53 protein-coding genes (1 of these 53 running past the window's edge) are annotated in these 56,813 nt (G+C 66.6%); 36 read left to right on the top strand and 17 right to left on the bottom strand.

The genetic code is table 11. From position 1 onward, the window contains the following. From SZ55_RS28030 to SZ55_RS13610, 18 genes are all read left to right on the top strand, one after another. Window positions 1-90: the 3' portion of a hypothetical protein gene (locus SZ55_RS28030; RefSeq protein ID WP_152644481.1), read on the top strand. Its footprint begins 300 nt before the window's first position; the window shows 90 of its 390 coding nt (coding positions 301-390); its start codon lies beyond the left edge, outside the window; its stop codon occupies window positions 88-90. Then, a complete protein-coding gene (locus SZ55_RS13690; protein ID WP_044406798.1) occupies window positions 83-817 on the top strand; it encodes a glycosyltransferase family 2 protein in 735 nt (244 codons plus the stop codon). The genes SZ55_RS28030 and SZ55_RS13690 overlap by 8 nt, the downstream gene beginning before the upstream one ends. Then, window positions 814-1,746, top strand: coding sequence for an LpxL/LpxP family acyltransferase (locus SZ55_RS13685; RefSeq protein ID WP_044406796.1), 933 nt, complete (start codon window positions 814-816; stop codon window positions 1,744-1,746). Before SZ55_RS13690 ends, SZ55_RS13685 begins: the two co-directional genes overlap by 4 nt. After that, window positions 1,727-3,268, top strand: coding sequence for an HAL/PAL/TAL family ammonia-lyase (locus SZ55_RS13680; protein WP_044406793.1), 1,542 nt, complete (start codon window positions 1,727-1,729; stop codon window positions 3,266-3,268). The genes SZ55_RS13685 and SZ55_RS13680 overlap by 20 nt, the downstream gene beginning before the upstream one ends. After that, entirely contained in the window at window positions 3,261-3,686 is a 426-nt protein-coding gene (locus SZ55_RS13675) for an acyl-CoA thioesterase (protein ID WP_044406790.1), read from the top strand. The genes SZ55_RS13680 and SZ55_RS13675 overlap by 8 nt, the downstream gene beginning before the upstream one ends. Then, entirely contained in the window at window positions 3,683-4,291 is a 609-nt protein-coding gene (locus SZ55_RS13670) for an outer membrane lipoprotein carrier protein LolA (RefSeq protein ID WP_044406788.1), read from the top strand. Before SZ55_RS13675 ends, SZ55_RS13670 begins: the two co-directional genes overlap by 4 nt. Further along, window positions 4,281-6,611, top strand: a complete 2,331-nt coding sequence (locus tag SZ55_RS13665; RefSeq protein WP_044406785.1) for an MMPL family transporter — start codon at window positions 4,281-4,283, stop codon at window positions 6,609-6,611. Before SZ55_RS13670 ends, SZ55_RS13665 begins: the two co-directional genes overlap by 11 nt. Beyond that, window positions 6,608-7,765: a hypothetical protein gene (locus tag SZ55_RS13660; protein WP_044406782.1), complete on the top strand. Its 1,158-nt coding sequence runs from the start codon at window positions 6,608-6,610 to the stop codon at window positions 7,763-7,765. Before SZ55_RS13665 ends, SZ55_RS13660 begins: the two co-directional genes overlap by 4 nt. After that, entirely contained in the window at window positions 7,752-8,993 is a 1,242-nt protein-coding gene (locus SZ55_RS13655) for an NAD(P)/FAD-dependent oxidoreductase (protein WP_044406779.1), read from the top strand. The genes SZ55_RS13660 and SZ55_RS13655 overlap by 14 nt, the downstream gene beginning before the upstream one ends. A 4-nt stretch (window positions 8,994-8,997) precedes the next feature. Further along, window positions 8,998-9,732, top strand: coding sequence for a class I SAM-dependent methyltransferase (locus tag SZ55_RS13650; RefSeq protein WP_044406776.1), 735 nt, complete (start codon window positions 8,998-9,000; stop codon window positions 9,730-9,732). Further along, window positions 9,729-10,226: a hypothetical protein gene (locus SZ55_RS13645; RefSeq protein WP_044406773.1), complete on the top strand. Its 498-nt coding sequence runs from the start codon at window positions 9,729-9,731 to the stop codon at window positions 10,224-10,226. The genes SZ55_RS13650 and SZ55_RS13645 overlap by 4 nt, the downstream gene beginning before the upstream one ends. Continuing rightward, window positions 10,223-11,410: a beta-ketoacyl-[acyl-carrier-protein] synthase family protein gene (locus tag SZ55_RS13640; RefSeq protein ID WP_044406771.1), complete on the top strand. Its 1,188-nt coding sequence runs from the start codon at window positions 10,223-10,225 to the stop codon at window positions 11,408-11,410. Before SZ55_RS13645 ends, SZ55_RS13640 begins: the two co-directional genes overlap by 4 nt. After that, window positions 11,407-11,856, top strand: a complete 450-nt coding sequence (locus tag SZ55_RS13635; protein ID WP_044406769.1) for an ApeP family dehydratase — start codon at window positions 11,407-11,409, stop codon at window positions 11,854-11,856. The genes SZ55_RS13640 and SZ55_RS13635 overlap by 4 nt, the downstream gene beginning before the upstream one ends. Next, on the top strand, window positions 11,853-12,581 hold the full coding sequence (fabG, locus tag SZ55_RS13630; RefSeq protein ID WP_044406767.1) for a 3-oxoacyl-ACP reductase FabG: 729 nt from the start codon (window positions 11,853-11,855) through the stop codon (window positions 12,579-12,581). Before SZ55_RS13635 ends, fabG begins: the two co-directional genes overlap by 4 nt. After that, window positions 12,581-13,807 carry a beta-ketoacyl-ACP synthase gene (locus tag SZ55_RS13625; protein ID WP_044406764.1) on the top strand — a complete coding sequence of 409 codons (1,227 nt, stop codon included), beginning with the start codon at window positions 12,581-12,583 and terminating at the stop codon, window positions 13,805-13,807. The genes fabG and SZ55_RS13625 overlap by 1 nt, the downstream gene beginning before the upstream one ends. Window positions 13,808-13,821: 14 nt before the next feature. Beyond that, window positions 13,822-14,229, top strand: coding sequence for a hypothetical protein (locus SZ55_RS13620; protein ID WP_044406761.1), 408 nt, complete (start codon window positions 13,822-13,824; stop codon window positions 14,227-14,229). Window positions 14,230-14,255: 26 nt separating this feature from the next. Continuing rightward, a complete protein-coding gene (locus SZ55_RS13615) occupies window positions 14,256-14,702 on the top strand; it encodes an excinuclease (protein ID WP_044406758.1) in 447 nt (148 codons plus the stop codon). A 208-nt stretch (window positions 14,703-14,910) separates the two neighbouring features. Continuing rightward, window positions 14,911-15,336, top strand: a complete 426-nt coding sequence (locus SZ55_RS13610) for a hypothetical protein (RefSeq protein WP_044406755.1) — start codon at window positions 14,911-14,913, stop codon at window positions 15,334-15,336. Between the two features lie 404 nt (window positions 15,337-15,740). Here SZ55_RS13610 and hemE read toward each other — a convergent pair whose 3' ends face one another. The 11 genes from hemE to SZ55_RS13555 form a co-directional block, all read right to left on the bottom strand. Continuing rightward, complete coding sequence (gene hemE / locus SZ55_RS13605; protein ID WP_044406752.1) at window positions 15,741-16,808, bottom strand: uroporphyrinogen decarboxylase; 1,068 nt, start codon at window positions 16,806-16,808, stop codon at window positions 15,741-15,743. Between the two features lie 263 nt (window positions 16,809-17,071). Beyond that, entirely contained in the window at window positions 17,072-18,490 is a 1,419-nt protein-coding gene (locus tag SZ55_RS13600) for an FAD-dependent oxidoreductase (RefSeq protein WP_044406748.1), read from the bottom strand. 113 nt (window positions 18,491-18,603) lie between these two features. Continuing rightward, entirely contained in the window at window positions 18,604-23,049 is a 4,446-nt protein-coding gene (gene gltB / locus SZ55_RS13595) for a glutamate synthase large subunit (RefSeq protein ID WP_044406745.1), read from the bottom strand. A 265-nt stretch (window positions 23,050-23,314) separates the two neighbouring features. Beyond that, the gene (locus tag SZ55_RS13590; RefSeq protein WP_044406742.1) at window positions 23,315-24,982 is read right to left on the bottom strand and encodes an SPOR domain-containing protein; all 1,668 of its coding nucleotides are present in this window, start codon (window positions 24,980-24,982) and stop codon (window positions 23,315-23,317) included. 10 nt (window positions 24,983-24,992) lie between these two features. Then, window positions 24,993-26,096: a 3-dehydroquinate synthase gene (gene aroB / locus SZ55_RS13585; protein WP_044406739.1), complete on the bottom strand. Its 1,104-nt coding sequence runs from the start codon at window positions 26,094-26,096 to the stop codon at window positions 24,993-24,995. A gap of 52 nt (window positions 26,097-26,148) precedes the next feature. Then, complete coding sequence (gene aroK, locus SZ55_RS13580) at window positions 26,149-26,667, bottom strand: shikimate kinase AroK (RefSeq protein ID WP_074973697.1); 519 nt, start codon at window positions 26,665-26,667, stop codon at window positions 26,149-26,151. A 5-nt stretch (window positions 26,668-26,672) separates the two neighbouring features. Next, entirely contained in the window at window positions 26,673-28,796 is a 2,124-nt protein-coding gene (gene pilQ, locus SZ55_RS13575) for a type IV pilus secretin PilQ (RefSeq protein WP_044406737.1), read from the bottom strand. A 54-nt stretch (window positions 28,797-28,850) separates the two neighbouring features. Next, complete coding sequence (gene pilP / locus SZ55_RS13570) at window positions 28,851-29,381, bottom strand: type 4a pilus biogenesis lipoprotein PilP (RefSeq protein WP_152644482.1); 531 nt, start codon at window positions 29,379-29,381, stop codon at window positions 28,851-28,853. Continuing rightward, window positions 29,381-30,004 carry a type 4a pilus biogenesis protein PilO gene (gene pilO, locus SZ55_RS13565; protein ID WP_044406732.1) on the bottom strand — a complete coding sequence of 208 codons (624 nt, stop codon included), beginning with the start codon at window positions 30,002-30,004 and terminating at the stop codon, window positions 29,381-29,383. Before pilO ends, pilP begins: the two co-directional genes overlap by 1 nt. After that, window positions 30,001-30,573, bottom strand: a complete 573-nt coding sequence (gene pilN / locus SZ55_RS13560; protein WP_044406731.1) for a type 4a pilus biogenesis protein PilN — start codon at window positions 30,571-30,573, stop codon at window positions 30,001-30,003. The genes pilO and pilN overlap by 4 nt, the downstream gene beginning before the upstream one ends. Beyond that, window positions 30,573-31,637, bottom strand: a complete 1,065-nt coding sequence (locus SZ55_RS13555) for a pilus assembly protein PilM (RefSeq protein WP_044406728.1) — start codon at window positions 31,635-31,637, stop codon at window positions 30,573-30,575. Before SZ55_RS13555 ends, pilN begins: the two co-directional genes overlap by 1 nt. Before the next feature lie 184 nt (window positions 31,638-31,821). Here SZ55_RS13555 and SZ55_RS13550 point away from each other — a divergent pair, with 184 nt between their 5' ends. Further along, window positions 31,822-34,242 carry a penicillin-binding protein 1A gene (locus SZ55_RS13550; protein WP_160481841.1) on the top strand — a complete coding sequence of 807 codons (2,421 nt, stop codon included), beginning with the start codon at window positions 31,822-31,824 and terminating at the stop codon, window positions 34,240-34,242. Window positions 34,243-34,347: 105 nt separating this feature from the next. Here SZ55_RS13550 and SZ55_RS13545 read toward each other — a convergent pair whose 3' ends face one another. The 3 genes from SZ55_RS13545 to rpmE all read right to left on the bottom strand — a co-directional run bounded on the left by SZ55_RS13545 (window position 34,348) and on the right by rpmE (window position 37,518). Then, a complete protein-coding gene (locus SZ55_RS13545) occupies window positions 34,348-35,616 on the bottom strand; it encodes a malic enzyme-like NAD(P)-binding protein (RefSeq protein WP_044406723.1) in 1,269 nt (422 codons plus the stop codon). A gap of 99 nt (window positions 35,617-35,715) precedes the next feature. Beyond that, the gene (locus SZ55_RS13540) at window positions 35,716-37,149 is read right to left on the bottom strand and encodes a M48 family metalloprotease (RefSeq protein WP_044406719.1); all 1,434 of its coding nucleotides are present in this window, start codon (window positions 37,147-37,149) and stop codon (window positions 35,716-35,718) included. Window positions 37,150-37,305: 156 nt separating this feature from the next. Then, entirely contained in the window at window positions 37,306-37,518 is a 213-nt protein-coding gene (gene rpmE / locus SZ55_RS13535; protein WP_003453200.1) for a 50S ribosomal protein L31, read from the bottom strand. A gap of 194 nt (window positions 37,519-37,712) precedes the next feature. On the opposite strand from rpmE, the gene SZ55_RS13530 reads away from it, so the two are divergent. From SZ55_RS13530 to SZ55_RS13485, 10 genes are all read left to right on the top strand, one after another. Next, complete coding sequence (locus tag SZ55_RS13530) at window positions 37,713-39,932, top strand: primosomal protein N' (RefSeq protein ID WP_044406712.1); 2,220 nt, start codon at window positions 37,713-37,715, stop codon at window positions 39,930-39,932. Between the two features lie 123 nt (window positions 39,933-40,055). Next, window positions 40,056-41,795, top strand: a complete 1,740-nt coding sequence (argS, locus tag SZ55_RS13525; protein WP_044406709.1) for an arginine--tRNA ligase — start codon at window positions 40,056-40,058, stop codon at window positions 41,793-41,795. 7 nt (window positions 41,796-41,802) lie between these two features. Then, window positions 41,803-42,513, top strand: a complete 711-nt coding sequence (locus tag SZ55_RS13520) for an SPOR domain-containing protein (protein ID WP_044406706.1) — start codon at window positions 41,803-41,805, stop codon at window positions 42,511-42,513. Between the two features lie 97 nt (window positions 42,514-42,610). Beyond that, window positions 42,611-43,141, top strand: coding sequence for an ATP-dependent protease subunit HslV (hslV, locus tag SZ55_RS13515; protein ID WP_044406703.1), 531 nt, complete (start codon window positions 42,611-42,613; stop codon window positions 43,139-43,141). 29 nt (window positions 43,142-43,170) lie between these two features. After that, window positions 43,171-44,508, top strand: coding sequence for an ATP-dependent protease ATPase subunit HslU (gene hslU / locus SZ55_RS13510; protein WP_044406700.1), 1,338 nt, complete (start codon window positions 43,171-43,173; stop codon window positions 44,506-44,508). 71 nt (window positions 44,509-44,579) lie between these two features. Continuing rightward, a complete protein-coding gene (locus tag SZ55_RS13505; protein ID WP_044406698.1) occupies window positions 44,580-44,951 on the top strand; it encodes a gamma-butyrobetaine hydroxylase-like domain-containing protein in 372 nt (123 codons plus the stop codon). 289 nt (window positions 44,952-45,240) lie between these two features. Continuing rightward, a complete protein-coding gene (phaC, locus tag SZ55_RS13500; protein ID WP_044406696.1) occupies window positions 45,241-46,920 on the top strand; it encodes a class II poly(R)-hydroxyalkanoic acid synthase in 1,680 nt (559 codons plus the stop codon). Between the two features lie 152 nt (window positions 46,921-47,072). After that, the gene (gene phaZ / locus SZ55_RS13495; protein ID WP_044406694.1) at window positions 47,073-47,930 is read left to right on the top strand and encodes a poly(3-hydroxyalkanoate) depolymerase; all 858 of its coding nucleotides are present in this window, start codon (window positions 47,073-47,075) and stop codon (window positions 47,928-47,930) included. Between the two features lie 168 nt (window positions 47,931-48,098). Beyond that, window positions 48,099-49,781: a class II poly(R)-hydroxyalkanoic acid synthase gene (gene phaC / locus SZ55_RS13490; RefSeq protein ID WP_044406691.1), complete on the top strand. Its 1,683-nt coding sequence runs from the start codon at window positions 48,099-48,101 to the stop codon at window positions 49,779-49,781. 56 nt (window positions 49,782-49,837) lie between these two features. Further along, window positions 49,838-50,455: a TetR/AcrR family transcriptional regulator gene (locus tag SZ55_RS13485; RefSeq protein ID WP_044406688.1), complete on the top strand. Its 618-nt coding sequence runs from the start codon at window positions 49,838-49,840 to the stop codon at window positions 50,453-50,455. A 47-nt stretch (window positions 50,456-50,502) separates the two neighbouring features. Here the strand turns inward: SZ55_RS13485 and SZ55_RS13480 are convergent, their stop codons facing one another. The 3 genes from SZ55_RS13480 to SZ55_RS13470 form a co-directional block, all read right to left on the bottom strand. Further along, window positions 50,503-51,336, bottom strand: coding sequence for a phasin family protein (locus SZ55_RS13480; protein WP_044406684.1), 834 nt, complete (start codon window positions 51,334-51,336; stop codon window positions 50,503-50,505). Window positions 51,337-51,346: 10 nt separating this feature from the next. Continuing rightward, window positions 51,347-51,787 (bottom strand): phasin family protein, encoded by a 441-nt coding sequence (locus SZ55_RS13475; protein WP_044406681.1) that lies wholly within the window; start codon window positions 51,785-51,787, stop codon window positions 51,347-51,349. 111 nt (window positions 51,788-51,898) lie between these two features. Continuing rightward, window positions 51,899-52,174 carry a polyhydroxyalkanoic acid system family protein gene (locus SZ55_RS13470; protein WP_044406678.1) on the bottom strand — a complete coding sequence of 92 codons (276 nt, stop codon included), beginning with the start codon at window positions 52,172-52,174 and terminating at the stop codon, window positions 51,899-51,901. 127 nt (window positions 52,175-52,301) lie between these two features. Here SZ55_RS13470 and ubiE point away from each other — a divergent pair, with 127 nt between their 5' ends. The 7 genes from ubiE to tatB form a co-directional block, all read left to right on the top strand. Next, window positions 52,302-53,072, top strand: coding sequence for a bifunctional demethylmenaquinone methyltransferase/2-methoxy-6-polyprenyl-1,4-benzoquinol methylase UbiE (gene ubiE / locus SZ55_RS13465; RefSeq protein ID WP_044406675.1), 771 nt, complete (start codon window positions 52,302-52,304; stop codon window positions 53,070-53,072). Then, window positions 53,072-53,689 carry a ubiquinone biosynthesis accessory factor UbiJ gene (locus SZ55_RS13460; RefSeq protein ID WP_044406672.1) on the top strand — a complete coding sequence of 206 codons (618 nt, stop codon included), beginning with the start codon at window positions 53,072-53,074 and terminating at the stop codon, window positions 53,687-53,689. The genes ubiE and SZ55_RS13460 overlap by 1 nt, the downstream gene beginning before the upstream one ends. Further along, window positions 53,686-55,281 (top strand): ubiquinone biosynthesis regulatory protein kinase UbiB, encoded by a 1,596-nt coding sequence (gene ubiB, locus SZ55_RS13455; protein ID WP_044406669.1) that lies wholly within the window; start codon window positions 53,686-53,688, stop codon window positions 55,279-55,281. The genes SZ55_RS13460 and ubiB overlap by 4 nt, the downstream gene beginning before the upstream one ends. Window positions 55,282-55,354: 73 nt before the next feature. Beyond that, entirely contained in the window at window positions 55,355-55,756 is a 402-nt protein-coding gene (hisI, locus tag SZ55_RS13450) for a phosphoribosyl-AMP cyclohydrolase (RefSeq protein WP_044406666.1), read from the top strand. Further along, window positions 55,749-56,084, top strand: coding sequence for a phosphoribosyl-ATP diphosphatase (locus tag SZ55_RS13445; RefSeq protein ID WP_044406663.1), 336 nt, complete (start codon window positions 55,749-55,751; stop codon window positions 56,082-56,084). The genes hisI and SZ55_RS13445 overlap by 8 nt, the downstream gene beginning before the upstream one ends. A gap of 24 nt (window positions 56,085-56,108) precedes the next feature. After that, window positions 56,109-56,372, top strand: coding sequence for a twin-arginine translocase TatA/TatE family subunit (locus tag SZ55_RS13440; RefSeq protein WP_044406660.1), 264 nt, complete (start codon window positions 56,109-56,111; stop codon window positions 56,370-56,372). Window positions 56,373-56,378: 6 nt separating this feature from the next. Beyond that, window positions 56,379-56,813 (top strand): Sec-independent protein translocase protein TatB (tatB, locus tag SZ55_RS13435; protein WP_044406657.1); only part of this gene is annotated, 435 nt, incomplete at its 3' end.

Genomic DNA, 56,813 nt, shown 5'->3' with positions numbered 1-56,813 from the left:
TCGCCCGGCAAGGCGAAACAGGGGCTGTCCGCCATGCACGGCAATCAGCCAGACACCTACGTACTTCAAGGGGAAGCGCGCAATGTTTAAGCCCTGCGCCGTGATCCCCGTCTACAACCACGAGCACGCCCTGCCCCTGGTGGTCGACGCCCTGCGCCAGCACGGCCTGCCCTGCGTACTGGTGGACGACGCCTCCAGCCCCGCCTGCGCCCAGGTGATGGACCAGCTGGCCACCCAGCCCGACGTCCACCTGGTGCGCCTGGCCGTCAACCAGGGCAAGGGCGGCGCCGTCATGGCCGGCCTGCGCGAAGCCGGCCGGCTGGGCTTCTCCCACGCCCTGCAGGTGGATGCCGACGGCCAGCACGACCTCGCCGACGTGCAGCGCTTCCTCGCCGCCGCCCAGGCCCGCCCGGGCGAGCTGATCTGCGGCTACCCGCAGTACGACGAAAGCGTGCCCAAGAGCCGCCTCTACGCCCGCTACCTGACCCACGTGTGGGTGTGGATCAACAGCCTGTCGCTGTCGATCCGCGACGGCATGTGCGGCTTCCGCGTCTACCCCCTGGCCCCGACCCTGGCACTCACCGAGACCACCCGCCTCGGCAAGCGCATGGACTTCGACCCGGAGGTCCTCGTGCGCCTGGCCTGGCGCAACCAGCCCATGCACTGGCTGCCGACCAAGGTGCACTACCCGCTGGACGGGCTCTCGCACTTCCGCCTGTTCCACGACAACGCGCTGATCTCGAAGATGCACGCCAAGCTGTTCTTCGGCATGTTGCTGCGCGCGCCGCTGATCCTCTGGCGCAGGTGCCGGGGATGAGCCGCGAGCACTGGGCCGACCAGCGCGAGCGCGGCAGCTTCCTGCTGATGAAGTTCACCGCGCTGATCGCGCGGCGCCTCGGGCGGCGGGTGCTCAGCCCGCTGCTGCACCTGATCGTCCTGTACTTCTTCCTCTTCGGCGGCAAGGCCCGCCGCGCGGCGCGCTACTACCAGCAGCGCCTGGCCGACTGGAGCGGCCGCCCGGAGCTGGCACCCAGCCTCGGCTCGGTGTTCGCCCAGTTCATGGCCTTCGCCGATGCCCTCCTGGACAAGCTGGACATCTGGGGCGGGCGCATCGGCCTGGACCAGGTGGACCTGCACGACCCCAGCGGCCTGCACCAGCACATGCGCAGCACACGCGGGCAGATGCTGGTGGGCGCCCACCTGGGCAACCTGGAGGTGTGCCGCGCGCTGGCCGAGCTGAGCGAGCAGGTGACCATGAACGTGCTGGTGCACACCCGCCATGCCGAACAGTTCAACCGCCTGCTGGGCGAAGCCGGGGCCACGCACCTGCGGCTGATCCAGGTCAGCGAGCTGGACCCGGCGGTCATGCTCCAATTGAGCGAACGCCTGGAGCGCGGCGAGTGGCTGGCGATTGCCGGCGACCGCGTGCCGCTGCACGGCGGTCGCAACGTCCGGGTCGACTTCCTCGGTCGCCCCGCCGCCTTCCCCCAGGGGCCCTGGCTGCTGGCCGGGCTGCTCAAGTGCCCGCTCAACCTGATGACCTGCCTGAAGATCGGCGGGCGCTACCAGGTCCACCTCGAACCCTTCGCCGAGCAGGTGCAGTGGCGCCGGGGCGAGCGTGACGCGGTGATCGAGGCCTGGGTGGCCCGCTATGCCCAACGCCTGGGCGAGCTGTGCCTGCTGGCACCGCTGCAATGGTTCAACTTCTATCCGTTCTGGAACGAACATGACGACACAACAGCCTGAACCGGTGGTGTTCGGCGAACAGCCGCTGTCCATCGAGCACGTCGTGGCCCTGTCCCAGCGCCGCGCCCCCGCCCTGCWGCAGGGCGACGCCGCCTGGCGCGAGCGCATCGCCAAGGGCGCGCGCTTCCTCGACACCCTGCTGGACAAGGAAGGCGTGATCTACGGCGTCACCACCGGCTACGGCGACTCCTGCGTGGTGGCCGTGCCGCTGGAGCAGGTGGAAGCCCTGCCGCGCCACCTGTTCACCTTCCACGGCTGCGGCCTGGGCAAGGTGCTGGACGAGGCCGCCACCCGCGCGGTGCTGGCGGCGCGCCTGCAGTCGCTGTGCCACGGGGTTTCCGGCGTGCGCGTGGAGCTGCTGGAGCGCCTGCAGGCGTTCCTCGAACACGACGTGCTGCCGGTGATCCCGGAGGAAGGCTCGGTGGGCGCCAGCGGCGACCTCACCCCGCTCTCCTACGTGGCCGCCACCCTCTCCGGCCAGCGCGAGGTGGTCTACCAGGGCCAGCGCCGCAGCGCCGCCGAGGTGCACGCCGAGTTGGGCTGGGAGCCCCTGGTGCTGCGCCCCAAGGAAGCCCTGGCGCTGATGAACGGCACCGCCGTGATGACCGCCCTGGCCTGCCTGGCCTACGCCCGCGCCGATTACCTGCTGCAACTGGCCACCCGCATCACCGCGCTCAACGTGGTGGCGCTGGAGGGCAACCCCGAGCACTTCGACGAGCGCCTGTTCGCCGCCAAGCCGCACCCGGGGCAGATGCAGGTGGCCGCCTGGCTGCGCAAGGACCTGGCCATCGACGCGCCGACCGCGCCGCTGCACCGCCTGCAGGACCGCTACTCGCTGCGCTGCGCGCCCCATGTGCTGGGCGTGCTGGCCGACAGCCTGGGCCTGCTGCGGCAGTTCATCGAGACCGAGCTGAACAGCGCCAACGACAACCCGCTGATCGACGCCGAGGCCGAGCGCGTGCTGCACGGCGGGCACTTCTACGGCGGCCACATCGCCTTCGCCATGGACAGCCTGAAGAACCTGGTGGGCAACGTCGCCGACCTGCTGGACCGCCAGCTCGCCCTGCTGGTGGACGTGCGCTACAACCACGGCCTGCCGAGCAACCTCTCCGGCGCGCCCCAGGCCACGGCGATGATCAACCACGGCTTCAAGGCCGTGCAGATCGGCGCCAGCGCCTGGACCGCCGAGGCGCTGAAGAACACCATGCCGGCCAGCGTCTTCTCGCGCTCCACCGAATGCCACAACCAGGACAAGGTGAGCATGGGCACCATCGCCGCCCGCGACGCCCTGCGCAGCCTGGAGCTGACCGAGCAGGTGGCCGCCGCCACCCTGCTGGCCGCCAACCAGGGCGTGTGGCTGCGCCAGCGCGCCGGCGAGCGTGACCTGCCCGCGCCCCTGGCCGCCATGCACCGCCAACTGGCCGGGGACTTCCCGCCGGTGATCGAGGACCGCGCCCTGGAAGGTGAACTGCGCCTGTGCCTGGAGCGCATCCGCGCCCGCCACTGGAGGCTCTATGCGTAGCGCCGGGGTGATCCAGGCCGAGGTGGAGATCCTCGTGCCGTTCTTCGACGTGGACATGATGGAAGTGGTCTGGCACGGCCACTACGTGAAGTACCTGGAGGTGGCCCGCTGCGCCCTGCTGGACCGCATCGGCCACAACTACGGGCACATGCGCGACGCCGGCTACGCCTGGCCGATCATCGACCTGCAGCTGCGCTACGTGCGCGGCGCGCGCTTCGGCCAGCGCATCCGCGTGCGGGCGGACCTGGTGGAGTGGGAGAACCGCCTGAAGATCAACTACCTGATCACCGACGCCGAGACCGGCGAACGCATGACCCGCGCCAGCAGCGTGCAGGTGGCGGTAGAGATCGCCAGCCGCGAGATGCAGCTGGCCTCGCCCAAGGTGTTCACCGATGCCGTGGAGCGCGCCCTGCCATGATCCGCGCGCCCTGGCTGCGGGCCCTGCTGCTGGTGCCGGCGCTGCTGGCCAGCGGCCTTGCCCAGGCCTTCGACCTCGACCAGCTGGCCCAGCGCCTCGCCGCCCCGGCGGTGGTGCGCGGGCCCTTCGTGCAGGAGAAGCACCTGCGCGCCCTGCCGCAGCCCCTGACCAGCACCGGCCAGTTCACCCTGGCCCGCGAAGGCGGCCTGCTCTGGCGCCTGGAAAAGCCCCTGCGCCAGGACTACCGCATCAGCGACCAGGGCATCGCCCGGCGCGTGGACGGCCAGTGGCAGGCCCAGCCCGACCAGGACGTCGCCGCCCAGCAGAGCCGGCTGTTCCTCGCCGTGCTCAAGGGCGACCGCAGCGGCCTGGAGCGTGACTTCGCGCTGACGCTGGAGGGCGACAGCCAGCACTGGACCCTGCACCTGGCGCCGCGCGCCCTGCTGCTGCAACAGATCTTCAGCGCCATCCGCATCGAGGGGGGCGCCCTGGTGGAGCGCATCGAGCTGGTGGAAACCCAGGGCGACCGCACCCTGCTGCGCCTGCCGGCCAGCCAGGCCGCCGACACCCTGACCGCCGACGAGGCCGCCGACCTTGCGCGCTGAGCGCCTGCTGCCACGCCTGTTCCTGCTGGCCCTGGCGGGCCTGCTGGCGCTGGCCGCCTGGCAGTGGCGCAACGGCCCGCCGGTGGCCGCCGACATGCTCGCGCTGCTGCCCCAGGGCGCCGGTGATGCGCTGGTGCGCCAGGCCGAACAGCGCATGCAGGAACCGCTCAACCGCGAAGTCCTGCTGCTGGTGGGCCACCCCGACGCGGCGCACGCCATCGACCTGGCCCGGCGCCTGGGCCAGGGCTGGCAGAACGACCCACACATCGAGCGTGCCCAGTGGAGCCTGGAGGCCGACCTGCCGGCCGTGCGCCGGCAACTATTGGACAGCCGCCTGGCGCTGCTCGGCGCGGCGGACCGCACGCGCCTGGAACAGCAACCGGAGGCCTTCGTCGCCGCCCGCGCCGAACGCCTCTTCGACCCCTTCGCCAGCACCGGCCTGGTGGCCACCGAGGACGACTGGCTGGGCCTGGCCGGCCTTGGCCAGCAGGCCCTGGTGCCCGCCGGGCGGGTGCGGGCCGACCTGGCCAGCGGCGCGCTGCTGGTGAAGGACGGCGACACCACCTGGGCGCTGCTGCGGCTGCGCACCCGTGACGGCGCCTTCGACATGCAGACCCCGCCCTGGCTGGCCGGGCAGGTGGCCCAGGCCCGCCAGCAGGTGGAAGCCGAGGGTGGCCGATTGCTGGCCGCCAGCGGGCTGCTGCACGCGGCCGCTGGCCAGGCCAAGGCCAGCCGCGAGATCGCACTGATCGGCGGCGGCGCCAGCCTCGGCACGCTGTTGCTGATGCTGGTGGTGTTCCGCCGCCCGCGCACCCTGCTCAGCCTGCTGCCGGTGGCCCTGGCCCTGGGCGCGGGCTGCACGGCCTGCGTGCTGGTGTTCGGCGAGATCAACGCGCTGACCCTGGTGCTCGGCGCCAGCCTCACCGGGGTCGCCGCCGACTACCCGCTGCACTATCTCAGCAAGGGCTGGAGCGACCCGCGCTGGCGCGCCTGGGACGCGGTGCGCGCCACCCTGCCCGGCCTCAGCCTGAGCCTGGGCACCAACCTGGTGGGCTACCTGGCCCTGGCCTTCACCCCCTTCCCGGCGCTGACCCAGATCGCGGTGTTCTCCGCCGCCGGGCTGGTGGCCGCCTACCTCTGCTCGGTGTGCCTGCTGCCGGCCCTGCTCGGCGGCCTGCGCCTGGCCCCGCCGACGGCACCGCTGCGCCTGGCCGAGGGCCTGCTGGCCCGCCGCACGGCGCTGCTGGCGCGCACCGGCAGCCTGCCCTGGCTGCTGGCCCTGCTGGCCTTCTGCGCCGCCGGGGTGTGGCAGGTGCGCCCGCAGAACGATCTGCGCCAGTGGCTCGGCGCCGAGCCGAAGCTGCTGGACGAAGCCCGCGAGATCGCCCGCCTCACCGGCCTGCAGCCCACCAGCCAGTTCTTCCTGGTGCGCGCCGCCGACGAGGACCAGTTGCTGGAACGCCAGGCCGCCCTCACCGAGCGCCTGGACCGGGCGGTGGCCGACGGCCAGTTGCAGGGCTACCGCGCCCTCAGCCAGCTGGCGGCACCGCCCAGCCGCCTGGCGGCCCTGCACCAGGCCCTGGGGGCCCTGCCCGCCCACTGGCAGCCGCTGCTGGACCTAGGCCTGCCGCTGGACGCCCTTGAGGCCGAACGCGCGCGCCTGCTGAACACCCCGCCGCTGCCCCTGGAGGCGGCCCTGGCCGGCCCCCTGGGCGAGGCCTGGCGCCCGCTCTGGCTGGGGCGGGATGCCCAGGGCCGGGTGGCCGGCATCGTCAGCCTGCAAGGCGCGGCCTCCCCGGCGCTGCTGGAGCAGGCTGCGGCCGGGCTGGAGGGCGTGCAGGCGGTGGACCGCATCGGTGAGCTGAACCGGTTGTTCGCCGCCACCCAGGTCAGCGCGGCCGAGCTGAAGCTGGCCTCCTGTGCGGTGATCCTGCTGTTGCTGTGCCTGCCCTTCGGCCTCGGCGGTGCGCTGCGGGTGGTGGCGCTGCCGCTGCTGGCGGCGCTGGCGTCCCTGGCCTGCCTCGGCTGGCTGGGCCAGCCGCTGACGCTGTTCAGCCTGTTCGGGCTGCTGCTGGTGACGGCCATAGGCGTGGACTACGCGATCCTCATGCGCGAGGCGGTGGGCGGCGCGGCGGTGAGCCTGCTGGGCACGCTGCTGTCGGGCCTGACCAGCTGGCTGTCGTTCGGCCTGCTGCTGCTGAGCCAGACCCCGGCCATCGCCAATTTCGGCCTGACCATCAGCCTCGGGCTGTTCTTCTGCTTCCTGCTGGCGCCCTGGGCCCAGGCGGACGTGCCCCACGGCCAGGAGCTACCGGCATGACCCTGGTGCTGTTCTGGATCGGCCTGCTGGGGCTGTTCGCCCTGTTCACCCGGGTGGGTCGCCTGCTGGGGCTGATCCCCATCGTCAGCCAGTTGCTGCTGGCCAGCTTCGGCCTGCCGCTGGTGATGCTCTGGCTGGCCGCGCCGGTGGGCCTGGACAACGCCCAGGTGCTGGCCGCGCCCTGGCTCAAGCCGCTGTACGGGGTGGCCTTCACCCTGCTGCTGGGGCACATCCTCAGCGACGTGATCGACCTTCGCCTGGAGGCGGCCAGCGTGAAGATCGCGCTGCCGAGCTTCTTCGTGCCGTTCTTCTGCGGCCTGGCCTGCGCCACCTGGCTGTTGCCGGCGGCGAGCCTGCTGTCGAACGTGGCGGTGGGGCTGCTGTTCGCCCTGACGGCGATCCCGGTGCTGTTCCTCTACCTGCGTCACCTGGGCTACCCGGAGCCGACCATCCGCCGCCTGCTGCAGGCGGCGATCCTGATGGACCTGATGTGCTGGTGCCTGTTCGGCCTGGCCCAGGGCAGCGCCGCGCCCACTACCCTGCTCTGGCCGCTGCTGGCCGCGCTGCTGCCGCTGGCGCTGCACCTGGCGCGGGTGCGCGCGCCGCTGGTCTACAGCCTGGCCTTCTTCGCCCTGCTGCTGACCCTGCAACAGCTCAAGCTCAATGCCCTGGTGTTCGGCATCGCCTACCTGCTGGTGATGGCGGCGCTGCGCGTGCCCTTCCGCCTGCCGCTGCCGGTGGCGGTGTTCCATGCCCTGCAGGTGTGGCTGGCGGTGCCGCTGATCCTCGCCTACGGCCTGCTGCAGATCGACTGGCACACGGCCTGGCAGGGCTATTCCTGGGTGCAGTTCAGTGCGCTGCTGGTGCTGCCGGTGCTGAGCAAGCTGGCGGGCAACTGGCTGGGGCTGTCCTGGGCCGAGGGCCGCCTGGCCGCGAGCACGGCGAAATGGCGCCAGAGCGTGCTGCTCAATACCCGCGGGCTGACCGAGATCGTCTTCCTCAACCTCCTGTTCCAGCAGCAGATCATCAGCGCGCAGCTGTACTTCGCGCTGATGCTGATGGGACTGATCGCCACCCTGTTGCCGGCCCTGACCCAACGCGCCCGGGCCGTTCCCTCTACCGTTTCGGAAAGGAGTCCCCATGAAGTCCATTGAAGTCCAGCAACGCCAGGTGGTGGTGATCGGTGCCGGCCCCTCCGGCGCCATCGCCGCCGCCCTGCTCAAGCGCAAGGGCCACGACGTGCTGATCCTCGAGCGCCAGCGCTTCCCGCGCTTCTCCATCGGCGAGAGCCTGCTGTCCCACTGCCTGGACTTCGTCGAGGAAGCGGGGATGCTCGACGCGGTCATGGCCGCCGGCTTCCAGGTCAAGCACGGCGCGGCCTTCGCCTGGGGCGAGCGCTACACCGACTTCGACTTCCGGGAGAAATTCACCCCCGGCAAGGGCAGCACCTTCCAGGTGCAGCGGGCGCCCTTCGACCAGTTGCTGGCCGATGAGGCGGCACGCCAGGGCGTGGAGATCCGCTACGAGGAGGAGATCATCGCCGCCGACTTCTCCAGCGACTGCCCGCGCCTGACGGTGCAGCGCCTGGACGGCAGCCAGTACCAGGTGGAAACCGCCTTCGTGCTCGACGGCAGCGGCTACGGCCGGGTGCTGCCGCGCCTGCTGGACCTGGAGGCGCCGTCCAGCTTCCCAGTGCGCCAGGCGGTGTTCACCCACATCGAGGACCGCATCGACGACCCGGCCTTCGACCGCGAGAAGATCCTCATCACCATCCACCCCGAGTACCGCGACGTGTGGTTCTGGCTGATCCCCTTCAGCAACGGCCGCTGCTCCCTGGGCGTGGTGGGTGAAAGCAGCAGCTACGCCAACCGCCCGGAGGACCTGGACGCCTGCCTGAAGGTCTTCGTCGCCGAGACGCCGAACCTGCGCCGCCTGCTGGCCAATGCCGTGTGGGACACCCCGGCCCGCGCCCTGGGCGGCTACTCGGCCAACGTGAAGACCCTGCACGGCCCGGGCTTCGCCCTGCTGGGCAACGCCGCCGAGTTCCTCGACCCGGTGTTCTCCTCCGGCGTGACCATCGCCATGCGCTCGTCGAGCATGGCGGCGAACCTGCTGGACCGTCAGTTGAACGGCGAGCAGGTGGACTGGGAAAGCGACTTCGCCACGCCGCTGAAGAAGGGCGTGGACGCCTTCCGCGCCTATGTGGAGGGCTGGTACGAGGGCACCTTCCAGGACGTGATCTTCTACCAGGGCGGCTCGCCGGAGATCCGCGGGATGATCTGCTCGATCCTCGCCGGCTACGCCTGGGACACCCGCAACCCCTTCGTCGCCGAGCCCAAGCGCCGGCTGCGGATGATCAGCGAACTGTGCGCGGCGCAGTGAGGCCATGAGCATGCAGCGCGCCGCCGCCACCTACGTCGAGGAAACCCGCTTCGGCTTCTGGTTCCTGCAGAGCCACACCTGGGAGCACCACGTGCTGCGGGTGGCGATCAACGACCTCAAGGGCCTGTTCCACGCGCCGCTGCCGGAGGCGCCGGTGCTGCTGGACGCCGGCTGCGGCCAGGGCAAGTCCTTCCGCCTGCTGGCGGACGCCTTCGCGCCGGCGCGGATGATCGGCCTGGATGCCGACCCGCACAGCCTCGACTGTGCCCGCGCCGAAGCCGAGCGCCAGGGGCTGGCGGTGGAGCTGCTGGCCAGCGACTGCGCCGAACTGCAGCTGCCGGACGCCAGCGTGGACCTGCTGTTCTGCCACCAGACCTTCCACCACCTGGTGGAGCAGGAGCGTGCCCTGGCGGAGTTCTGGCGGGTGCTGAAGCCGGGCGGCTACCTGCTGTTCGCCGAGTCCACGCGCTACTACATCGACACCTGGGTGATCCGCTGGCTGTTCCGCCACCCGATGCACGTGCAGCGCACCGCCGCCGAGTACGAGGCGATGGTGCGCGGCCAGGGCTTCGTGTTCGAGCCGCGCAACGTCTCCTACCCGTACCTGTGGTGGAGCCGCTCCAGCGACTTCGGCCTGCTGGAGCGCTGGGGCCTGCGCACGCCGCCCCCGCCCGGGCAGCGCAACGAGACGCTGGTGAACCTGGTGGCCCGCAAGCCCCTGGAGGCACCGGCAGCATGACCTGGCGCGCGCTGACCCTGCTGGCCTGCCTGCTGCTGGCCGCCTGTGCCGGGACCACCCCGGTGCCGGCGCGCGTGCCGCCGCTGGGGCTGCCGCTGTCGCTGCACGTGGCACGGGAGGCCCAGGGCGAGCAGCGCGACTGGCTGCTGGTGGTGCAGGACGAGGGCGGCGTGCTGCGCTGGTCGCTGTTCGACCCGCTGGGCGTGCCCCTGGCGCGCCAGCGCCTGGAGGCCGGCGCCTGGCACAACGACGGCCTGCTGCCGCCCAACCCCGAAGCCCGCGAGCTGTTCGCCGCGCTGCTCTACGCGCTGGTGCCTTCCGAGGCCCTGCCCCGCGTCTACGCCGGCATTCCCCAGCAGGTGGGCGCCGACGGCAGCCGCGAGCTGGATGGCCGCTGGCGGGTGGCCTACCGCACGCCCCTGCAGTTCGACCTGCAACGCCGCGAAGGACCGCATTACCGCATCAGCCCGCTGACGGGCGAGGAGCCTCGATGACCGCATCCCTCAACGCACTGGGCCTGGTCTGTGCCCTGGGCCAGGGCAAGGCCGCCGTGGCCCGCAACCTCCTGGCCGGCGACACCGCCGGCATGCGCCCCCACGCCGACTGGGTGCCCGAGCGCACCCTGACCCTCGGCGCGGTGGACGCCGAACTGCCGGCGCTGCCGGCCGAGCTGGCCGCCTGCGACAGCCGCAACAACCGCCTGCTGCTGGCCGCTGCCCTGGAGATCGAGCCGGAACTGCGCGCCGCCGTGGCCCGCCATGGCGCGGCACGGGTGGGCGTGGTGCTGGGCACCAGCACCTCGGGCATCCAGGAAGCCAGCCTGGGCATCGGTGAGCAGCTGCGCACCGGCGCCCTGCCGGCGGACTACCGCTACGCCCAGCAGGAACTGGTGGCGCCGGCGGCCTTCCTGGCGGCCTGGCTGGGCAGCGCCGGGCCGGCCTACTGCATTTCCACCGCCTGCACCTCCAGCGCCCGGGCCCTGCTCAGCGCGCGCCGCCTGCTGCAGCTGGGGGTGTGCGATGCGGTGGTGTGCGGCGGGGTGGACTCGCTGTGCGGGCTGACCCTGAACGGCTTCGCCGCGCTGGAGGCGGTCTCCGACAGCCTGTGCAACCCGCTCTCGCGCAACCGCCGGGGCATCAACATCGGCGAGGGCGCGGCGCTGTTCCTGATGGAGCGCGACGCCGGCGGCATCGCCCTGTTGGGCGCGGGTGCCGGCTCCGATGCGCACCACATCTCCGCCCCCGAGCCCAGCGGCCTGGGGGCCCAGCGCGCGATGCGCCAGGCCCTGGTCGATGCCGGGCTGGAGCCGTCGGCGATCGACTACCTGAACCTGCACGGCACGGCCACCCAGCACAACGATGCGATGGAGAGCCTGGCCACCACGGCGGTGTTCCCCGAGGGCGTGCCGGCTTCGTCCACCAAGCCGCTGACCGGCCACACCCTGGGCGCCGCCGGGGCCCTGGAGGCGGCCTTCTGCTGGCTGGCCCTGAGCCCATGGAACCCGGAGCACCGCCTGCCGCCCCACCGCTGGGACGGCGAGCCCGACCCCGAGCTGCCGGCCCTACGCCTGGTGGACGGGGCCTCGCGCCTGCCCGCCCAGCGCCCGCGCCACCTGATGAGCAACTCCTTCGCTTTCGGCGGCAGCAACATCAGCCTGATTCTCGGAGACGCGCCATGAGCGATTGGCCGATAGCCGAACTGGTCCCCCATGCCGGGGACATGATCCTGATCGACCAGGTCCTGCGCTTCGGCGATGAGGACGTGGAAACCCGCCTGACCGTGCGCCCGGGGTTGTTCACCCAGGACGACGGCAGCCTGCCGGCCTGGGTCGGCGTGGAACTGATGGCCCAGAGCATCGCCGCCTACGCCGGCTGCCAGGCCCGTCAGGCGGGACAACCGGTGGAGCTGGGCTTTCTGCTCGGCACCCGCCACTACCAATGCAACGTCGACCGCTTCCCGGCCGGCGTGGACCTGCACATTACCGCCACCCGCTCCCTGCAGGACGACAGCGGCATGGGCGTCTTCGAATGCCGCCTGACCGGGCCGGGCGTCGAGGCCTTCGCCCGCCTCAACGTCTTCCGTCCGCCGCAGGTGGCGAGCTACCTGGAGGAACCCCAAGCATGACCGAGACCATCCTGGTCACCGGCTCCAGCCGCGGCATCGGCCGCGCCATCGCCCTGCGCCTGGCGCGCTCGGGCTACGACCTGGTGCTGCATTGCCGCTCGCGCCGCGACGAGGCCGAGGCGGTGAAGGCCGAGATCGAAGCCCTGGGCCGCAGCGCCCGGGTGCTGCAGTTCGACGTTTCCGACCGCGCCGCCTGCCGCGAGCAGCTGGAGGCCGACGTGGAAGCCCACGGCGCCTACTACGGGGTGGTGTGCAACGCCGGCCTGACCCGCGACGGCGCCTTCCCGGCGCTGACCGACGAGGACTGGGACAGCGTGCTGCGCACCAACCTGGACGGCTTCTACAACGTGCTGCACCCGCTGAGCATGCCGATGATCCGTCGCCGCAAGCCGGGGCGCATCGTCTGCATCACCTCGGTGTCGGGGCTGGTGGGCAACCGCGGGCAGGTCAATTACAGCGCCTCCAAGGCCGGGGTGATCGGTGCCGCCAAGGCGCTGGCCATCGAGCTGGCCAAGCGCCGCATCACGGTCAACTGCGTGGCGCCGGGGCTGATCGACACCGAGATCCTCGATGAGCGGGTGCCGGTGGAGGAGATCCTCAAGATGATCCCGGCCCAGCGCATGGGCACGCCGGAAGAAGTGGCCGGTGCGGTGAATTTCCTGATGTCCGAGGAGGCCGGCTACATCACCCGGCAGGTCCTCGCTGTGAACGGTGGGCTGTGCTGATGAAACGTGTAGTGGTCACCGGCATGGCCGGCATCACCTCCCTGGGCGACGACTGGGACAGTATCTGGAGCCATTTCACGGCCAACCGCAGCGGTATCCGCCGGATGGACGAGTGGGACCGCTTCGCCGAGCTGAACACCCGCCTGGCCGGGCCCATCGACGGCTTCACCACGCCGTCGCACTGGACCCGCAAGCAGATGCGCAGCATGGGGCGGGTCTCGAAGCTGTCGGTCTACGCCGCCGAGCGGGCCCTGGCGGATGCCGGGCTGGCGGGCGACGAGCGCATCCGTGACGGGCGCATGGGCGTGGCCTGCGGGTCGTCCACCGGCAGCACCGAGGAGATCAAGGCCTTCGGCAACATGCTGCTGAACTCGGTGGCCGACGGCCTCAACGCCAACTCCTACGTGCGCATGATGCCGCACACGGCGGCGGCCAATATCAGCATCTTCTTCGGCCTCAAGGGCCGGCTGATCCCCACCTCCAGCGCCTGCACCAGCGGCAGCCAGGGCATCGGCTACGCCTACGAGGCGATCAAGTTCGGCCGCCTGCCGATGATGCTGGCCGGCGGTGCGGAGGAGCTCTGCCCCACCGAGGCGATGGTGTTCGATGCGCTCTACGCCACCAGCCTGAAGAACGATGCGCCGCACACCTCGCCGCGCCCCTACGACACCGGCCGCGACGGCCTGGTGATCGGCGAGGGCGCCGGCATCCTGGTGCTGGAGGAACTGGAGCATGCCCTGGCCCGTGGGGCGCGGATCCACGCCGAGATCGTCGGCTTCGGCTGCAACGCCGATGGCCAGCACACCACCAAGCCGGAGCAGGCGACCATGCGCGGGGCGATGGAGCTGGCCTTGCAGGACGCGGGCCTGCCGCCTTCGGCCATCGGCTACGTGAACGGCCACGGCACCGCCACCGAGCAGGGCGACGTGGCGGAGACCCTGGCCACCAGCAGCCTGTTCGGTGCGCAGATGCCCATCAGCTCGCAGAAGAGCTTCCTCGGCCACACGCTGGGTGCCTGCGGCGCGCTGGAGTCCTGGTTCAGCATCGAGATGATGAACCGCGACCAGTACATCCACACCCTCAACCTGGACGCGGTGGACCCGGCCTGCGGCGAGCTGGACTACCTGCGCGACGGCCCGCGCCAGATGAGCAACGAGTACGTGATGAACAACAACTTCGCCTTCGGCGGGGTCAACACCTCGTTGATCTTCCGTCGCTGGCGCTGACACGGAGCCCCACGATGCAAGGAACACGTCCCCTCGCCGTCCTCGCGCTGGCCCTGGCACTGGCCACCGGCTGCAGCACCCAGCGCCCGGTCCTGAACCCCCACGAGCCGGTGCCGCCGAGCCTGAACGTGAGCCAGTCGCAGATGCAGGCGGCCATCCTCGCGGCGCTGCAGGCCCGCGACTGGACGCCGACCCGCGTCACGCCGACCGAGATCAGCGCCAGCATCAATGTGCGCAACCGTCATCGCGCGGAGATCGCCATCGCCTACAGCCCCCTGGACTTCGATATCCAGTACCGCAACAGCAGCGGGCTGAACTACGAGAACGGCGAGATCCACCGCAACTACAACCGCTGGGTGAACAACCTCAGCAACACCATCCTGCGCGAGATCCAGACCCGCGCAGCGATCGCCGGACAATGACCCCAAAAGCCGTCAAGGAGACGACCATGCAACGCAAGACCTGGACCGCCGTAGCCCTGCTCACCGCCACCCTGCTGCCGGGCATCAGCCAAGCCCGCGATACGACGCACTTCCTCGACTTCAACTCCGTGGTCGCCGAGGCCGTGCAGGCCGGCCGCCTGGACGGCACCGTGAAGTTCTACCTGGCGGGCAACACCCCGGCGGGCCAGGTGACGGTGATCAACCCGAACGTGACCACCAGCCAGAAGACCAACGCCTTCAACAAGACCGACGAGGAAGCCTGCCGCTGGGCCCTGCAATCGGCGCTGATCCGCCTGCAGAACGCGGCCAAGTCCGCCGGTGCCAACGCGGTGGTCGACATCGCCAGCAACTACAAGAACAAGGAATACAAGGACAGCGCCAAGTACGAGTGCCACGCCGGTGCGCTGATGGCAGGCGTTGCCCTGAAGGGCAAGGTGGCCAACGTCAAGTAAGCCGCACTGCCGGGAAAAGAGGCCGCCTTGTGCGGCCTTTTTGCTTTCCGGCGGCGGCTGGTTCGGCCGCCCTCCAAGGGCCTGCCGATACACGCCTGATCCTCGGAAATTTCCTTCAAGGCCCTACGCCCGGGTGCCCCAGGACCCCGTGCTAGCCTCGCGGCCCCGCGCTTGCGGGTCTCCAAACTCCAACAAGAAGGAACAAGCCGTGCGTGTACGTTTTGCCATCGCCACCCTGGCCCTCGCCCTCACCACCGGTTGCGCCACCGGCCTGAACTCGGTGCAGAAGGCCGAGCTGGACCACTACGAAGCCCGCGGCATGGCGGTGCAGGAAAAGAACCCGGGCCTGGGCGCGGGTTTGGGCCTGCTGCCGGGCGGCGGGTCGTTCTACGGGCGGGAGTACGGCTTCGGGGTGGTCAACCTGCTGCTGTGGCCGCTGTCGATCCTCTGGGACCCGGTCAGCGGCTACGAGGCGTCGCGCTCCATCAACTACCAGGCCACCCGTACCCACATCGAACGGCAGCGCAAGAAGGCGCTGGACGAGCTGGACGCGAAACTGGCGGGCAACGAGATCGACCTGAAGGAATACACGCTGCAGCGGCGCCAGGTGGAGGAGCGCTACACGGCTTACTGATCCAACCCCAAGCTCAGTGCGCACTCTTTATGTCTGCCGCTCGGAAGGTGGGGCGGGGACAACGCCCCTTCAGAAGGCCGAACGCAGTCGTCGTGAAAGGGGTTGAGCGACATGGATGTCGCGAGAGCGCTGTCGGGCCAGGGATGGCCCGTCAGCGCGGCCCCTGGAGCGGCGACGAAGTGAGGGAACCCGACGTAGTCGGGCCGGATGCAGGGGCAAGTTTTTTGGTTCCTTTTCACCGGGCTGGCGATCCAGCGACTGGAAAAGGGACTCGCCCGGGAGGGCGAAACCAAAAACACCAGCAGAACTCGCTAACAAGCTGGGCACCCGACCTTGAGCCACGCCCGACAAAGACACGTCCATGAAAAAGGCCGCTGATGCGGCCTTTTCCATTGGGATGGCGATCAGCCGTGGTACTGGGCCGACAGCTCGTGGACGGCTTCAAAGAAGGCGCCGGCGTGGGCCGGGTCCACTTCGGGGGTGATGCCGTGGCCGAGGTTGAAGACATGGCCGGTGCCCTGGCCGTAGGCGGCGAGGATGCGGCTGACTTCGTTGCGGATGGCGGTGGGGCTGGCGTAGAGCACGGACGGGTCCATGTTGCCCTGCAGGGCGACCTTGCCGCCGACCCGGGCGCGGGCGCTGCCGATGTCGCAGGTCCAGTCCAGGCCGAGGGCTTCGGCGCCGGTGTCGGCCATGGACTCCAGCCACAGGCCGCCGCCCTTGGTGAAGAGGATGACGGGGATGCGGCGGCCTTCGTGCTCGCGGATCAGGCCGTCGACGATCTGCTTCATGTAGGCCAGGGAGAATTCCTGGTAGGCCGCTGCGGAGAGGGCGCCGCCCCAGGAGTCGAAGATCTGCACGGCCTGGGCGCCGGCGAGGATCTGGCCGTTGAGGTAGGTGGTGACCGAGCGGGCCAGCTTGTCCAGCAGGGCGTGCATGGCCTGCGGGTCGTTGTAGAGCATGGCCTTGGATTTGCGGAAGTCGCGGCTGGAGCCGCCTTCGACCATGTAGGTGGCGAGCGTCCAGGGGCTGCCGGAGAAGCCGATCAGCGGGACGCGGCCATCGAGTTCGCGACGGATGGTGCGCACGGCGTCCATGACGTAGCCCAGGTCTTCCTCGGCGTCGGGGATGGGCAGGGCGTCGATGTCGGCGCGGGTGTTGATCACCTTGCGGAAGCGCGGGCCTTCGCCGGTCTCGAAGTACAGGCCCTGGCCCATGGCGTCGGGGATGGTGAGGATGTCGGAGAAGAGGATGGCCGCGTCCAGCTGCGGGTAGCGGTCCAGGGGCTGCAGGGTCACTTCGCAGGCCAGTTGCGGGTTCATGCACAGGCTCATGAAGTCACCGGCCTTGGCGCGGGTGGCGCGGTACTCGGGCAGGTAACGACCGGCCTGGCGCATCATCCAGACGGGGGTGACGTCGACGGGCTGCTTGAGCAGGGCGCGAAGGAAGCGGTCGTTCTTCAGAGCGGTCATGGCAGGTTCCCAGCAAAAAAGTGCCGGCATTTTCGCAAAGCCCAACGCAAAAGGCACGGCGGGTGCCGTGCCTTTTGTCTTTCGCGACAGAATGTCGCGGCGAAGGGCTACAGGCCGAGGGGCAGTTGGCGCCCCGTCGGCCCACGTGGCCTGCAGGGGGGACCGCGCTTTATCGGTCCACCTTCCGTGTTCACCGGCCACTCCGCCTGGTGGATGCCAAGAGCGGCATCCACCCTGCGCACTGGCGGCGTGTGGCTTGCCGCTTAAACGCCCAGGTAGTCGAGGATGCCTTCGGCGGCGGTGCGGCCTTCGAAGATCGCGGTGACCACCAGGTCGGAGCCGCGCACCATGTCGCCACCGGCGAAGACCTTGGGGTTGCTGGTCTGGTGCTTGTACTGCGCCTGGGCCGGGGCGACGACGCGACCCTGGCTGTCGATGCGGATGTCGAACTGCTCGAACCACGGCGCCGGGCTGGGACGGAAGCCGAAGGCGATCAGCACGGCTTCGGTCGGGATGATCTCTTCGGAACCGGGGATCGGCTCGGGGCTGCGGCGGCCACGGGCGTCGGGCTCGCCGAGGCGGGTTTCGACGACCTTGACGCCTTCCACCTTGCCGTCGCCGACGATGGCGATGGGCTGGCGGTTGAAGAGGAACTTCACGCCCTCTTCCTTGGCGTTCTTCACCTCTTTGCGCGAGCCGGGCATGTTCTCTTCGTCACGGCGGTAGGCACAGGTGACGGCCTTGGCGCCCTGGCGGATGGAGGTGCGGTTGCAGTCCATGGCGGTGTCGCCGCCGCCGAGGACGACGACGCGCTTGCCCTTCATGTCGACGAAGTCCTCGGGGGACTTCTCGAAGCCGAGGTTGCGGTTGACGTTGGCGATGAGGAAGTCCAGCGCGTCATGCACGCCGGGCAGGTCTTCGCCGGGGAAGCCGCCCTTCATGTAGGTGTAGGTGCCCATGCCCATGAACACGGCATCGAACTCACCGAGCAGCTGCTCCATGGTGATGTCCTTGCCGACTTCGGTGTTGAGGCGGAACTCGATGCCCATGCCGGTGAAGACTTCGCGGCGACGGCTGAGGACATGCTTCTCGAGCTTGAACTCGGGGATGCCGAAGGTCAGCAGGCCACCGATCTCGGGGTTCTTGTCGAACACCACGGGGGTCACGCCGTTGCGCACCAGGACGTCGGCACAGCCGAGGCCGGCCGGGCCGGCGCCGATGACGGCGACGCGCTTGCCGGTGGGCTTGACCTTGGACATGTCAGGGCGCCAGCCCATGGCGAAGGCGGTGTCGGTGATGTACTTCTCCACCGAGCCGATGGTGACCGCGCCGAAGCCGTCGTTGAGGGTGCAGGCCCCTTCGCAGAGACGGTCCTGCGGGCAGACGCGGCCGCAGACCTCGGGCAGGGTGTTGGTCTGGTGGGACAGTTCGGCGGCGGCGAGGATGTTGCCTTCGGAGACCAGCTTCAGCCAGTTGGGGATGAAGTTGTGGACCGGGCACTTCCATTCGCAATAGGGGTTGCCGCAGCCCAGGCAGCGGTGGGCCTGGTCGGCCGCCTGCTGGGGCTTGAAGGTGTCATAGATCTCGACGAATTCCTTTTTGCGCTGGCGCAGCAGTTTCTTCTTCGGATCCTTGCGCCCGACCTCGATGAACTGGAAGTCGTTGTTCAGACGTTCAGTCATTTGGAAAACCTCTTAACAGCAGCGGCACGTCAGGGCGGCACGCTGCAAGACTCATCACGGTTGGCCAGCGGGCCCGGCGTCGGTGACGCGCGGGCTCGCGGCTCGGGCGCTTGTTATTGCGGGTTGGCTCGGGTGCTGGAGAGCAGCGACGCGAGGTTCGCAGCCTTCGGCTTGACCAGCCAGAACCGGCGCAGGTAGTCGTCCAGGTTTTCCAGCAGGTGGGCACCCCAGTCGCTGGAGGTTTCCTTGACGTACTCCACCAGCACGCTGTGCAGGTGGCTGCGGTAGGCCTCCATGGACTCGTTGCTGATGCGCTGGATTTCCACCAGTTCGTGGTTGACCCGGTCAACGAAGCTGTTGTCCATGTCCAGCACGTAGGCGAAGCCGCCGGTCATGCCGGAACCGAAGTTGTAGCCGGTCTTGCCGAGGACGCAGACGAAGCCGCCGGTCATGTATTCGCAGCAGTGGTCACCGGTGCCTTCCACGACGGCATGGGCGCCGGAGTTGCGCACGCCGAAGCGCTCGCCGGCGGTGCCGGCGGCGAACAGCTTGCCGCCGGTGGCGCCGTAGAGGCAGGTGTTGCCGATGATGGCCGACTCCTGGCTCTTGAACGGGCTGCCCTTGGGCGGGGTGATAACCAGCTTGCCGCCGGTCATGCCCTTGCCGACGTAGTCGTTGGCGTCGCCTTCGAGGTAGAGGTCCAGGCCGCCGGCGTTCCACACGCCGAAGCTCTGGCCGGCGGTGCCCTTGAAGCGGAAGGTCACGGGGGTGTCCTTCATGCCCTGGTTGCCGTAGCGGCGGGCGATCTCGCCGGAGATGCGTGCGCCGATGGAGCGGTCGCAGTTGCCGATGGTGAGGTCGAAGCAGCCACCGGACTTGCTCTCGATGACGCCCTTGGCCATGTCCCACATGCGCTCGGCCAGCAGGCCGGGGTCGAACGGCGGGTTGCGGTCCACCTGGCAGTACTGGGGCTTGTCGGCCGGGATGCGGTCGCTGCCCAGCAGGGGGGTGAGGTCGAGGTTGCCCTGCTTGGCGGTTTCGCCCGGCAGGATGTCCAGCAGGTCGGTGCGGCCGATCAGTTCGCCGAGGCTGCGCACGCCGACGCGGGCCAGCCACTCGCGGGTTTCTTCGGCGACGTAGGTGAAGAAGTTCATCACCATTTCGACGGTGCCGATGAAGTGGTCCTTGCGCAGCTTGTCGTTCTGGGTGGCGACGCCGGTGGCGCAGTTGTTCAGGTGGCAGATGCGCAGGTACTTGCAGCCCAGGGCGATCATCGGGGCGGTGCCGAAGCCGAAGCTCTCGGCGCCGAGGATGGCGGCCTTGATGACGTCGAGGCCGGTCTTCAGGCCGCCGTCGGTCTGCACGCGGACCTTGCCGCGCAGGTCGTTGCCACGCAGGGTCTGGTGCGCTTCGGAGAGGCCCAGTTCCCACGGGCTGCCGGCGTACTTGATGGAGGTCAGCGGGGAGGCGCCGGTGCCGCCGTCATAGCCGGAGATGGTGATCAGGTCGGCATAGGCCTTGGCCACGCCGGCGGCGATGGTGCCGACGCCGGGCTCGGCCACGAGCTTCACCGAGACCAGGGCCTGGGGGTTGACCTGTTTGAGGTCGTAGATCAGCTGGGCCAGGTCTTCGATGGAGTAGATGTCGTGGTGCGGCGGCGGCGAGATCAGGGTGACGCCGGGCACGGCATAGCGCAGGCGGGCGATCAGGCCGTTGACCTTGCCGCCGGGCAGCTGGCCGCCTTCGCCGGGCTTGGCACCCTGGGCGACCTTGATCTGCAGCACTTCGGCGTTGACCAGGTACTCGGGGGTGACGCCGAAGCGGCCGGTGGCGACCTGCTTGATCTTGGAGCTGCGCACGGTGCCGTAGCGGGCCGGGTCTTCGCCGCCCTCGCCGGAGTTGGAGCGCGCGCCCAGGCGGTTCATGGCCTCGGCGATGGCTTCGTGGGCTTCGGGCGAGAGGGCGCCGAGGGAGATGCCGGCGGAGTCGAAGCGCTTGAGGATGTCGCCGACGGGCTCGACGTCATCGAGGGACAGGGGCTGGGTGCTCTCCTTGACCTTGAGCAGGTCGCGGATCATGGACACCGGGCGCTGGTCCACCAGGGCGCTGTACTGCTTGTAGGTCTCGTAGCTGCCCTGCTGCACGGCGGCCTGCAGGGTGTTGACCACGTCGGGGTTGTAGGCGTGGTACTCGCCACCGTAGACGAACTTGAGCAGGCCGCCCTGCTGGATCGGCTTGCGGTTGCTCCAGGCTTCCTGGGCGAGCAGCTTCTGTTCGCTCTCGATGTCGACGAAGCGGGCGCCCTGGATGCGGCTGGCAACGCCACGGAAGCTGAGGTCGACGACTTCGTCGGCCAGGCCGACGGCTTCGAACAGCTGGGCGCCACGGTAGGAGGCGATGGTGGAGATGCCCATCTTCGAGAGGATCTTCAGCAGGCCCTTGGAGATGCCTTTGCGGTAGTGCTTGAAGACTTCGTAGAGGTCGCCGAGGACTTCGCCGGTGCGGATCAGGTCGGCCAGTACTTCGTAGGCGAGGTAGGGGTAGACGGCGGAGGCGCCGAAGCCTACCAGGACAGCGAAGTGGTGCGGGTCGCGGGCGGTGGCGGTCTCGACCAGGATGTTGCAGTCGCAGCGCAGGCCCTGCTCCACCAGGCGGTGGTGCACGGCGCCGACGGCCAGGGAGGCGTGGGCGGGCAGCTTGCCGGGGGCGATGTTGCGGTCGGTGAGGACCAGCAGCACCTTGCCGGCGCGCACGGCTTCTTCGGCCTGGTCGGCGATGTTGCGCACAGCGGCTTCGAGGCCGATGGACTCGTCGTAGTTGAGGTCGATGACCTGGCGCTCGAAACCTTCGCGGTCGAGGGTCATCAGCGCGCGCCACTTGGCCGGGGAAATCACCGGGCTGCTGAGGATGACGCGGCTGGCATGGGCCGGGGACTCGGAGAAGATGTTGCGCTCGGCGCCCAGGCAGATCTCCAGGGACATGACGATGGCTTCGCGCAGCGGGTCGATCGGCGGGTTGGTGACCTGCGCGAACTGCTGGCGGAAGTAGTCGTAGGTGGAGCGCACGCGCTTGGACAGGACGGCCATGGGGGTGTCGTCGCCCATGGAGCCGACCGCTTCCTGGCCCTGTTCGGCGAGCGGGCGCAGTACCTGGTCACGCTCTTCGAAGGTGACCTGGAACATCTTCATGTACTGCTTGAGCTGGTCGCTGTCGTAGCTGGCGACGCCGTGGTCGTCGTCGAGCTTGGCCTGGATGCGCACGGCGCTCTGGCGCAGCCACTGCTTGTAGGGGTGGCGCGACTTGAGGCGGCTGTCGATGTCCTCGGTGTTGAGGATCTGGCCGGTCTCGGTGTCGACGGCGAGGATCTGGCCGGGGCCGACGCGGCCCTTGGCGATGACGTCCTCGGGCTTGTAGTCCCACACGCCGATTTCGGAGGCGAGGGTGATGTAGCCGTTCTTGGTGGTGACCCAGCGGGCCGGGCGCAGGCCGTTGCGGTCGAGCAGGCAGACGGCGTGGCGGCCGTCGGTCAGCACGACGCCGGCGGGGCCGTCCCAGGGCTCCATGTGCATGGAGTTGTATTCGTAGAAGGCACGCAGGTCGGCATCCATGGTTTCCATGTTCTGCCAGGCCGGCGGGATGATCATGCGCACGCCACGGAACAGGTCGATGCCGCCGGTGACCATCAGTTCGAGCATGTTGTCCATGCTGGAGGAGTCGGAACCGACACGGTTGACCAGCGGGCCGAGTTCGTCGATGTCGGGCAGTTGCTCGTTGGCGAACTTGGTGCGACGGGCGACGGCCCAGTTGCGGTTGCCGGTGATGGTGTTGATCTCGCCGTTGTGGGCGAGGAAGCGGAAGGGCTGTGCCAGCGGCCACTTCGGCAGGGTGTTGGTGGAGAAGCGCTGGTGGAAGACGCAGATGGCGGTCTGCAGGCGTTCGTCACCCAGGTCCGGGTAGAACTGCTGCAGGTCGGCCGGCATCATCAGGCCTTTGTAGATGATGGTCTTGTTGGAGAAGCTGCAGACGTAGTGGTCGGCGTCGGCGGCGTTGGCCACGGACGAACGACGACGCGCGCTGAACAGCTTGACCGCCATCTCCTGGTCGGACAGGCCTTCGCCGCCGATGAACACCTGCTCGATCTGCGGCAGGCGCTCCAGGGCCAGTTGGCCGAGCACGCTGGTGTCCACCGGGACCTTGCGCCAGCCGACCAGCTGCAGGCCGGCGGCTTCAATCTCGCGGTTCATGTTCGCGCGAGCGACCTCGGCACGGGCGTTGTCCTGGTTGAAGAACACCATGCCCACGGCGTATTGCCCGGGCAGGTCGACGCCGAAGGTTTCCTTGGCGATGGCACGCAGGAACAGGTCGGGTTTCTGGATCAGCAGGCCACAGCCGTCGCCGGTCTTGCCGTCGGCGTTGATACCGCCGCGGTGGGTCATGCAGGTCAGTGCTTCGATCGCGGTTTGCAGAAGATGGTGACTGGCCTCGCCCTGCATGTGGGCGATCAGGCCGAAGCCGCAGTTATCCTTGAACTCATCAGGATGGTACAGACCTGCTTTCATAGGGGGAACTCTCACCAGAGCAGCCTCTTTTTAGAGGCGGAATTTCTTTTAATTCAACCACTTACCTCTCGCGCCGGACTTGACGCCAGCTTTGCGTAGGCAAAAGGGAGGTCAGTGTACATATCCACTGGGGTCGTTACAAATCTGCACGACGATTCGGTGAAAGTTTTTGTCGCAAAAGCGAAGGAATAGACCGGAAGGTCGTGCTAGCGACTTTCCGGTCACATCTGAGGATGCCAAGTGACAGGTGAGCCCGGGACCGGGCTCAGCGGGCCATCTCTTGCTGGATGCTGGCGAAGCTCTTCGGCCAGGGCTTGCCGGCCTGCACCTTGGCGGGCAGGGCCTTGATGGCGGCCTGGGCGGCGTTGCGGCTGGGGAAGTTACCATAAGTGACCACGTACAGTGGCTTACCCTGGTGCAGCTTCTTGAAGTAACGGTACTCGCCGCCGTTCTGCTGGACGAACGACTTGGCGCTGGCTTCGGAGCTGGTGCCGAGAATCTGCACGGCGTAGTTGCCACCTGCCTGGGCACGGTACCAACCATCACCTGCACCACCACCCGCGGAGGCGACTGCAGCCGGCTTGGCAGCGGGCTTCTCGGCCGGCTTGGCTGCCGGTGCGGTCGCTGCAGGCTTGGCGGTCGGCGCCGGGGTTGCTGCGGGCTTGGCCGGCTGCGCACTGGGGGTGGCCTGGGCCACGACCGGAGCGGCAGGCGCGGTGGCCGGCGCTGCCGGTCGGGTAGCCGGCTGCTGGGTGACGATGGGTGCGGGCGGCTGGGCCGGCGCGGGGCTGGCCGTGGCTCCGACGGGCGGGGCGACCGTGGTCACGGTGGGCGGCACGGCGCTGCCCGTGGTCGGGGCACCGGCTTCATCCTGGTCTTCCTGCCCGGCGGCCTGGGCCAGCGGCTCACGGATGACCGGCTGGGCTTCGCCCACCAGCGGCAGGGGCAGCGGCTGCGACGAACCGGCGAATTCGACGGCCGGCGCTTCACCGGGTTTGCCCGGCTGCTCAGGCGTGGACGGGGCAACGCCCTGGCCCAGGGGCAGTTGTGCGGTAGTGGGCTGGGCCGGTGCGATGTGATCGGAACGACCCTGCATCAGCCAGGCGGCGACGACACCGACGGCGACGACGCCCAGTGCCAGCAGGTGCTTCTTCGGTAGATTCAAGCTGAACCCTCCTTTGCGCGATGCGCCCCGCTCGGCGAGCATCGCTTCCACCAGGAGCTCGCGAGCGGCCTGATTGATGCCGCCGGGCCAGCCTCCGGACTGGAGGTGGATGTCTTCGATCTGTTCCTCGGTCAGCAGGTCGATACTCTGGCCGGCGCCTTCGAGGCGCTGCGCCAGGTATTCGCGGGTTTCGTCCTCGCTGTAGGGCAGAAGTTCAATGGCGTGGAAGCGTTCTTCACCATCAGCGACCAGTTCCAGGCGCGGCAGCAGAGAGGAGTCGGCGAAGAGGAAGACGTGGGGACGCGATTCGCCGCTGCCGGCCGCCAGGGCCAGCAGGTTGTCGACGCCGGTGTCGTCCAGGTCCTCGGCATCATCGACGAGGAGGTAGACCTCCTGCCCGGTCAGGGCCAGTTGGCCGACCTGGGCGAGGATGGAGCGGCTGTCTGCCTGGGGAATGCCGAGCGCCTGGGCGATAAGGCGCATCAGGCCACCGGCCTCGGCGGCGCCGCGCGCGGACACGACCACGCTCTGCACGGCCTGCTTGTTGGTGCTGGCAACCAGGGCCTGGCGCAGCAGGGTCTTGCCGGCGCCGTTGGGCCCGGTCACGACCAGCAACAGCTGGCTGTAGCGGGCCAGGTGGTGCAGCTGGCCGAGGACGGGCTTGCGCTGGGCCGGGTAGAACTTGAAGCCAGGGACCCGCGCGGCGAACGGGTCATGGGTGAACTGGTAGTGGGCCAGGAAGGCCTCTTCAGCGTGCAGGCTGCTCATGGGACTGTTTTTACTCTCCAAGCTCTTCGGCCAGGGCGCGGTAATCGGCGCTCAGGGTCTCGTCCAGAATGTTGCCCGGGTAATCGGCGGTGACTACCGCCTCTCCGAGCCGGCTCAGCAGCACAAGGCGCAACTGGCCATCGATCACTTTCTTGTCTACGGCCATGTGCTCCAGGAAATGGGCGGGAGTCATCTCCTGGGGCGGTACGATCGGCAGGCCCGCTGCACGCAGCAGGCGCATGGAGCGGTCGCGCTCTGCGGCGTCGATCCAGCCGAGGCGACGGGACATCTCCAGGGCCATGACGGTCCCGGCGGCCACCGCCTCGCCATGCAGCCAGACGCCGTAGCCCATGTGGGTCTCGATGGCGTGGCCGAAGGTGTGCCCCAGGTTGAGGGTGGCGCGGATGCCGGATTCGCGTTCATCGGCACCCACTACGCGGGCCTTGGCGGCGCAGGAGCGCTCGATGGCCTCGTTCAGCGCCGTCGGCTCGAGGGCCAGCAGGGCCTCCATGTGCGTTTCCAGCCAGTCCAGGAATGGCGCATCGCAGATCAGGCCGTATTTGATCACTTCGGCGAGCCCGGCGGAGAGTTCGCGAGGCGGCAACGTGCGCAGGGTCGCAGTATCGATCAGCACGGCCTTGGGCTGGTAGAAGGCACCCACCATGTTCTTGCCGAGGGGGTGGTTGATGCCGGTCTTGCCACCAACCGAGGAGTCCACCTGGGACAGGAGGGTGGTCGGGACCTGGATAAAGTCGACGCCGCGCTGGTAGCAGGCGGCAGCAAAGCCGGCCATGTCGCCGATGACGCCGCCACCCAGCGCGATGATGGTGGTGCGGCGGTCATGACGTGCGGTGAGCAGGCCGTCGAAGATGAGCTGGAGGGTTTCCCAGTTCTTGAAGGACTCGCCATCAGGCAGAACGATGGGCTGGACCTTGTAACCGGCGAGGGTCTGGGTCAGCCGTTCGAGATAAAGCGGGGCGACGGTTTCGTTGGTGGCGATGGCCACCTGCTTGCCCGCGATATGCGGCGCAAACAGCTCGGCCTTCGACAACAGGTCGGCACCGATGTGGATGGGATAGCTACGCTCGCCGAGATCGACCTGAAGTGTCCGCATGAGGCCCCCACTATGAAAAAGGGCACTAGGATAGCGCAGTTCCGCCCGCCCTTTAACGGGGCGGAAGGCCCTGTAGTCGCTCGAGTATTTCCTGCACCACCATCCGCGGCGGACGTTCATCGGTCTCGATGATGATGTCGGCGATCTCACGGTAGAGCGGATCACGGATGGCCATGAGGTCACGGAGGACCTTGGCCGGGTCGGCCGTCCGCAGGAGCGGCCGGTTGCGATCCTTAGAGGTCCTGCCGATCTGCTGGTCGACGGAGGTGTGGAGGTAAACCACCCGACCACCCGATCGCAGCGCTTCACGGTTGGCAGGCCGAAGCACGGCACCCCCACCCGTCGCCACGACCAGCCCATCGGCTTCGCAAAGCTCCTGGATCATGGCCTGTTCGCGGTCACGGAAGCCCTGCTCCCCCTCCACATCGAAAATCCAGGGAATATTCGCCCCGGTTCGCTGTTCGATCTCCTTGTCGGAGTCCTTGAACGGCAAACGGAGTTCCTTGGCAAGCAAACGCCCGATGGTGCTCTTTCCAGCTCCCATCGGGCCAACGAGGATCAGATTGTGCACTGATATCAGCGACTCACAGCGATAGCCTGGTTGTTCATGATACGCGGAGTCAGGAATACCAGCAGCTCGGATTTCTTGTCTTGAACAACATCTCTTCGGAACACTCGCCCCACGAATGGCAGATCACCGAGGAACGGCACTTTGTCCACAGATTTAGTCTGTGTATTAGAGAAGACACCGCCAATTACGATTGTCTCGCCATCACTCACCAACACCTTGGCATTTACCTCGTTCTTATTGATCGGAGGCACGCCATTCAGTTGGTTTGCAAAGTCCGGAGCATCCTTATTGACCTTCACTTCCATGATGATCCGATTGTCCGGAGTAATTTGGGGAGTAACCTCCAGCGAGAGAGCTGCCTCTTTGAAAGAGGTACTGGTCGCACCACTGGAGCTAGCCTCTTGATACGGAATTTCAGAGCCCTTTAGGATTTTTGCAGTTTCTTTATCAGAGGTAACCACCTTGGGTTGAGAAACGATCTCACCATTGCCTGTTTTTTCCATAGCAGAAAGCTGCAGATCAAGAATCGCATGGCTAGAAACGAAACCTATCCCTATCCCAGATGAGCTATTTGAGACACCCATATCTACGAACGGCGTTGGGTTATTGTTGGTAGTAGGGAGCGTGCAATTACCCTTAAAAGGACCACAAGAGGAAGTATCTCCATCTTTAATACCTATATTCCCATTTTTCCCCCAGCTATTCCAATTGCCATTGGTATAAGCTCCCCCCCACCTGACGCCCAATGCCTTGTCGTAATCAACATTCGCCTCAACGATTCTCGCTTCGATCATTACCTGGCGAACCGGGATATCGAGCTGGGTAACGATGCGACGCAATTCGTCAAGCTTGTCCTGAGTCTGGTAGGCGATGATGCTGTTGGTACGATCATCGACGGTAATGGAGCCACGTTCATCGGTGGTTGAGGGCTCTCCGCTCGTGACGGACTGGAAGAGCTTGGCGATGTCAGCTGCCTTGGCGTAGTTGACCTGAATGAGCTCGCGGCGCAGCGGAGCCAATTCGGAAATCTGTTTCTGAGACTCCAGTTCTTGGCGTTCACGGGCAGCGATCTCGTCCGCTGGCGCAACCAGCAGCACGTTACCGACCTTGCGCTTGTCCAGGCCCTTGGTTTTCAGGACTAGGTCAAGTGCCTGATCCCAAGGTACGTTCTGCAGGCGGAGAGTGATGTTGCCTTGTACGGTATCGGACGCAACCAGGTTCAGATCGGTGAAGTCAGCAATCAGCTGCAGTACCGAGCGGACATCAATATCCTGGAAATTGAGCGAGAGCTTTTCGCCAGAATAGGCAAAGCGCTCGGTCTTGCGCTTCTCCATATCTTCTTGGGTAAGCGGTTTGATACTGACAGTCAGCTTGTTTTCAGTCTGGTAGGCCAGGTAGTCGTAGAAGCCCGTCGGCTCGATCACGATACTGGCATCACCCGAGCTGCCAGAGGCACTGACGAACTGAACCGGGGTCGCGAAATCCTTTACATCAAGACGAACACGCAGAGACTCCGGAATTTGGGTCTTGGAAAAGTCCAGGCGAATCTTTCCACCCTGCTCCTGGATGTTGGGACTCACACTGGGGTCGGATAGGGTAATGACGACGTTACCTTCGCCCTGCTCGCCTCTCTGGAAATCGATGTTGCTGATTGCCTTGCCCGCAGGCGCGAACGCCTTGACAGGTGCGACAGGCTGTGACGGAGCTGCTAATGGCGCACTGGTGCGTGCAGCCTGTTGAGCAGCGCCGGCAGCGTCGCCAACCAGAACATAAAGGTTGTTACCCTCAACTCGCGTGCTGTAAGGCACCAACGTCGACAGGTTGATGATCATGCGAGTGCGATCTTTCGCCTCGACAAGAGTGACGCTCCGAGCGTTACCTACCCCGAGCTCGCGGTTCTTGCTGCCAAGTTTGTTGGCAACGCCAGGCAGGTCCAATGCGATCCTTGCAGGCTGCTCAATCGTGTAGCCTCTCGGCTGTACAACGGGGCCGTCGAAACCGAGTTTCAGCTCGACCTTTCCGCCCGGCAGGGCCGCGACGTCTAGGGCCTTGAGGTCAGCAGCCAGCAACATAGGTGAAAACATGGCCGCCAGAAGAGAAAGTCCAAGGCGTGTTAGGGAGCTGTTCATTGTCAAATTCCGTTGTGCAGACCGGTGTTTGTAGTTCATAAAGTCACCCCGCCCTTAAGAGCGTTCCATGAGCGTGAGACTACGAGGACGCTCAAGCCAGCCACCCTCTCCATCCGGGACGATCTCGACGACATCAATCTTGCCTTCGCTGATAGAAACAACCTTGCCGTCATTTCGCCCCAGATAATCGCCAACCTTGATCCGATGCACCCCTCCTGCCCCACGGACCAACGCGAACATCCCACCGTTATTGGAAAGCGTACCTACCATCTGGAAGGTCTCGATATTGAACCCTTCGAGGAATTGCTTGACCCGGGTTTCATCCGGGTGGACATCCTTGCTGCCTTTCACCTTGTTAGCCAGATCGATTTTCACCGGAGGCTGGAAGGGACTCCGTAGTGCAGCGGCACTATAAGTAAAGGCCTCATAGGGCTGGAACTTCGGCAACGGTTCGATGGTCCCCTTGGGACGCGCACGGACCTCATCCATGTAAGCCTGAAGATCCGAGAAATCACCGCTATTCCCGCACCCCGACAAACTGGAAAACACCACTAAGGCAAGAACAGCCTTGGAGCTGACGCGCATCATTTCTGCAGCCCCTTGTCGTTGTATCGGTAAGTTTTGGCCAAAATACTCATACGCAGTTTGGAAGTACTTTCCGGGCTGAGCGGAGCAATACTGAAATCATGCAGTGTGACAATACGCGGCAAGCTGGCGACGCCACTCACAAATGTCGCCAAGTCGTGATAGCTGCCCACTACCGATATCTGGATAGGCAGTTCGATATAGAACTGCTGAACCACTTCCGGCTGGAGCTTGATCTCTTCGAACTCCAAACCACTACCCAGTCCAGTGCGCGTAATGTCCTCAAGCAAACCAGGAACTTCGGTGTCGCTTGGAAGCTGACGAAGAAGCGCACCGAAGGAAGTCTCCATTTCCTTCATCTGGTCCTTGTAGGCTTCCAAGTTGGCGGCCTGGAAAGCCTTGGTGGTGAACTGCTGCTTCAGCGACTCTTCTTCAGCACGCTGTTGGTCGAGCTGCACCTCAAGATCCTTGAGGTGAAAGTTGTAACCCAGCGCCAAGATCGCAGCCATCACCAAAATGCAGGCTATGACCTTAACGGCAGCCGGCCAGGAACCGACGTTATTCAGGTCAAGATCGTTGAGGTCGATCTTGCGCAGACTTTCCAGGGAATCAGCCAGACTCATTTCTTGGCTCCGGCATTGTCCGCAGCAGGTTGTGTCTGCTGCACGGTCAGTTGAAACACGTTCGCTTGATCAACAGCACCGGCGGTGATCGCCTTGACTTCTGTCAGGTTCGGTGCGGTCAACCACTCGGAGGCATCCAGATTCCGCATCAAGTTGGAAACACGGTTGTTGGATTCAGCTGCCCCAGTGATGGCAATACTGGACCCTGCCATCTTCACGGTCGTGAAATACACACCATCGGGCAGAGTACGAACAAGCTGATCAAAGACACGACCAATGATCGGGCGGTTGCCCTGCAGGTCCTGAATGATCTTCATACGCTCCAGCAACTGCTGCCGGCGTGTCTTGAGCTCGCTGATTTCCTTGATGCGCGTATCCAGAACGGAAATTTCCTTGCGTACGAATTCATTCCTGGCGTTCTGGTTATCGATCTCGCCATTGAGGTATTGGTCACCAAGGAACACGAGGCCTGCAGAAATAACAACCACACCGCCCAAGGCCACCAGGAATCGCTGCTTGCGCTCTTCCCGCAGCTGCTCACGCCACGGTAGCAGGTTAATACGCGCCATCAGTCGAAACTCCTCATTGCCAAGCCACAAGCGATCATCAAGGCCGGCGCATCACTTGCCAGCGCACCTGCGTTGACTTTGCCGCTCAGTGCCATGTCGGCGAAGGGGTTTGCGACCAGCGTCGGCGTTCCGATCTTCTGCTGGATCAGGCGATCTAGATCGGGAATAGAGGCTGTACCGCCGGCCAGGAGGATGTAATCGACATCGTTGTACTGGCCCGCTGCGAAAAAGAACTGCAGCGATCGTGAGACTTGCTGGACAACTGCCTCTTTGAACGGTTGCAAAACCTCGCTGTCGTAGTCATCCGGAAGACCGCCCTGCTTCTTGGCCAAACCCGCTTCCTCGACAGAAAGGCCATAGCGGCGCTGAATTTCTTCGGTCAACTGGCGACCTCCGAACAACTGCTCGCGACTGTATATGGTGCGACCATTATTCAAGACGCTCAGGGTGGTCATCGTCGCGCCGATGTCCACGATCGCAACCGTCAGATCCTCCGAGCCATTCCCCAACTGGGAAGCAAGGAGCCCATAGGCACGCTCAAGCGCATAGGCCTCGACATCCACGACCTTCGCGGTGAGTCCAGCAAGAGCAAGCGCTGCCTCGCGCACCTCGACGTTCTCGCGACGGCAGGCTGCCAGCAGCACATCCATTCGCTCGGGGTTTCGTGCAGAAACGCCCTGAACCTCGAAATCGATGGCTACCTCTTCAAGGGGATAAGGAATGTACTGGTCAGCTTCGATCTTGAGCTGATTCTCCAGCTCGTCATCGGACAGCCCCGCATCCATCTCGATCGTTTTGGTGATGACGGCCGACCCCGCCACAGCAACGGCTGCCAGCTTGGAGCCTGCCTTCGCCTTGGCGACCACACGCGACAGTGCCTGGCCGACGCCTTCCAGCTCAGCAATGTTCTTTTCGACGACAGCATTTGGCGGGAGCGGCTCGACGGCGTAGGCCTCTACCTTGTAGCGGCCACCCGAGCGACTCAATTCGAGGAGCTTGACCGAGGTCGAGCTTATGTCGATCCCCAGCAGCGAATTCGCTTTCTTGTTGAAGAGCCCTAGCACGACCGATTTCCTATCAGCGTCCGTGACTTACGGACGATTTATGTTTTTCCACATTAAATAACAGTCTTGACAGAAGCGCAAATGGCTCCCCGGGAAAAAAAACGCTTATAATGTGATCAGTTTTTCCCTTTTCAGATCTGTTTCCGCTTAACTCATTCTTTTGCCTGGAAATCCAAGAATCTTGATACGCCTGCTGAAGTTTTTCTGGTGGTCTTGCGTTGCTGTTTTTTGTGGGCTGTTGCTCAGTTTCAGCGGCGCTTATCTCTACCTTAGCCCGAGTCTTCCGTCTGTCGATTCCCTACGCAGCATCCAGCTGCAGATACCGCTGCGCGTGTATAGCAGCGATGGGAAGCTGATCGCCGAGTTCGGCGAGATGAGGCGGGCACCGATCCGTTTCGCGGACATCCCTCCGGAATTCATCCAGTCCCTGCTGGCGGCGGAAGACGACAACTTTGCCAACCATTATGGCGTCGACCTCACGAGCCTGGTGCGCGCTGCCACTCAATTATTGAAAAGCGGGCATATCCAGAGCGGCGGCAGTACCATCACCATGCAGGTGGCGAAGAACTACTTCCTCACCAGCGAGCGGAGTTTCTCCAGAAAGATCAACGAGATACTTCTTGCCCTACAGATCGAACGAGAGCTCAGCAAAGACGAGATCCTTGAGCTCTACGTCAACAAGATCTACCTGGGCAACCGAGCCTACGGCATCGAAGCCGCTGCACAGGTCTACTACGGCAAGTCGATCCGGGAGCTGAGCCTGGCCCAGATGGCCATGATCGCTGGCCTGCCGAAGGCGCCTTCCCGCTTCAACCCGCTGGTCAACCCGACCCGCAGCAAGGAGCGTCGCGACTGGATCCTCGGGCGCATGTTCAAGCTGGGCAAGATCGACCAGGCGCGCTACGAGGCCGCCATCAGCGAACCGATCGACGCGAGCTACCATGTTCCGACCCCAGAAGTGAACGCACCCTACATCGCAGAGATGGCGCGCGCCGAAATGGTCGGACGTTACGGCAGCGATGCCTACACCGAAGGTTTCCGCGTCACTGTCACGACACCGAGCGACCTGCAGGAAGCCGCCAACGTCGCCCTGCGCAGCGGCCTGATGGAGTACGACCAGCGCCACGGCTACCGCGGCCCGGAAACCCGACTTCCCGGCATGACCCGCGAAGGATGGGGCCAGGAGCTTGCCAAGCAGCGCACGATTGGCGGCCTCGAGCCCGCTATCGTCACCCAGGTCGAGCAGAGCGGCATCCTCGTGCTGACTCGCAGCGGCAATGAAGAGGCCGTCAGCTGGGACAGCATGAAGTGGGCCCGCCCCTACTTGAACACCAACAGCCTCGGCGCCCGCCCGCGCCAGCCGGCAGACGTGGTGCAGGTCGGCGACCTGATCCGCGTACTGCGCCAACCTGACGGCGCCCTGCTGTTCAGCCAGCAGCCTTCAGCCCAGAGCGCCCTGGTTTCACTCGACCCCTACAGCGGCGCCATCCTCTCCCTGGTCGGCGGCTTCTCGTTCGAGCAGAGCAACTACAACCGCGCCACCCAGGCCAAGCGCCAACCCGGCTCAAGCTTCAAACCCTTCCTTTATAGTGCAGCACTGGATAACGGCTTCACTGCCGCCAGCCTGGTCAACGACGCCCCCATCGTCTTCGTCGACGAGTACCTGGACAAGGTGTGGCGCCCCAAGAACGACAACAACACCTTCCTCGGCCCCATCCGCATGCGGGAAGCGCTGTACAAGTCGCGCAACCTGGTTTCCATCCGCCTTCTACAAGCCGTGGGGATCGACTACGCGATCAATTACATCAGCCGTTTCGGCTTCAACAAGGATGAACTGCCGCGCAACCTCTCCCTCGCCCTGGGCACTGCCACCCTCACCCCGATGGAGATCGCGACCGGCTGGAGCACCTTCGCCAACGGCGGCTACAAGATCCAGCCCTACCTGATCGAACGAATCGAAAACCGGGAAGGCAAGGTCATTTTCACCGCCAACCCGCCCCGCGTACCGCAGGACGACAAACCCAGCGCCAGCATGGCCCAAGTCAACGCAGCGCCCGACACCCAGCTCAACCATGATGCAACTGCGGAGCCGGCCACCGCCGAACGCATCGTCGATGCCCGCACCACCTACATCCTGACCAGCATGCTGCAGGACGTGATCAAGCGCGGCACCGGTCGACGCGCCCTGGCCATGGGGCGTGGCGACATCGCGGGCAAGACCGGCACTACCAACGAGTCCAAGGACAGCTGGTTCTCCGGCTACAACGCCGACTACATCACCACGGTGTGGGTCGGCTTCGACCAGCCCGAGAGCCTGGGCCGGCACGAGTACGGCGGCACAGTCGCCCTGCCGATCTGGATGAGCTACATGAGTGCAGCCCTGAAGGACAAACCGGAGCACGTCCAGCCAGAACCCGAAGGGATTCTCACGCTGCGCATCGACCCCCTGAGCGGGCGTGCAGCAACACCGGGAACGCCCAATGCATTCTTCGAACTGTTCAAGAGCGAAGACTCGCCCCCGCCCATGAGCGAACTCGACCCGGGCTCCAGCATCCCAGGCAGCCCCCTGCCAGCGGACGAAGCTGCACCCATCGATCTGTTCTGAGCAAACGAGAAGAGCCCGCGATCAGCGGGCTCTTCCTTTCCAGCCGAACACATCCACCAGACATGAAAAACCCGCCAGCAGGCGGGTTCTTCATATCAGCGGCGATCAGCCCTGAAACACATCGTCCACCGACTTCAGCGGGTAGTGCTTCGGATACGGCAGGGTTGCTACGCCGGACTCGATGGCTGCCTTGGCAACCGCATCGGAAACCACGGTGATCAGGCGCTTGTCCATCGGCTTCGGAATGATGTACTCGCGGCCGAACTCCAGGGAAGCCACGCCGTAGGCATCGCAGACATCCTTGGGCACCGGCTGTTTGGCCAGGTCACGCAGCGCCAGAGCTGCTGCGATCTTCATTTCTTCGTTGATGCGGGTGGCACGAACGTCCAGCGCACCGCGGAAGATGAAGGGGAAGCCCAGCACGTTGTTCACCTGGTTCGGGTAGTCCGAACGGCCGGTGGCCATGATCACGTCGTTGCGGGTGGCATGGGCCAGTTCCGGCTGGATTTCCGGATCCGGGTTGGAGCAGGCGAAGACGATCGGGTTTGCCGCCATGCGCTTGAGGTCTTCCGCGCTCAGTAGGTTGGCGCCGGACAGACCGACGAACACGTCCGCACCTTCCAGGGCATCGGACAAGGTGCGCTTGGAGGTCTCGTGGGCGAAGACTGCCTTGTACTGGTTCAGGTCATCGCGGCCGGCGTGGATCACGCCCTTGCGGTCGACCATGTAGATGTTCTCGACCTTGGCGCCCATGCTCACCAGCAGCTTCATGCAGGAGATGGCGGCAGCACCGGCACCCAGGCAGACGATCTGGGCTTCCGGCAGGGTCTTGCCGGCGATTTCCAGGGCATTGAGCATGCCGGCGGCCGTGACGATGGCGGTACCGTGCTGGTCATCGTGGAAGACCGGGATGTCGCATTGTTCGATCAGGGTGCGCTCGATCTCGAAGCACTCGGGCGCCTTGATGTCTTCGAGGTTGATGCCGCCGAAGGTGATGGAGATGCGCTTGACGGTGTCGATGAAGGCCTGGGGGCTCTCCGCATCAACTTCGATATCGAACACATCGACACCGGCGAAGCGCTTGAACAGAACACCCTTGCCTTCCATGACGGGCTTGGAGGCCAGCGGGCCGAGGTTGCCGAGGCCGAGGATGGCGGTGCCGTCGGAAATCACTGCCACCAGGTTGCCCTTGCCGGTGTACTTGTAGGCCAGCTCGGGATCACGGGCGATCTCGCGCACCGGCTCGGCGACGCCCGGGCTGTAGGCCAGCGAGAGGTCGCGGGCAGTGGCAGTCGGCTTGGTCAGCTCGACGCTCAGTTTCCCGGGGCGGGGTTGGGCATGGTATTCGAGAGCGGCAGTTTTCAGATCAGACATGTTGGCATTCCGCTTTTACTGTTATGACAGACGGACGGGCGAGCATACGCAAGAAGCAAGGGGCCTACAAGACTAGGCAGTCACGGCTCGTCAACCCCTCTAACGTACGACTTTCAGCCAATCCCCAGGTTGCACATCACCGATTGGATACAGATTATTTAGCAATCGTATCCTATTTTCCAGGTCGCGGGTGGAAACCGCAGCGTTTCCAACGGAAATGAAATCTGTCAGATGCTGCCCCTTCCCCACCTTAACCGTACGAATCCGTACCGGTTCGGCGAGGGACGCATCCTGCTCCGTCACTCCACGGAGACTAAGAACGGTGGCCAACACCTGTGCATCGGCATCCCGCAGGGCCGCGTCCTTCTCGGCCCCGGCGACGAAGAGATACGCGCGCGCGTCTCCGAAAGCCACCGCCACGCGTCGGGCCGGCGGGCCGGCGAGCCAGGCCGTCGCCCCGGGCAAGGCGGCGCCGTCCAGGGTGCGCGCTTCCAGTAGATGCCGATCCCCCACGCGAGCACCGAGGAATGCCATCGGCGATAGCCCTGGATCGACAGGTTCCGAGCGCAACCCGAGGTAGACAGCCCCATTTGGCGAATAGGCCGTCACAGAATCCGGCTCGCTGACCACTCGCCACCCCGGCGGATAGTCGAGCGCCACCCCCAACGGCCCGTGCGAGAGATGCCGACCACGCAGCACGCCCTGCCCCACCGGCCCACCGATGACCAACCCATCCAGCGCCTGGAAGTAGGCATCGCGATTCCAGACCCCCGGGCCCGTTTCTCGACTCATCAATTGGCGCAGGCGCGCCTCGTGGGCCGGATGCGAATCGAACAGCCCGTGGTAACCGCCAGCCTGTCGACCGGCATCAGCACGCCCCGAGCGGAGGAAAGCATCCTGGGCCTGGAGCACCTCGATGACCCTCACCAGCGCCTGCGGGTCATAGCCACTGCGCGCGAGGTACTGCAGCGCCAACTCGTCGGCCTGCAACTCCATCTCCCGGCCGTAGCCACGCACCAGCGCCCCGCCCAGGAGTTGCGTCGCATCCGCCACGGCCCCCACCCCGGTGCCCAGCGCCGCCACCTGGCCGATTGCACCCCAGGCCTGGGACTGACTCCGCTGTCGCGCACCATGGCGCGCCGTGACGTGGCCGATCTCATGGGCCAGCACCGCCGCCAGCTCCGCCTCCGACCCCAGGTAGGCCAAAAGCCCACGGTGCACATAGATGTAGCCGCCCGGCAGGGCAAAGGCGTTGAGATCCGGCGAATCGATCACCGTGAAGATGAATGCCAGGTCAGGACGATGGCTGTACCGGGCCACCCGCTCCCCGATTTGCTGGACATAGGCCTGGAGCTGCGCATCCGGGTAGCGGGGGTAGCGTTGCTGCACGTCCTGGTTGTAGCGGATGCCGAGCTCCTGCTCGGTCGCCTCGTCCATCAGCACGAAGTCGTCCCGCCCCGTGGCCGGGTTCACCGCGCACCCGCTCGCCAGTGCCATGCACACCACCAGCAGCAGCCAGGGAAGAAAGGGCATCGCCACCTCGTTGAGGTCCACTGTGCCAGGAGCCGCGGTTCTACGCCGCCCGGCAGTACAGCGTCAATGCCCGGAAGACGGGCATGAAAAAGGCGCCCCTCGGGGCGCCTTTTCGTGCAGCTGGGAGCTCGTTGCGAGCTTCCCGGCGAACGGGCCTTATTTGGCGCCGAACACGCCGAAGCGCTGCTTGAAGCGATCGATACGGCCGCCGGTGTCCAGGACCTTCTGCTTACCGGTGTAGAACGGGTGGCACTCGGAGCACACGTCGAGGCTGATGTTCTTGCCCAGGGTGGAGCGGGTCTTGATGACGTTACCGCAGCTGCAGGTAGCTTCGATCGCTACGTATTCGGGATGGATTTCCGGTTTCATGGCTTGATCCTCAGGTCTGGCGTGCCGCCACCCGACCCTATGTCGAGTACCGCACGGAAACAGGCGCGAGATGATACCAGACCTTCCCCGACGCGCAAGCGCAGCCTGCGCCGAGCGACGCACGGCACCCACCCCGCCGCTTGCGACGGGAACGGCATCCCCCTAGCATCCCCGGGCCCCCACCGGAGTTCCCCGTGCCCAGCCCCATCCTGCGACTCGCCCTGCCCTCGCCCCTGCGCCGCCTGTTCGACTACCGCGCCCCTGCCGGCGTGGCCCCGGTCGCCTTGCAGCCCGGCATACGCGTGCGGGTGCCGTTCGGCCGTCGCGAAGTCATCGGCGTGCTGGTGGAAGTCACCGACCGCAGCGAAGTCCCGGAGGACAAGCTCCGCCCCGCGCTCGCCCTGCTGGACCGCCAGCCGCCATTGCCGGCGCCGCTGTTCCAGCTCTGCCTGTGGACGGCCCAGTACTACCAGCACAGCCTCGGCGACACACTCAGCTGGGCACTCCCCGTGCTGCTGCGCCAGGGCGAACCCGCCGAAGCCCGCCAGGAGCGCTTCTGGCACGCCTGCGAAGGCGCCCGCGCCGACGACCCGCGCCTGGCCCGCGCGCCACGCCAGCGCCAGGCCCTGGCCATCCTCGCCCAGCATCCCCATGGCGTCGCCCACCAGTTGCTCGCACAGCTGCAGCTGAACAAGGACAGCCTCGACCTGCTGCTGGAAAAGGGACTGGCGCGCGTGGAGACCCGCCGCCATGCCCCCGCGCCGCGCCACGAACACTGGCTGGCCCAGGCCGAACTGCCGCTCAACAGCGAGCAGCGGGCCGCCTTCGACGCGGTGCAGTCCTCCTGCGGCCAGTTCAACGCCTTCCTGCTCGCTGGCGTCACCGGCAGCGGCAAGACCGAGGTCTACCTGCAACTGATCCGCGAGACCCTGCAGGCCGGCAAGCAGGCCCTGGTGCTGATCCCCGAGATCAACCTCGGCCCGCAGACCCTCGAACGCTTCTCCCGGCGCTTCAACGCCCGCGTCGCCCTGCTGCACTCCGCCGTCAACGACCGCGAACGCCTGGACGCCTGGCTCGCCGCCCGCGACGGCGAGGCCGACATCATCATCGGCACCCGCTCGGCCCTGTTCACCCCCATGAAGAACCCGGGGCTGATCATCGTCGACGAAGAGCACGACGCTTCCTATAAACAGCAGGAAGGCCTGCGCTACCACGCCCGCGACCTGGCCATCGTCCGCGCCCGCCAGGAGAACGTGCCGATCCTGCTGGGCTCCGCCACCCCCTCGCTGGAAAGCCTGCAGAACGCCTACGCCGGCCGCTACGGCCTGCTGCGGCTGACCCAGCGCGCAGGCGGCGCCCGGCAGCCGCGTTTCCTGCGCCTGGACGTGAAGAGCCGCCCGCTCGACAGCGGCATCTCCGGCCCATTGCAACAGGCCATCCAGCAGACCCTGGAGGCCGGCCAGCAGGTGCTGGTCTTCCTCAACCGCCGAGGCTTCTCGCCCACCCTGCTGTGCCACGACTGCGGCTGGATCAGCCAGTGCACCCGCTGCGACGCCCGCATGACCCTGCACCAGCGCCACAACGAGCTGCGCTGCCACCACTGCGGCCACGTCCAGCGCCGCCCGGACAACTGCCCCGACTGCGGCAAGGTCGACCTGCGCCCCATCGGCGCCGGCACCGAGCGCGCCGAAGAACGCCTCGGCATCCTCTTCCCGCAGTTCCCCGTGCTGCGCATCGACCGCGACAGCACCTCGCGCAAGGATGCGATGGCCCAGCTGTTCGGCACCATCAACAAGGGCGAGCCCTGCATCCTCGTGGGCACCCAGATGCTCGCCAAGGGTCACCACTTCCCCCGGGTCACCCTGGTGGCGATCCTCGACGCCGATGGCGGCCTGTTCTCCGCCGACTTCCGCGCCAGCGAGCGCATGGCCCAGCTCATCGTCCAGGTGGCCGGTCGCGCCGGCCGCGCGGAGGAACCGGGCCGGGTGATCATCCAGACCCACCTGGCCGACCACCCGCTGCTGGTGCAACTCACCGAAGAGGGCTACTTCGCCTTCGCCGAGCAGGCCCTCTCCGAGCGCCGCGCCGCCGGCCTGCCGCCCTTCGCCCACCTGGCCCTGCTGCGGGCCGAAGCGCACAAGCCCGGGCAGGCCGAAGCCTTCCTCGACAGCGCCTGTGCCGAAGCCGAACAGCAGTTGGCCGAGCTGCACCTCAGCGGTGTCGAGCTGCTCGGCCCCGTCCCCGCCCCCATGGAGCGCCGTGCCGGCAAGCACCGCGCCCAGTTGCTGCTCCAGGCCAACAGCCGCGCCACCCTGCACCGCCTGCTCACGCCCTGGTCCCAGGCCCTGGAACAGCTCCCCGGCGGCCGGGCCGTGCGCTGGTCCCTGGATGTCGACCCGATCGACCTGTTCTGACGCGACCCACCGTCACAGGCGCCCCTCGGCGCCTGGCGCTTGAAGCGGCAGGCACTGCACGCCGATAATGCGCGGTTTTCAACCAGCGCCATGGCGCCGCCGACTTCCGGCCGAGAGCAGAACATGAAAGACACCATTCGCCAGCTGATCCAGCACGCCCTGAACCGTCTCGCCAGCGAAGGCGTACTGCCCGAAGGCCTGACCCCCACCATCCAGGTGGAAAACACCAAGGACAAGACCCACGGCGACTTCGCCAGCAACATCGCCATGATGCTGGCCAAGCCCGCCGGCCTGAAGCCGCGCGACCTGGCCGAGAAGCTGATCGCCGCCCTGCCCCAGGATGACCAGGTGAGCAAGGTGGAGATCGCCGGCCCCGGCTTCCTCAACTTCTTCCAGAACACCCAGGCCCTGGCCCAGCGCCTGGACGCCGCCCTGGCCGACGCCCACCTCGGCGTGCGCAAGGCCGGCCCGGCCCAGCGCGTGGTGGTCGACCTCTCCGCCCCCAACCTGGCCAAGGAGATGCACGTCGGCCACCTGCGCTCCACCATCATCGGTGACGGTGTGGCCCGCGTCCTGGAGTTCCTCGGCGACGAGGTGATCCGCCAGAACCACGTGGGCGACTGGGGCACCCAGTTCGGCATGCTGCTGGCCTACATGCAGGAGCAGCCGGTGGACAGCGACGCCGAGCTGTCGGACCTGGAAGGCTTCTACCGCGCCGCCAAGAAGCGCTTCGACGAATCCAGCGAATTCGCCGACCGCGCCCGCGAACTGGTGGTCAAGCTGCAGGCCGGCGATGCCGAGTGCCTGCGCCTGTGGAACCGCTTCAACGACATCTCCCTCAGCCACTGCCAGGCCGTCTACGACCGCCTGGGCGTGAAGCTGACCATGGCCGATGTGAAGGGCGAGAGCGCCTACAACGACGACCTGCCCAACGTGGTCGCCGACCTGCGCGCCAAGGGACTGCTCACCGAAAGCGACGGCGCGCTGTGCGTGTTCATGGACGAGTTCAAGAACGCCGAAGGCGAGCCGCTGCCGCTGATCGTGCAGAAGGCCGGCGGTGGCTACCTCTACGCCACCACCGACCTCGCCGCCACCCGCTACCGCAGCGGCGTGCTCAAGGCCGACCGCGCCCTCTACTTCGTCGACCAGCGCCAGGCCCTGCACTTCCAGATGGTCTTCGCCGCCGCGCGCCTGGCCGGCTTCGTGCGCCCCGAGTTCGAGATGGAGCACATGGGCTTCGGCACCATGAACGGCGCCGACGGCAAGCCCTTCAAGACCCGCGACGGCGGCACCATCAAGCTGATCGACCTGCTCAACGAGGCCGAAGAGCGCGCCTACGCCCTGGTCAAGGAGAAGAACCCGGAGCTGGACGAGGCCGAACTGCGCCAGATCGCCCGCGCCGTCGGCATCGGCGCCGTCAAGTACGCCGACCTCTCCAAGCACCGCACCAGCGACTACAGCTTCAACTTCGAGCAGATGCTGAGCTTCGAAGGCAACACCGCGCCCTACCTGCTCTACGCCTACACCCGCACCGCCAGCGTGTTCCGCAAGCTGGGCAAGGGCGTCGACGAGATCGGCGGGCAGATCGTCCTCGCCGCCGAGCAGGAGCAGGCACTGGCCGCCAAGCTGGCGCAGTTCGCCGACATCCTCAACAACGTCGCCGCCAAGGGCGTTCCGCACATCCTCTGCACCTACCTCTACGACCTGGCCGGCCTGTTCTCCAGCTTCTACGAGAACTGCCCGATCCTCGCCGCCGAGGACGAAGCCACCCAGCAGAGCCGCCTGCGCCTCGCCGCCCTCACCGGTCGCACCCTCAAGCAAGGCCTGGAACTCCTCGGCCTGAACACCCTGGAACGCATGTAACGGACCCATGGCGAAGAAGAAAGCAGCCCCCAAACGCGGAGCCAGCCGCTACCAGGCACCGGCGAAGAAGCCGGTGCCCGGCTGGGTCTGGCTGGCCATCGGCCTGGTCATCGGCGGCTTCGTGGTCATGCTGATGAAGCTCGAGCCCGGCCGCGACGACATCCGCCGCGCCAAGCCCGAGCAACAGCAGCAGGCCGCCGGCGGCAAGCCCAAGCCCCAGGGCCAGGCCCAGCCCGCGCAGCCCCCGGCGGAGAGCGAGCCGGCCAAGCCGAAGTACGACTTCTACACGCTGCTGCCGGAGTCCGAGGTCATCGTGCCGCCGGACGCCCTGCCCAAGGAGACGCCGGCCACCCCGCCGACGCCCCAGCAGCCGGTGACCCCGGAAGAAGCCGCGAAGATCGACAAGGCACGGGCCGAAGCCGCCCTCGCCGGCCAGGTACCGCCGCCTCCGCCCACCGTGGCCAAGGCGCCGACCACCACCCAGTTCTTCCTCCAGGCCGGCTCCTTCCGCAAGAAGGAAGACGCCGACCGCGTCCGCGCCCAGATCATCCTGCTGGGCCAGAACGTCCAGGTGGAGTCCGGCACCGTGCGCGAGGAAACCTGGTACCGCGTGCTGGTCGGCCCCTTCGCCAGCCGCGAGCAGCTCGCCACCGCGCAGAAACAGCTGGCCGGCAGCGGCTTCGGTAATCTCCTGTTGCAACAGCGGCAGGCACGCTGATCGACGAATCACCCCCGCGCGGTTGAAAAGCCGCGCGGGCTCCCCCATCTGGGTTTCCATTCGGGCATTTTCGCCCCGCTGCGTGGAGACTCCTCCCTTGACCACCATCGTTTCAGTCCGCCGCAACGGCAAAGTCGTCATGGGCGGCGACGGCCAGGTTTCCCTCGGCAACACCGTCATGAAAGGCAACGCCAAGAAGGTGCGCCGGCTGTATCACGGCCAGGTGCTGGCCGGCTTCGCCGGCGCCACCGCCGATGCCTTCACCCTGTTCGAGCGCTTCGAAGGCCAGCTGGAGAAACACCAGGGCCACCTCGTGCGGGCAGCCGTCGAACTGGCCAAGGACTGGCGTACCGACCGTTCCCTGAGCCGCCTGGAAGCCATGCTGGCCGTGGCCAACAAGGACGCCTCGCTGATCATCACCGGCAACGGTGACGTGGTCGAACCCGAGCACGGCCTGATCGCCATGGGCTCCGGCGGCGGTTTCGCCCAGGCCGCGGCCACCGCCCTGCTGCAGCGCACCGACCTCTCCGCGCGGGAAATCGCCGAGACCGCCCTGAACATCGCCGGCTCCATCTGCGTGTTCACCAACCAGAACCTGACCATCGAGGAGCTGGACAGCGCCGAATGAGCGCCCTGTCCAGCCCCGGAGCGACATCCATGTCCATGACCCCCCGCGAGATCGTCCACGAACTCAACCGCCACATCGTCGGCCAGGAAGACGCCAAGCGCGCCGTCGCCATCGCCCTGCGCAACCGCTGGCGGCGCATGCAGCTGCCCGCCGAACTGCGGGCCGAGGTGACGCCGAAGAACATCCTGATGATCGGCCCCACCGGCGTCGGCAAGACCGAGATCGCCCGCCGCCTGGCCAAGCTGGCCAACGCCCCGTTCATCAAGGTCGAAGCCACCAAGTTCACCGAAGTGGGCTACGTCGGCCGCGACGTCGAGTCGATCATCCGCGACCTGGCCGATGCCGCCGTGAAGATGATGCGCGAGCAGGAGATCCACAAGGTCCGCCACCGCGCCGAAGACGCCGCCGAGGAGCGCATCCTCGACGCCCTGCTGCCGCCGGCGCGCAGCGGCTTCGGCGACGAGCCGCAGCGCGAGGACACCAACACCCGCCAGCTGTTCCGCAAGCGCCTGCGCGAAGGCCAGCTGGACGACAAGGAAATCGACATCGAAGTGGCCGAAAACCCGGCCGGCGTCGAGATCATGGCCCCGCCCGGCATGGAGGAGATGACCAGCCAGTTGCAGAACCTGTTCTCCAACATGGGCAAGGGCAAGCGCAAGAGCCGCAAGCTCAAGGTCAAGGACGCGCTGAAGATGGTCCGTGACGAGGAGGCCGCGCGCCTGGTCAACGAGGAAGAGCTCAAGGCCCGCGCCCTGGAAGCCGTGGAGCAGAACGGCATCGTCTTCATCGACGAGATCGACAAGGTCGCCAAACGCGCCAACGTCGGTGGTGCCGACGTCTCCCGCGAGGGCGTGCAGCGTGACCTGCTGCCGCTGATCGAAGGCTGCACCGTCAACACCAAGCTCGGCATGGTCAAGACCGACCACATCCTGTTCATCGCCTCCGGCGCTTTCCACCTGGCCAAGCCCAGTGACCTGGTGCCCGAGCTGCAGGGTCGCCTGCCGATCCGCGTGGAACTCAAGGCCCTCTCCCCGGAGGACTTCGAGCGCATCCTCACCGAACCCCATGCCTCCCTCACCGAGCAGTACACCGCACTGCTGAAGACCGAGGGCCTGAACGTCGAGTTCGCCCCCGAGGGCATCAAACGCCTGGCCGAGATCGCCTGGCAGGTCAACGAGAAGACCGAGAACATCGGGGCCCGTCGCCTGCACACGCTGCTGGAGCGCCTGCTGGAGGAAGTCTCCTTCAGCGCCGGCGACCTCGCGGCCCAGCACGAGGAGGCCCCGATCCGCATCGACGCCGCCTACGTCAACGGCCACCTGGGCGAGCTGGCCCAGGACGAAGACCTGTCGCGCTACATCCTCTAAGCTGTGCGACACACTCGCGTGCCAGCCGCGGCATCCCGCCCGGCTGGCCGCCCCGGTCCGGAGCCCCGCCCATGCGCATCCCCACCGCCATCGCACTGCACAAGGCATCCCGCACCCTGGTGCTCAGCTACGGCACTGAACGCCACAGCCTGCCCGCCGAATTCCTCCGCGTGCATTCCCCCTCCGCCGAGGTACAGGGTCACGGCCAGCCGGTGCTGCAATACGGCAAGCAGAACGTCGCCCTGGTGAAGGTCGAACCCGCCGGCAACTACGCCCTGAAACTGACCTTCGACGACGGCCACGACAGCGGCCTGTTCACCTGGGACTACCTCTATGAACTCGCCACCCGCCAGGACGAACTCTGGAAGGACTACCTGGCGCAGCTCCAGACCGCCGGGCGCTCCCGCGACCCCGACGAAAGCGTCGTCCGCCTCATGCTCTGAAGCGGTGCAGGCCCTGGCCCCATCCTGGCCAGGGCGCACGCGGTTAGAGCGCATTTTCTAGATCCCGCCGCCATACTCTTCGACGCACGCCAGCCCCCGGCCAGCTTGCGCATTCACCTAAACTCGGGTAACCAGAACTGGCAGGTTCCATGCATTTGGCAACCAAAGGTTCACAGAAACAGGCGAAGTTCTCTTCGCACCCCCGGTAACCCGAGCAGTACCAGGCCACGCTTAACTGTCCCGTACAGCAGTTCGCCGGTATCCGTCTCAGGACAATGGAGCGTCGTAGATGAGCAACAAGAACAACGAAGACCTGCAGCGACAAGCCTCGGAGAACACCCTGGGCCTGAACCCGGTGATCGGCATCCGCGGGAAGGACCTGCTGACCTCCGCACGCATGGTCATGCTGCAGGCCGTCAAGCAGCCCTTCCACAGTGCCAAGCATGTCGCCCGTTTCGGCGTCGAACTGAAGAACGTGCTGCTCGGATCCTCCGACCTGCACCCCGAAGCGGACGATCGCCGCTTCAACGACCCGGCCTGGAGCCAGAACCCCCTCTATCGCCGCTACCTGCAGACCTACCTCGCCTGGCGCAAGGAACTGCACCAGTGGATCGAGCACAGCAACCTGTCCGAGTCCGATACCAGCCGCGGCCACTTCGTGATCAACCTGATGACCGAGGCCATGGCCCCCACCAACACCATGGCCAACCCGGCAGCGGTCAAGCGCTTCTTCGAGACCGGCGGCAAGAGCCTGCTCGACGGCCTCTCCCACCTGGCCAAGGACCTGGTCAACAACGGCGGCATGCCGAGCCAGGTGAACATGGACGCCTTCGAGGTCGGCAAGAACCTCGCCACCACCGAAGGCGCCGTGGTGTTCCGCAACGACGTGCTGGAGCTGATCCAGTACAAGCCCATCACCGAGCAGGTGCATGAACGCCCGCTGCTGGTGGTGCCGCCGCAGATCAACAAGTTCTACGTCTTCGACCTCTCCCCGGAGAAGAGCCTGGCGCGCTTCAACCTGCGCAACGGCATCCAGACCTTCATCGTCAGCTGGCGCAACCCCACCAAGGCCCAGCGCGAATGGGGCCTGTCGACCTACATCGAGGCCCTCAAGGAAACCATCGAGGTGGTGCTGAAGATCACCGGCGCCAAGGACCTCAACATGCTCGGCGCCTGCTCTGGCGGCATCACCACCGTCGCCCTGCTGGGTCACTACCAGGCCATCGGCGAGCAGAAGGTGCACGCCTTCACCCAGCTGGTGAGCGTGCTGGACTTCAACCTCGACACCCAGGTCGCGCTGTTCGCCGACGAGCAGACCCTCGAAGCCGCCAAGCGCCGCTCGTACCAGTCGGGCGTGCTCGAAGGCAAGGACATGGCCAAGGTGTTCGCCTGGATGCGGCCCAACGACCTGATCTGGAACTACTGGGTGAACAACTACCTGCTGGGCAACGAGCCGCCGGTGTTCGACATCCTCTACTGGAACAACGACACCACGCGCCTGCCCGCCGCCTTCCACGGCGAGCTGGTGGAGATGTTCAAGACCAACCCGCTGACCCGGCCCGACGCGCTGGAAGTCTGCGGCACACCGATCGACCTGAAGAAGGTCACCTGCGACTTCTTCTGCGTGGCCGGCACCACCGACCACATCACCCCCTGGGAAGCCTGCTACCGCTCGGCCCGCCTGCTGGGCGGCAAGTGCGAGTTCGTGCTATCCAACAGCGGCCACATCCAGAGCATCCTCAACCCGCCCGGCAACCCCAAGGCGCGCTTCTCCACCGGCAGCGACATGCCCGCCGACCCGAAGGCCTGGCAGGAGAACGCCACCAAGCACGCCGACTCCTGGTGGCTGCACTGGCAGGCCTGGCTGGCCGAGCGCTCGGGCAAGCTGAAGAAAGCCACGCTGACCCTCGGCAACAAGGCCTACCCGGCCGGCGAGGCGTCCCCAGGAACCTATGTCCACGAGCGCTGATAGCGCCTCGCGCGCATCGTCGCCCCGGCACCCGGACGTGCCGAACCGGTTCGCCGCCCGAATGGGCGGCGGCCTGAGCCGGCTCATCCCCGGCAGTCCAGGCGGAGCCCCAGCCGGCGCCGCCCGCCGTATCCACCCATAGGGGCTCGCGCATGCCGCAACCTTTCGTCTTCCGCACCATCGACCTCGACGGCCAGACCATCCGCACTGCGGTACGTCCGGGCGGCGAACACCTGACGCCGCTGCTGATCTTCAACGGCATCGGCGCCAACCTCGAGCTGGTGTTCCCCTTCGTCCAGGCGCTGGACCCGGACCAGGAGGTGATCGCCTTCGACGTCCCCGGCGTCGGAGGTTCCTCCACCCCCAGCACGCCCTACCGCTTCCCCGGCCTGGCCAAGCTCGCCGCGCGGATGCTGGACTACCTCGACTACGGCCAGGTCAACGCCATCGGCGTCTCCTGGGGTGGCGCGCTCGCCCAGCAGTTCGCCCACGACTACCCCGAGCGCTGCAAGAAGCTGATCCTCGCCGCCACCTCCGCCGGCGCGGTGATGGTGCCCGGCAAGCCCAAGGTGCTGATGCGCATGGCCAGCCCGCGGCGCTACATCCAGCCGTCCTACGGCGTGCACATCGCCCCGGACATCTACGGCGGCGCCTTCCGCCGCGACCCCGGCCTGGCCATGGCCCACGCGAGCAAGGTGCGCTCCTCCGGCAAGCTGGGCTACTACTGGCAACTGTTCGCCGGCCTCGGCTGGACCAGCATCCACTGGCTGCACCGCATCCGCCAGCCCACCCTGGTGCTGGCCGGCGATGACGACCCGATCATCCCGCTGGTGAACATGCGCCTGCTGGCCTGGCGCATCCCCAATGCGGAGCTGCACGTGATCGACGACGGCCACCTGTTCCTGGTGACACGCGCTGAAACAGTCGCGCCGATCATCATGAAGTTCCTCGCCCAGGAGCGGCGGCGGGCAGTCATGCACCCCAAGCCGCTGCTGCCCCGCACCCCCTGAGCCAAATCGCGCCCCAGGATGGGGCCCTTCCCTACCTGAGCGCCGGCACGGTGCAGCCCGCCCGGACTTGAATTTCCCGGGAACTGGTCTGGAATGCACCTGTCGTGCTCGTGGTACGAGCCTTGCTGACCCTCCATGACGATGGACTGATTACGGAGTGTTGCCCCCATGCGAGAGAAAAAGGACTCGGGCGCCTTGCCGGTCCCCGCTAACTTCATGAACGTGCAGAGCGCCATTGTCGGCCTCAGAGGCAAGGACCTGGCCTCGACCGTCCGCACCCTGGCCGTGCACAGCGCCAAGCGCCCGGTGCACAGCGCCCGCCACCTGCTCAAGCTGGGTGGCAAGCTCGGCCGGGTGCTGCTGGGAGACACGCCCTACACCCCCAACCCGCAGGATGCGCGCTTCGCCGACCCGTCCTGGCGGCTCAACCCCTTCTACCGGCGCGGACTCCAGGCCTACCTGGCCTGGCAGCAGCACCTGATGGAGTGGATCGACGACAGCGAACTGTCCCCGGACGACCGCACCCGCGCACGCTTCGTGCTGTCGCTGCTCAGCGATGCCGTGGCCCCGTCCAACAGCCTGCTCAACCCACTGGCGGTGAAGGAGCTGTTCAACACCGGCGGCCTCAGCCTGATCAACGGTGCGCGCCACCTGTTCGACGACCTGCTGCACAACAACGCCATGCCCAGCCAGGTCAGCAAGCATGCCTTCGAAGTCGGGCGGAACCTGGCCACCACACCGGGCTCGGTGGTGTTCCGCAACGAGATGCTGGAGCTGATCCAGTACAAGCCCATGAGCGAGAAGCAGTACCTCAAGCCCCTGGTGATCGTTCCCCCGCAGATCAACAAGTTCTACATCTTCGACCTGACGCCGGAGAAGAGCTTCGTCCAGTACGCCCTGAAGAACGGCCTGCAGGTGTTCGCCATCAGCTGGCGCAACCCTGACGCGCGTCACCGCGAGTGGGGCCTGTCCAGCTACGTGCAGGCCCTGGAGGAAGCCACCGATGTGTGCCGCGCCATCACCGGCAGCAAGGACCTCAACCTGGTCGGCGCCTGCGCCGGCGGCCTGACCATCGCCGCCCTGCAAGGCCACCTGCAGGCCAAGCGGCAGTTGCGCAAGGTCAGCAGCGCCACCTACCTGGTCAGCCTGCTGGACTCCCAGGTGGAAACACCGGCCGCGCTGTTCGCCGACGAACAGACCCTCGAAGCCGCCAAGCGCCGCTCCTACCAGGCCGGCGTGCTGGATGGCCGCGACATGTCGAAGATCTTCGCCTGGATGCGTCCCAACGACCTGGTGTGGAACTACTTCATCAACAACTACCTGCTGGGCCGCCAGCCACCGGCCTTCGACATCCTCTACTGGAACAACGACAACACCCGGCTGCCGGCCGCCATGCACGGCGACATGCTCGACCTGTTCAAGCACAACCCGCTGACCCGTCCCGGCGCGCTGGAAGTGTGCGGCACGCCGATCGACCTGAAGAAGGTCACCGTCGACAGCTTCAGCGTGGCCGGCATCAACGACCACATCACGCCCTGGGAGTCGGTCTACCGTTCCGCCCTGCTGCTGGGGGGCGAGAGCCGCTTCGTGCTCTCCAACAGCGGCCACATCCAGAGCATCCTCAACCCGCCCGGCAACCCCAAGGCCACCCACCTGGAGAACCCCACCCTCAGCTCCGACCACCGTGCCTGGTACTACGACGCGGAGAGCGTCGCCGGCAGCTGGTGGCCGAAATGGCTGGAGTGGATCCAGGCGCGCTCGGGCGAGCAGCGGGAAACCCAGGTGGCGCTGGGCAACCCGGACTACCCGCCGATGGAGGCCTCGCCCGGCACCTACGTGCACGTACGCTGAACAGGAAGTCGCCGGGCCCGGTGGGCGGGTCCGGCAGAACAGAACAAGAAGGCAGGATGAAGACCCGCGACCGCATACTCGAATGCGCCCTGGCGCTGTTCAACCAGGAGGGCGAACCCAACGTCACCACCCTGGAGATCGCCACCGAGCTGGGCATCAGCCCCGGCAACCTCTACTACCACTTCCACGGCAAGGAGCCGCTGGTGATGGCGCTGCTGGAGCGCTTCCAGGCCGAGACCGAGCCCCTGCTCGACCCACCCGATGGCGCCCGGCTGGACGTGGAAGAGTACTGGCTGTTCCTGCACCTGATCGTCGAGCGGGTGGCGCGCTACCGCTTCCTCTTCCAGGACCTGTCCAACCTGGCCGGGCGCTTGCCCCGGCTCGCACGCGGTATGCGCCACTGGCTGAACGCCCTCAAGCGCACCCTGGCAGCCCTGCTGGCGCGCCTGAAGGCGGACGACCAGCTGGTGAGCGACACCCCCGCCCTCGGCCAGTTGGTGGAGCAGATCACCCTCACCCTGCTGTTCTCGCTGGACTACCAGCGCATCCTCGGCAACGGCGCCGGTGAGAGCCAGCTGGTGGTCTTCCAGATCATGATGCTTGTGGCGCCACACCTGCGCCCGGAGGCGCGGATGGCAGTCGAAGGCCTCGCCCGTCGCTACCTGGAAGCCTGAAACGAGAACGCCCGGCATGGGCCGGGCGTTCAGGTGACCTGAGGTGATCAGGCCTGGGGCGTTGCCGCACTCGGCGCATCCGCAGCAGCCGGAGCCGGTGCTGCCGGAGCAGCGGGCGCAGCTGCCGGGGCCGGAGCCGCTGCTTTCGCTGGAGCCGGCTTCTTGGCCGGAGCCTTCTTCGCAGCCGGTTTGGCAGCAGGCTTGGCGGCGGCAGGCTTGGCTGCAGGTTTTGCAGCGGCAGCCTTGGCGGCCGGCTTGGCAGCGGGCTTCGCAGCAGCCGGTTTGGCAGCCGCGGGCTTGGTGGCCGGCTTGGCAGCGGCGGCTTTCGCCGGAGCAGCCTTGGCGGCAGGCTTGGCCGCCGGTTTGGCAGCAGGCTTAGCGGCTGGCTTGGCTGCAGCGGCCTTCGCCGGGGCTGCCTTGGCGGCGGGCTTGGCTGCCGGCTTGACCGCCTTGGCGGAAACACCGGTCAGCTTCTCGATCTGCTTGGTCAGGGCCTCGACCTTGCCGTGCAGTTCCTTCACCTCGTTGCGGCTGGGCACGCCCAGGCGGGAGATGGCGCTGTTCAGGCGCTTGTCGAAGGCCTCTTCCAGCTCGCTCCACTTGCCGAGCGCCTTGTCCTTCACTTCATCGACCCGGGACTTGGCCGAATCCACGCGCGAACCGACACGGGACTTGACGGCATCGACCTGCTTGTCGACTTCGGTCTTGGCCTGCTTCTCGGCCTTCTCGCCATCCTTGACCAGGGTGTCGAACAGCTTGGTGCCGTCGTTGCTGATCTTGGAATAGGCCCCGAGGCCCGCCAACCAGATCTGGCGCGAGTATTTCTCGATCTCGCCGATCCAGGAGTTGGTTTCTTTTGCGGTTTTCTTCTTACCAGCCATCCTGCTCTCCTTATTTGGTTCGCGCGACGTGTTCGAGCAATGCGCTCAACTCATCGAGCTTAGCAGAGAGTGCCTCAACGTCCTGGCGGGAGGGAATCCCGAGGCGATTGAGTGCCACTGCTACGCGGTTGTCGAATGCTTTCTCAATGCGGTCGATCTGGACCTCGACCTTTTCCTTCACGCCCGCCACGCTCTCGAGCACGCTGCCCTTGACCGAATCGAGCTGGCTGTTGGCCGCCTCGACGCCGGCATCGACGCTCTTGCGGCCGCGCTTCTCGACGCCTTCGCCGGCCTTGACCAGCTCACGCAGGTAGTCGACGCCTTCCTGGCCGGCCTTGGCGTAGGCGCCCAGGCCTGCCAGCCAGATCTTCCTGGCATAGAGGCGTACGTCGGAAAGAACGGGGGTCTTCTCTACTTCGACTTTCTTCTTGGCGGTGGCTGCCTTGGCCATGGTGCACCTCACGCGGATTGTGGGGGACTCGCCCGGAATCGGGGCTTGGGGTGCACGTTAGCCAGGAAAATTAGAAACCGCATACTAGCCGCAGGACGGGTGCGGCGGCCGTCAGGCCAGGTATTCGTCCAGGGCCTTCTCGATCTCGCGCTTCACGCTGCCGCCCATGGCCGACAGCAGCAGGCCCAGCTTCACCTCGACATTGACCCTGTCGTCGCTCACCTCGATGCGCCCGTCAGCCCCGCTGCGGCTGAATTCCAGAGTGTCGCCGCGCCACTGGTAACGCACGTCGTACTCGCGCGCCAGGCGCTCGGCGAGCTGCTCGGCCTTCTCCCGCACGGCGGCTTTTCCGAGCTGGTGGGAACGTTCGACGTGGATGCGTGCCATGGGTGTCTCCGGACTGCGACTTAAGGTCGCGCGACTATAGCAGGCCACTCCAGGCGCCGGGCGCAGCCCAAGACAAACCAGGCCGACAAGCCTAGAATGGCCGCCAATTCTATTCCGGGGCAGCGACATGAACGAACCGCGCAAAGGCCACGACGCCGAACCCACCACCCACTTCGGCTACCAGAACGTGCCGGAGAGCCAAAAGGCCGCCAAGGTCGCCGAAGTGTTCCACTCGGTGGCCGCCAAGTACGACCTGATGAACGACCTGATGTCCGGCGGCGTCCACCGGCTGTGGAAGCGCTTCACCATCGAGCTGTCCGGCGTGCGCCCGGGCAACCGCGTGCTGGACATCGCCGGCGGCACCGGCGACCTCACCCGCCAGTTCTCCCGCCTGGTCGGCCCCACCGGTGAAGTGGTCCTCGCCGACATCAATGCCTCCATGCTCCAGGTCGGTCGCGACAAGCTGCTGGACAGCGGCGTCGCCGGCAACGTCAGCTTCGTCCAGGCCGATGCCGAGAAGCTGCCCTTCCCCGACAACCACTTCGACGTCGTCACCATCGCCTTCGGCCTGCGCAACGTCACCCACAAGGACGCCGCCCTGCGTTCCATGCTGCGCGTGCTCAAGCCCGGTGGCCGCCTGCTGGTGCTGGAGTTCTCCAAGCCCACCAGCAACCTGCTGAGCAAGGCCTACGACGCCTACTCCTTCACCCTGCTGCCGCTGATGGGCAAGCTGATCACCAACGACGCCGAGAGCTACCGCTACCTGGCCGAATCGATCCGCATGCACCCCGACCAGGAAACCCTCAAGGCCATGATGGTGGAAGCCGGGTTCGAGCGGACCACCTTCCACAACATGACCGGCGGCATCGTCGCCCTGCATCGCGGCATCAAGCCCTGATGCTCACCCAGGCCCTGCTGGCCGGCGCCGAACACGGCCTCAACCGGGTCCTGCGCCTCGACGCCACCGCCCTGCCCCGGCTGTCCCGCCTGGAAGGCAAGGTGATCCGCATCGACTGCCAGGCCCCCGCGCTGGAGCTCTACCTGCTGCCCGGTGGCGACGGCCTGGTCCTCGCCGCCCACTGGGCCGCACCGGCCGACTGCACCCTGCGCGCCCCCGCCGCGAGCCTGCTGCGCCTGGCCCTGAGCAAGGAGAAGACCGCCGTCCTGCACCGCCCCGAGGTGGAACTGGAGGGCGACAGCGCCGCGCTCATGGAACTGGCTGCGGTGCTGCAGGACCTGGAGCTGGACTGGGAATACGAAGTCTCCCGCTGGCTCGGCCCAGTGGGCACCCAACTGCTCGCCGGCCACCTGCGCAGCCGCGCCGGCTGGGCCGGGCAGAGCCTGGACAGCCTGCGCCAGAACCTCGCCGACTACCTCGCCGAGGAATCCCGCACCCTGGTGGGCCAGCGTGAAGCGGAAGCCCGCTTCGCCGAACTGGACCGTCTCAAGATCGATCTCGACCGTCTCGAAGCCCGCATCGGTCGCCTGACCCGGAAAAGTCCCCCAGACGCATGAAGCTGCTCGCCGTCCGCCGCCTGTTGCGCATCCAGAGCGTGGTCATCCGCTACCGCCTCGACGACCTGATATTCGACCTCCCGCTGCCCTGGTGGCTGCGCATGCTCGGCTGCCTGCTGCCCTGGCGCTGGTTCCCCCGGCGCGACCTGCAGCTGACCCGTGGCGAGCGCCTGCGCCTGGCCCTCGAAGGCCTCGGGCCGATCTTCATCAAGTTCGGCCAACTGCTCTCCACCCGCCGTGACCTGCTGCCGCCGGACATCGCCGACGAGCTGGCACGCCTGCAGGACCAGGTCCCCCCCTTCGACCCCGAGCAGGCCGTGCGCCTGATCGAAGAGCAGCTCGGCGCCCGCATCAGCGACGTCTTCACCCGCTTCGACGTCGCCCCGCTGGCCTCCGCCTCCGTGGCCCAGGTCCACGCCGCACGCCTGAAGAGCGGCGAAGACGTGGTGGTCAAGGTGGTGCGCCCGGGCCTCAAGCCGGTGATCCGCCAGGACCTCGCCTGGCTGTTCCTCATCGCCCGCCTGGCCGAGCGTCTCTCCAGCGACGCCCGCCGCCTGCGCCCGGTGGAAGTGGTCAGCGACTACGAGAAGACCATCTACGACGAGCTCGACCTGCTGCGCGAAGCGGCCAACGCCAGCCAGCTGCGGCGCAACTTCGAAGGCTCGCCGCTGCTCTACGTGCCCCAGGTCTACTGGGACTGGTGCCGCCCCAAGGTACTGGTGATGGAGCGCATCTACGGCGTCCCGGTCACCGACCTGGCCACCCTCGCCGACCAGCGCACCGACCTCAAGCTGCTGGCCGAACGCGGCGTGGAGATCTTCTTCACCCAGGTGTTCCGCGACAGCTTCTTCCACGCCGACATGCACCCCGGCAACATCTTCGTCAGCACCCGCCAGCCCTGGAACCCGCAGTACATCGCCATCGACTGCGGCATCATCGGCAGCCTCACCCCCGAGGACCAGGACTACCTCGCGCGCAACCTCATCGCCTTCTTCAAGCGTGACTACCGCCGCGTCGCCCAGCTGCACATCGACTCCGGCTGGGTCCCGGCGGAAACCCGGGTGAACGACTTCGAAGCGGCCATCCGCACCGTCTGCGAACCCATCTTCGAAAAGCCGCTGAAGGACATCTCCTTCGGCCAGCTGCTGCTGCGCCTGTTCCAGACCGCACGCCGCTTCAACATGGAAGTGCAGCCGCAACTGGTATTGCTGCAGAAGACCCTGCTCAACATCGAAGGCCTCGGCCGCCAGCTCTACCCCGACCTCGACCTCTGGAGCACCGCCCAGCCCTACCTGGAGCGCTGGATGCGCGAACGCGTCAGCCCCAAGAGCCTGCTGTCCAACCTGCAGGCCCAGGTCGAGCAGGTGCCGCACCTGGCCGGCATGACCCGCGACCTGCTGGAGCGCATGAGCCAACCCCACGCCAGCGACCCGCCACCGCCCTGGCGCCGCGCCAGCGACGGCCTCGCCCCGCGCCTGATCGGCGCCGCCCTGCTGGTGGGCGCAGCCAGTACCGGCCTGGAGCAGCACCTCGCCGCCTGGCCGGCCTGGCTGATGCTGGCCAGTGGTCTGTATCTCGTACTTCGCCGATAGCCAAGGCCGCGCCAGCGCTGGCACACTACTGCCCCCGGCCGGGCCCGCACCCGGCCTGCTCGTGGAAACCGACATGAACGACTGGCTGGAAGACATCCACTGGAACGCCGACGGCCTGGTCCCGGCCATTGCCCAGGACCACAAGACCGGACGCATCCTGATGATGGCCTGGATGAACCGCGAATCCCTGGCCCTGACCGTGGCCGAGAACCGTGCCATCTACTGGTCACGCTCGCGCGGCAAACTCTGGCGCAAGGGTGAGGAATCCGGCCATGTGCAGAAGCTCCACGAGTTGCGCCTGGACTGCGACGCCGACGTGATCGTGCTGATGGTCGAGCAGATCGGCGGCATCGCCTGCCACACCGGCCGCGAAAGCTGCTTCTACCGCGTCTACGAGAACGGCGGCTGGAAGACCGTCGACGCGGTCATCAAGGACCCCGACGCGATCTACCACGCAGGACATGCACATGAGTGACACCCTTTCCCGCCTCGCCGAGGTGCTCGAAGCCCGCAAGAACGCGCCGGCCGACTCCTCCTACGTGGCCAGCCTGTACCACAAGGGGCTGAACAAGATCCTCGAGAAGGTGGGCGAGGAATCGGTTGAAACCATCCTGGCCGCCAAGGATGCCGCCACCAGCGGTGACTGCAGCGACCTGATCTACGAAACCGCCGACCTCTGGTTCCACAGCCTGGTCATGCTCGCCGCCCTCGGCCAGCATCCCCAGGCCGTACTGGACGAACTGGAGCGTCGCTTCGGCCTGTCCGGGCACGCTGAAAAAGCCGCCCGCCAGCCTTCCGCCTAACGAATCGATACGCAGGAGCAAACCATGGGTATTTTCGACTGGAAACACTGGGTGGTCATTCTGATCGTCGTCGTCCTGGTCTTCGGCACCAAGCGCCTGAAGAACCTCGGCTCCGACGTCGGCGAAGCCATCAAGGGCTTCCGCAAGGCCATGAACACCGAAGACGAACAGAAGGCCGAGCAGCCCCAGCAGCCCGCCGCCCAGCCGACTGCCGCCCCGCTGAACCAGCCGCACACCATCGACGGCCAGGCGCACAAGGTCGAAGAGCCGACTGTGCGCAAGGACTGATGCGCCATGTTCGGCATCAGCTTTGGTGAATTGCTGCTGATCGGCCTCGTGGCCCTGCTGGTGCTCGGCCCCGAGCGCCTGCCGGGTGCTGCACGTACGGCAGGCCTGTGGATCGGCCGCCTGAAACGCAGCTTCAACGCCATCAAGCAGGAAGTGGAGCGCGAGATCGGCGCCGACGAGATCCGTCGCCAACTGCACAACGAGCAGATCATGGCGATGGAGCGGCAGATCAAGGAAAGCATCGTGCCGCCCAGCCTGGAGAACCTGCTGGCCGACCCGGCGCAGCGTGACGAAGCCGCCGAGGCCTCGCCCACCCCGGCCGCCCCGCAGCCGGCACCGGCTCCCGCCCCGGCAGCCAGCGCCCCACCGTCGCCTGCTGCCCAGCCCGTGCCCGGCACGACACCCGCCGCGTCCGGCGCCACGGTCGCCGCCCCGCTGGCG

Source organism: Pseudomonas sp. FeS53a, from assembly GCF_000931385.1.
GTDB classification, from domain to species: domain Bacteria; phylum Pseudomonadota; class Gammaproteobacteria; order Pseudomonadales; family Pseudomonadaceae; genus Metapseudomonas; species Metapseudomonas otitidis.
Note: the sequence above shows the minus strand (reverse complement) of the source record. Positions and strands in the feature narration are given on the sequence as shown.

Coding starts and splice junctions, on each gene's coding strand:
- SZ55_RS13690 (WP_044406798.1), top strand. CDS start 83: ATGTTTAAGCCCTGCGCCGTGATCCCCGTCTACAACCACGAGCACGCC.
- SZ55_RS13685 (WP_044406796.1), top strand. CDS start 814: ATGAGCCGCGAGCACTGGGCCGACCAGCGCGAGCGCGGCAGCTTCCTG.
- SZ55_RS13675 (WP_044406790.1), top strand. CDS start 3,261: ATGCGTAGCGCCGGGGTGATCCAGGCCGAGGTGGAGATCCTCGTGCCG.
- SZ55_RS13670 (WP_044406788.1), top strand. CDS start 3,683: ATGATCCGCGCGCCCTGGCTGCGGGCCCTGCTGCTGGTGCCGGCGCTG.
- SZ55_RS13660 (WP_044406782.1), top strand. CDS start 6,608: ATGACCCTGGTGCTGTTCTGGATCGGCCTGCTGGGGCTGTTCGCCCTG.
- SZ55_RS13655 (WP_044406779.1), top strand. CDS start 7,752: ATGAAGTCCATTGAAGTCCAGCAACGCCAGGTGGTGGTGATCGGTGCC.
- SZ55_RS13650 (WP_044406776.1), top strand. CDS start 8,998: ATGAGCATGCAGCGCGCCGCCGCCACCTACGTCGAGGAAACCCGCTTC.
- SZ55_RS13645 (WP_044406773.1), top strand. CDS start 9,729: ATGACCTGGCGCGCGCTGACCCTGCTGGCCTGCCTGCTGCTGGCCGCC.
- SZ55_RS13640 (WP_044406771.1), top strand. CDS start 10,223: ATGACCGCATCCCTCAACGCACTGGGCCTGGTCTGTGCCCTGGGCCAG.
- SZ55_RS13635 (WP_044406769.1), top strand. CDS start 11,407: ATGAGCGATTGGCCGATAGCCGAACTGGTCCCCCATGCCGGGGACATG.
- fabG (WP_044406767.1), top strand. CDS start 11,853: ATGACCGAGACCATCCTGGTCACCGGCTCCAGCCGCGGCATCGGCCGC.
- SZ55_RS13625 (WP_044406764.1), top strand. CDS start 12,581: ATGAAACGTGTAGTGGTCACCGGCATGGCCGGCATCACCTCCCTGGGC.
- SZ55_RS13620 (WP_044406761.1), top strand. CDS start 13,822: ATGCAAGGAACACGTCCCCTCGCCGTCCTCGCGCTGGCCCTGGCACTG.
- SZ55_RS13615 (WP_044406758.1), top strand. CDS start 14,256: ATGCAACGCAAGACCTGGACCGCCGTAGCCCTGCTCACCGCCACCCTG.
- hemE (WP_044406752.1), bottom strand. CDS start 16,808: ATGACCGCTCTGAAGAACGACCGCTTCCTTCGCGCCCTGCTCAAGCAG.
- SZ55_RS13600 (WP_044406748.1), bottom strand. CDS start 18,490: ATGACTGAACGTCTGAACAACGACTTCCAGTTCATCGAGGTCGGGCGC.
- gltB (WP_044406745.1), bottom strand. CDS start 23,049: ATGAAAGCAGGTCTGTACCATCCTGATGAGTTCAAGGATAACTGCGGC.
- SZ55_RS13590 (WP_044406742.1), bottom strand. CDS start 24,982: ATGAGCAGCCTGCACGCTGAAGAGGCCTTCCTGGCCCACTACCAGTTC.
- aroB (WP_044406739.1), bottom strand. CDS start 26,096: ATGCGGACACTTCAGGTCGATCTCGGCGAGCGTAGCTATCCCATCCAC.
- pilQ (WP_044406737.1), bottom strand. CDS start 28,796: ATGAACAGCTCCCTAACACGCCTTGGACTTTCTCTTCTGGCGGCCATG.
- pilP (WP_152644482.1), bottom strand. CDS start 29,381: ATGCGCGTCAGCTCCAAGGCTGTTCTTGCCTTAGTGGTGTTTTCCAGT.
- pilO (WP_044406732.1), bottom strand. CDS start 30,004: ATGAGTCTGGCTGATTCCCTGGAAAGTCTGCGCAAGATCGACCTCAAC.
- pilN (WP_044406731.1), bottom strand. CDS start 30,573: ATGGCGCGTATTAACCTGCTACCGTGGCGTGAGCAGCTGCGGGAAGAG.
- SZ55_RS13545 (WP_044406723.1), bottom strand. CDS start 35,616: ATGTCTGATCTGAAAACTGCCGCTCTCGAATACCATGCCCAACCCCGC.
- SZ55_RS13540 (WP_044406719.1), bottom strand. CDS start 37,149: ATGCCCTTTCTTCCCTGGCTGCTGCTGGTGGTGTGCATGGCACTGGCG.
- rpmE (WP_003453200.1), bottom strand. CDS start 37,518: ATGAAACCGGAAATCCATCCCGAATACGTAGCGATCGAAGCTACCTGC.
- argS (WP_044406709.1), top strand. CDS start 40,056: ATGAAAGACACCATTCGCCAGCTGATCCAGCACGCCCTGAACCGTCTC.
- SZ55_RS13520 (WP_044406706.1), top strand. CDS start 41,803: ATGGCGAAGAAGAAAGCAGCCCCCAAACGCGGAGCCAGCCGCTACCAG.
- hslU (WP_044406700.1), top strand. CDS start 43,171: ATGTCCATGACCCCCCGCGAGATCGTCCACGAACTCAACCGCCACATC.
- SZ55_RS13505 (WP_044406698.1), top strand. CDS start 44,580: ATGCGCATCCCCACCGCCATCGCACTGCACAAGGCATCCCGCACCCTG.
- phaC (WP_044406696.1), top strand. CDS start 45,241: ATGAGCAACAAGAACAACGAAGACCTGCAGCGACAAGCCTCGGAGAAC.
- phaZ (WP_044406694.1), top strand. CDS start 47,073: ATGCCGCAACCTTTCGTCTTCCGCACCATCGACCTCGACGGCCAGACC.
- phaC (WP_044406691.1), top strand. CDS start 48,099: ATGCGAGAGAAAAAGGACTCGGGCGCCTTGCCGGTCCCCGCTAACTTC.
- SZ55_RS13485 (WP_044406688.1), top strand. CDS start 49,838: ATGAAGACCCGCGACCGCATACTCGAATGCGCCCTGGCGCTGTTCAAC.
- SZ55_RS13480 (WP_044406684.1), bottom strand. CDS start 51,336: ATGGCTGGTAAGAAGAAAACCGCAAAAGAAACCAACTCCTGGATCGGC.
- SZ55_RS13475 (WP_044406681.1), bottom strand. CDS start 51,787: ATGGCCAAGGCAGCCACCGCCAAGAAGAAAGTCGAAGTAGAGAAGACC.
- SZ55_RS13470 (WP_044406678.1), bottom strand. CDS start 52,174: ATGGCACGCATCCACGTCGAACGTTCCCACCAGCTCGGAAAAGCCGCC.
- ubiE (WP_044406675.1), top strand. CDS start 52,302: ATGAACGAACCGCGCAAAGGCCACGACGCCGAACCCACCACCCACTTC.
- SZ55_RS13460 (WP_044406672.1), top strand. CDS start 53,072: ATGCTCACCCAGGCCCTGCTGGCCGGCGCCGAACACGGCCTCAACCGG.
- ubiB (WP_044406669.1), top strand. CDS start 53,686: ATGAAGCTGCTCGCCGTCCGCCGCCTGTTGCGCATCCAGAGCGTGGTC.
- hisI (WP_044406666.1), top strand. CDS start 55,355: ATGAACGACTGGCTGGAAGACATCCACTGGAACGCCGACGGCCTGGTC.
- SZ55_RS13445 (WP_044406663.1), top strand. CDS start 55,749: ATGAGTGACACCCTTTCCCGCCTCGCCGAGGTGCTCGAAGCCCGCAAG.
- SZ55_RS13440 (WP_044406660.1), top strand. CDS start 56,109: ATGGGTATTTTCGACTGGAAACACTGGGTGGTCATTCTGATCGTCGTC.